The organism is Deltaproteobacteria bacterium, from assembly GCA_026388545.1.
In the GTDB taxonomy this organism is placed as follows: domain Bacteria; phylum Desulfobacterota; class Syntrophia; order Syntrophales; family UBA2185; genus JAPLJS01.
The window spans coordinates 1-40,726 of the sequence record JAPLJS010000115.1 but is presented as its reverse complement, the minus strand read 5'-3'; the positions used below and the strand labels follow the sequence as shown (position 1 = coordinate 40,726).

Here is a 40,726-nt window from a genome sequence, read left to right as displayed (position 1 = left end):
TCGAAGCCGGGGAAGGATGCGTCCATGTCCGTTTATTCAAGAGCAAACGTGAGGCTGAAGTATCGCATAATAAAGGCATTACCGTTTTATACACGATTTATTTCAAGGAAGAGTTGAAGTATTTGAAAAAGGCTATTACCCTTTCGGGGGATCTTAAGAAGTGGGCTGATGCATTCGGTGGTGCACGGAAATTTGAAATTGCACTATTTGAAAAAGTGGTACATGATCTCTTTTGCAGAAATATCAGAACGCATGATGCCTTTATCGACCATACCAAAAGGGTTGCCCGGCAAATTCTCCCCGCGGGCCAAGAGATATTACACAAAATCAAACCCCTTTTAAAGTCCACCTATGATACGCTTACATATTTTCAAAACATGGAAAAAGTAAACCGTTTTAACAAACCGGCTGTGCAATATCTGTCATATATAAGGCAGGATCTGAATAATTTAATGCCCCATGATTTTTTGATGCACTATGATGAAGAGAAGTTAAGCCACATCATACGCTATCTAAAGGCTATTACTGTTCGAGCGGAAAGAGGGATCGTTCATCTGGAAAAGGCATATTTGAAGACCGCTGAGGTAAATATCTTTTCCGATAAACTTCAAGATATGATAAAGAACATCAGCCCTGTGGCATCAGAAGAAAAATTGAGAGCTCTTGAGGAATTTCGCTGGATGATCGAGGAATACAAGGTATCGGTATTTGCCCAGGAAATAAAGACTGCGTTTCCCATATCGCGAAAGCGCCTCGAAAAGAAAGTACAGGAAATTGAACGCATCGTTTGAGTGGGTGGAGGTATTGCATTGAAGCTAATTCTGGTCAGGCACGGAGAAACTCAGTCGAACAGAGAAAACAGGGTACAGGGGACAACCGACACAGAGCTGAATGACAATGGCCGTATTCAGGCAGAAAAACTTGCAGAGTCTCTGAAAAATGAACCAATAGCGAGCATAGTATCAAGTCCGTTAAAACGCGCTTATCAGACCGCCAAGGCTATCGGTAAATATCATACTACAGCAATAGCGCTTGATAACAAACTCCAGGAAATGAACCACGGGGATTTTGAAAATGTAACGATAGAAGAGTTGAAGGCCAACCATCTCCCCTTCCTCAAACAGTGGTTCCTTGATCCTGCTTCCGTTGCCATGCCGAACGGAGAATCCCTCCAAGACCTGCAGATACGTGCGTGGAGCGCCATCGAAAAGATCATCGAAAACTCGAAAAACTACCTTGTCGTTTCCCACAGCATGACCATCATGACTATTCTCTGCAAAATTCAAAACCTTGATCTGTCGCATGCCAGGGAGTTGCGCGTAGATGTGGCATCAAAAACCGTTGTGGAGTTTGACAATGGGAAAGGCATCATTTCAATATTCAACGATACCAATCATCTAAAAGGCATATGACCATTTTATCCGATGCATTTTGTGCAATTTAAGAAGACAAATACGAATATATTTGATATAATTAGCAAAATGTTTGGAACAACTCGACTGGAGACACCATTAAGGTCGTGACAATCAAAAACGTTTCATGAGGAGGGAAAGAATGACCAACCCGGGAAGTCAAGAAAAAGCTATCGACACTTTGGTCATTATGAACACAGCGATAATCAATCTACGCCTCTACCCGGCAACAAATGCAATGATCATAAACACCATCGAGAAGCTGTATGAAACCTTTCAGGCAATTTTTGAGCAAGAGGAATCCGTAAGCTTTGCCGAGACGGACAGGAATCTCCTCATCTCCGGGGAACCGCTAAGTCAAAAACATAGAGGAAAACCGCAGGTTGCGATCTTTCTCATGTTAATGTTCAACTGGGGGATCAAGAGTCTCACTTTTATGAGAGGGATGGATGCAAGTGAACTCATGCCTTTCCTGGAAATAATGAGTAAGAAACCGGATGAGGTAAAAAAGGAAGGGGGATTGGAGCAGATCATCTCTGAGGGAAAAATGCCTCACATTCTTTTCAATCAAAAGATTTATATTACAAAGGATCAGGACCACCAATTCGTGGCGAGCCTTGATATAAAGGATGAAGATATTGTTAAATATATTACTTCTGAAGATCCAAACGCCACTTTAGATTCTCAAAAAATGAAGGAAATGGCAAAAGATCCCGAATGGGTCTCCCGTATATTCCAATCCGGTATGCAGAATATTACTGGAAAAGACGGCGATGCCTCAAGTGCTAAATTGTCTGAAGGAATGCTGCATATGTTGCGCACTCTGGATAAAATTTCAGAAAACGCCGACAAGGAAAAAATCTCCCAACTGGTTGCCGGATACATCTCAGATATGGATCCCGAACTTATTGCCATGACTCTGACGCAAAATATTGAAAGTTTTCTCGATAATCGACTTTTCGGCGATATTGTCCGTAGGATGGACTTTGAAAAGTTTGAGACGGTAGCCGGTAAAATACAACAGGCGTTGGATGTTGTAAGTTTGGCAAATAAAGGCACTGACGACCCGAGAATCGCATCCGTTCAGCAAGCCTATCAGCAAGTTATGAGTACCGATAAAGGAATCGAATTACAGCGACAGATTCAAGAGAAACGAACCATCGAAGAGGAAGAAAAGCAAAAGAAAATCAGCTATCTCAAAGAAAAAGGCAGCAGTATATTAAGTAAACTTGAGGGGGACGTCCCGGACGAAAGCATTTCCAAATATTCGCCCGGAATAGTGCAAGATCTCTTTGCTGAAGGTGAAAGCGATACAGCTGAAGCGATCATTAACGGATTAAGCAACAAGCTGCTCAGCGAAAACAACAACATTCGGGCTGAATCATCGGAGGCATTAGCGGGAATTCTTGAAAAACTTCCTTTGGAACAGCGAGCAGATATACTAACCCGGCTTTCAAACAAGCTGATTGAATGGATACAATTTGAAACCTCATCTACTTTAGCCTACAAATCTATCTGTACTCACCTGAGCGATCTTGCTCAAAGCCAGATACGGAATCAGCGCTTTATTGATAGTCATCCCATCATTGATACTTTCCGCCTCATTAGTTCCGATCAGATTAAAAAAAATGAGGAAATTAAATCAGTAGCATCTGACTCGATAAGGAAAATCGCATCTGACGACATACTTGACATCCTCATAGATGAATTCCGTACTAATAAAAATGATAAACGAAAAGAAGCAGGACGACTTCTGGTCATGATGTCTGAGTTTTCGATAAACCGCCTTCTGGATATGTTGAAGGAATGTGAAGACAGCTCGGAGCGTATCCTTATTTTGAACCTGATACCTGAAATGGGACCCGTTGCCTCTCGAGCCGTAATAGCGAGGATCGATCAAGACGCTCCCTGGTATTACACGAGAAATCTGGCGCGCCTCTTAGGCAGAGTTGGAAGTGAAGGGCATACGAAAATTCTCGCACAACTTCTGGTTCACGATGATCACCGTGTTCAGAGAGAAGTACTGAAAAGTATCAGTAATATTGGAGGCGGCCAAAGGGGAGAAGTTCTTTTGGACGCGCTGCCGAAATGCGACGACCTTCTCAAATCAAGTATCGTAACCACATTGGGCTCTTTGAAATACCGTGATGCCGTAAAGCCGCTCATTGAGCTGTTTAAATCTAAACATACTTTACCGGATGATGTAAAAATCGATCTGCAGGAAAAGATCTGTCTGGCCTTGGGAAACATTGGGGACAGCGAGGCATTACCGTTTCTGACCGAGGTTAGTAAACAAAGCGGTTTTCTCAGTTTCAAGTCCTATCATCAAACAGTGAAAGCTGCCGCGGGGAAGGCTGTCGGCAGGATCATGAGTAAAGGCTGATCTTTTTTAAAATGGAACTGTATGAACGCTACTCAGGAAAAGGATGCTGATATGAGCGATGCAATCAAACCGGAATCTCAACGTAAAATAAAAATATTACTCATCGATGACGAAGAAGACTTCTGCTTTTTTGTCAAACTCAACCTTGAAAAAACAGGCAAATATGAAGTTTTGACGACCACAGATAGTTCAAGCGGCTTGATTATGGTTTCAAAAGAATGCCCCGACCTCGTTCTTCTGGATATCATCATGCCCGAAATGAACGGCGGTCAGATTGCGGGCATGCTCCTTGATAACCCGAAAACAAAAAGCATCCCCGTACTCTTCGTTACTGCCATAGCTTCCCGAAGCGAGGTGCAATCACAGGAAGGGGTTATCGGGGGGAGACAGTTCATCGCCAAGCCTGTATCACCGGAAGAATTGATAGCCAAAATAGATTCCGTTTTAAAAGACAACAAATAGAATCCTGTGCAAGGAAACTCTCTTCTTTTTTTTGATAAGTCCCTATTTAATTATCGATGATTTTACCTATCCCGCAATACTTCTTGAGGTGACTTTTTAATCTTTCAAGGAGCAGCTTCTCATTCCTCTGGATATAAACTGCGTGAAACAAGCTAAATATTAAAAACGGCTGATAGTGCGATAAAACCACCACCCCGACCTCCTGCGTTAACAGTTCAGTAAAAAATGAGCAGTGCTTCGCCCCATCATGAAAGATGTTAATCTCGAAAATAATCATAACGCATCATTCAACGGCGACAACGAATCATCAAATAATTGTCATACAATTGTCAAGATATTGTCATTCTTTAGAGTTTCTTGGATTGCGTTAATCAATCAACTACTTTCGCCTTTACTATCTAACTAGTTGTTATATAAACTATATTATCATTTTATCAATGACGCGTACTATCTTTTCCCCGTATGGCATATAAAGTGCAAACTACATTACATGTTGATCAAGACAAGAATGAAGGCTGTTCAGTATACTTTCGAATTCAAGACATATGTGAAAGCGATTGTTCGTGGAAAGAGTATTGTACAAACCTAAGGCGATTTTTTCCCTTAAGAACCGGAAAGTCATCAATAATCCGGATAATTTCAGAAAACAACGAATCGCTCGACGCGTATACAATGAACCGTTGAAAAGGATAAAGTCCATTTATGGTTTTGAGGTCTTAAAAAAGACTGCAAAAACGGCTGTATTACTTGTAACTCCTGAAACGGGAAGACTGCCTGATGAGATGGGAACACTTGCCAGGTACATTTCCTGTAAGTCCGGCGGCCTAGGGGAGGTTGTTTCTGCGCTATGCGAGGGGCTCAGGGCGAGGGGAATCGAGTGCCACCTTGCTACGCTTAATCTGAAAAAAAGATTTCAGAAAGAAAGCAATGTAGATGAAGATAAGTGGCAGGAAATCAGACACAAGATTGATCCGGATAAGGTCCACTTGGTCAGTTCATCCATTTTCGCAAATCTACCAAGTGCCTATGCGGGCGATCCCATATTAAATGCCGCTGAGTTTCAAAAAGGAATTGTCAACAACATTATAAAAAATGTTCGCGCCAAAAACGGAGGGAGATTGATTCTCCACAGCCATGATTGGATGGCGGGTGGTGCTATAACCGCCTACGCGAAATTGAGAGGATGTCCGGTTCTCCATACCATTCATAACATTCATACAGGCCACATTCCCCCGGAAATGCTTTTTGGTGTGGATATTGACAGTTTAGTATGGAATATCTTTTTTTCTGAAGAACACGGGAAAAGGTGCATTGACAGTCAGGCTACAGCAATCAAGAATGCAACCCTGATAAATTTTGTTGGCGAAAAATTCCTCAAAGAGATCATTGACGATTATTTCTTGGACAGACCCATTATTTCTCCCAGTATCAGACAGGAGGTTAAGGCGAAGTACTATCAGGGTGCGGCACTGGCAATCATAAATGCACCATCTCCAGGCCTCTATCCTGAGCGATGTAATCATCTTGTAAGAAACTATGGTCCCGAAGACGATATTATCGCGGCAAAAAAGGAAAACCTCATAGAGTTTCAGAAAAGGACAGGCCTCATGGTTAATTCCGGGGCGATTCTCCTCTACTGGCCGTCCAGATTGGATCCATCGCAAAAAGGTGTTGAACTCCTGGAAGATATTGCCCTGAAATTTGTCATAGAGAATGCTGATGTCCAGATAGCTATCGTCGGTGACGGTGTTGGGCGTGATCGTAACCATGAAGAGATCCTAGGAAGAATCGCATGCGCATCCGGAGGAAAGATAATATACCAGCACTTCAGCGAGGAACTCTCCACGCTCGGTTATGCAGCTGCCAGCGACGTCTTTGGCGCCTCTCTGTATGAGCCCTGTGGACAGATAGATCAGCTCGGGAATATATTCGGGGCTACGGCAACGAATCGTGACACCGGCGGTTATCATGACAAAATAAAAGAGATGAATTTGATGATCGATGGTGCTTCTCAGGATGAAGGAAATGGATTTCTCTTTCAGGATTATGATTCAGGTGGTCTATGGTATGGATTAAATAAAAGTGTTCAATTCCACAGAAAATCCCTGGAAATAAAGGAACAGCAAATAAAAAGGATTATGAGAGAAACGAGGCAGAAGTATGATTTAAACATCATGGTTGGCAAGTATATAAAAGTGTACGAAAAACTTAATGGTGGAAATCAACTTGCCTAAAAAGCACATACAATATCTCGCATGACTTTCTATCTCTGGTTCAGTATCAACGTTTTATCTTTCTATAACTGCCTTCGGTTCTTACTCATTTTTTTATAATAGTGAATAGTTTCTTCAATTAACGTAACAAAATATCCAGAATCTCTTTTTGCTGCTTTGTACTGATTGATAGTCATGAGTTTCTTATTTTCCAGATAAAATTGATCTACCAATTCCCTGTATTCATAAGCTTTTTCTATACCCTCAATAGAATCCCTTAACCGATACTGCATACATAACAGCAAAAATTTAACAGCTGAAATAAACTGTAATTTCTTCATTTCAGGTGAATCAATAGTAACGTATTTGGGACACCACTGACGCGGATCACACTGTATACCCAACCGTTCAATCAACGGATGACAAACTGGATAGGAGTCTTTTGTACGATCAGGATGCCGGCAATAGCCAGTGGGAGGAAAATCATGACCTATATAATCTTTACGATGAGGCGTATAATACCAGCAGTTTGCACAATTTTCATCAGGTCTCCGAAACGCAAGAACCTTACTCATGCCTCCTCCATTCTGTACTGAAACTTTAGTCATTGATCGCCTTAATCGACCTACGTACGTTATTTGTACCACATTTTAATTTAGAGGTCTGCACTTTTATATAAGCATATCGATAGTGTTTCGATGCGCCTTTGAGGATAAATCTCAAGCTCCGGGACAGTAATCAGTGGTTTTTTATTTCTTTACAACGGCATCCCCGGGCTTGAGCATAAGAATAAGGAAGGCACAGATAACGAGAACCACAACATTGCTCTGCCAGACGTAGGTATAGGATCCAAATCTATCATAGATCAGCCCTCCCACAAAAGGACCAATCCCACCCCCAACACCTATAAAAAAGGTGAGTATTCCATATACAGAGCCCAGGACATGCCTGCCGAAACGATCTGCCACGAGAATGGGCATCATAGGAGCCAATGACCCGTAGCCAAAGCCGTAGATGAGAGCATAATAATAGAGACGCTGTGCCGTGTTCGCATTCAACAGGAGGACCATCCCCGCTGCCATAATGACCATTCCCAGAAACGCTGAGTACTTGGCATCCTTCACCCGGTCACTGAACCATCCAAAGAAGAATTGGCCGCAAAAACCTCCAACCCCGAGGACCCCCAGAGATGAAGCGGCGACGATATTTTCAATTTGATTATCCAGGGCATAGGCTACCTGATGAACAAAAACAGACATGAGAGCCATAACGGCAAGTGAGTAGCATACCGCCAGAACCCAGAAGCGAAAATCCCTGAATATTATTCCGAGGGGAAGCTGCATCGGATGCCCGTTAACAGGATTATTCTTATATACCCTCTCCTCTCTTCTGTCACCGTCAGGGAAGAGTCCGTAGGTTTCGGGATTCGTCCTCCTCATCAGCAACTGGGAGAGGGATACTCCGACGAGTAAAAATATAACCGCCAAAAAAATAAACCCTCTTTGCCAATCATAACTCTTTACGATATAGCCGGCGGACGGTGTTAGCGCTATCGTCCCGAAACTAACGCCCATTGTAGAAATCCCGATGGCGAGGCCCCGCTTCCTGACGAACCACTTGCCTACGGAGGAGTTTATCACAACCAGCCCCATGCATGCGGTTCCGGCGCCGCAGAGAAGTCCATAGACGATGTAAAACTGAAGCGGTGTTTTGACAAGACTCGTCAGAAAAAAGCTCAGGGAGGTAATCGTCGCCCCTGCTGTAATAATCCACCTCGGAGCCGCCTTATCGAGCATTCTCCCGAGAAAAATGGAACAGAAGGAATAGATAATCATGTTGATGGAAGCCCCAAGTGAGATGACCGACCGGGACCAGCCGTAATCGAGGGACATAGGTTTTACGAAGATGCCGAATGAGTAACGGGCTCCGTAACTGATACTCAGCAGCAGAAATGCCCCCATGACTATGTACCAGCCCCAAAATATGCCCTGTCTTTCTTTCATGAAATATTCATGCTCTCTTTTTGAACGGTGATTTATCTGCTTCCCTGCCTGCTACCCGGTACCACATTTTTCGTTATAGTTCTTCCATTTTTCATTATGTAATTCAGCAATGTCTCCGTGTTGGGATTGTTTTTTCTGTTTTGTTGATATGTTGCGTGGATATGAAAAGTTAAAGAGATAAATAAAGTATCTTCTTTATAAAACAGGAAAGGGCGGGAATTGATCCCACCCTTTCCTGTCTAATCTTTATCGTTTACAACTTCACTATAATATAAAATATTTACTTAACAGAAGCTTTTAATGCCTTACCGGCTGTAAACTTAGGGACCTTTTTTGCCGCAATCTTGATCGGTTTGCCGGTCTGAGGATTTCTTCCCTTTCTGGCAGATCTTTTCGCAACTGAGAAAGTCCCAAAGCCGATGAGAGTTACCTTCTCTCCCTTCTTCAGTGTTTTCTTAATTGCCTCAAGGAAAGCATTTACGGCCTTGACTGCCTCTGCCTTGCTGCAGGTAGTTTTTGCAACCACATCAATGATATCTCCTTTGTTCATTCCCTCATCCTCCCTTTTTTTAGTTTTCATCCGCCAAAAGCGGCATCATCTATCCCCGTGTATCAATAACAGCTTCTTATGCTGTACATATAAATAGTGCCTTTTAAAAAAAGCAACATTAAAATGCTGTATTTAAGACATATTTTTTAGGTTCATCCGGTTCATGCGTACTTTAGAGTTGATAATCTGTTGAATTGAGCATTGACTGACTTATACCTAATTATCAACTCTCTTTATTTCACAGACGGGTACTCTGTTATTTATTGTACTCGTTAAGCGCGACCAAGTCGTTCGTGTCGCAACTTTCATCCCGCAATTCGCATTCTTGATCAATCCCAAAACTGAATTATGTTGAGAATTGCTGTCGCCTACCTATCAACGATTTTCGGTTTGGAATTGGGGTGAGGATTACCACTGTAGTCCTTGACAATTTTGGTAACACAGAAACATTTGCTCTTCCTTGTCTGATATATGCGAACACATAGCAGCGAACCATTCCATGGTGCTTCCCAGGGCATCCCCTACGTCCAAGACAAGGAGGCAGATGTGGTATCGATTCAGTGTTTTCAAATCTCTTACCTCCGTAAATTCTATTACAGATTATCAACACAAGTCGTTGGATGTTCAGGCTTATTGTTTTTATCCTGGTAGCGCTTAACCCAGCAGAGTGTATTCACTAAAGCCATTTGCTCCGGCGTCGTGCAGCGAATTGACATCAGCGCCGGATTTGCAATAAGGATCGCAAGGCATTTTGCCCTTGAGATTGCGACATTAAGTCTGTTTTTACTGTACAGGAACTCAATAAACCTCGGCAGATAATCGCCGCTGGATGTTGCCATCGATATGATCACCACCTCAGCCTCCTGTCCCTGGAATTTGTCTACCGTTCCCACCCGCGCACCCTCCGGCAGCAATGTCTTCAGAAGATTTACCTGCATATTGTAGGGCGCCACGATAAGGATGTTCTCATTGGTGATCTGATGTTTATTTCCTTTCTTATCCAGATAATGCTGCATCAAAAGGTTTTCGTACAACTTCATAACAATATCGGCCTCTTCCTGGCTGCGCTGGGAGCAGGCGTCATGTTCGACGGGGATATAGCAGATACCCGTAGGTTTGAGAAATGGATGGGCGTTTTTCAAAATTATCAGGCATTGTATATTGTTGGAAACATCTGGTTTCAGGCGGCCGTCATAGACTGCCTCCGAGATAAACTGGCAAACATCCGGATGCATGCGCCATGTCGTTCCAAGAAATATTCCCCGCTCAGGCGGGATAGTGGCTATTCCGTTCAGTAAATAATCAAGAGACGATTCCCCTGATCGTCCTGGATGAACGCCTTGAATCGGTTGTCCAAGTTGCATCTGATCGCCGAGGAGGACAATGTTTCTGGCGCTTGTTCCCATGGCGATGAGATTGGCCAGGGCAACTTGTCCCGCTTCGTCAACAAAAAGAAAATCCAGGGATTGGTCCATATTTTCATGGGAGAACAACCAAGCAGTACCGGCAACAAGCTGCCAATTTCCGCCAAATATATCATCATTGCTGAACACATCTTGAATGAAATCGCCATGAAATTCGCTTTCGGCCTTGTCTCGCGTCGATTTCTTTACCCCGCTAAATTGAATGTTTTGTTGACTCGCAACGGCCTCGACATTCCAGAGAAGATTGTTGATGGCCTTATGACTGTTCGATGAGACGCCGATGCGGCAGCCACGGCGAAGCAGTTCCACGATAACGCGGGAACCGCTATATGTTTTCCCGGAACCGGGTGGTCCCTGTATGAAGACGTAACTGGAATCAAGCTTGGCCACCGTTTCGATAATCTGGGGCAGCCGCTCCAGTGATTCATTGATAATCGCCGTACCCTCAGGATGGTCCTTGATGCGTGGAATCTCTTGACGCATTATAGACTCCAGGGCCATGTATCTCTTCTTTCCCTCGATAAGATGATCGGCAAAGCGGAAAAGCGCGTCTTTAAGTGGTTTTGTTGATATCGGGCCGCTCGGACCAACATTCATTTTCTCCGGCAATGTGCCTTTGTTCATTGGATAGCTGCATGTTAAGCAACGGCCATCCTCACTGACGATTACGTTATTAACCTTGTCGAGGGTATCCGTGCGAACGCAGGTATCGCCTGTTTTCAGTTTCGTTTCCTGTTCCGGAAATAAGAATGTGTAAATGAACGACCGCTTAACCTGCTGGGGAGGCTTTTTGGGATCTCTGACCAATCCCCCGATAGCCTCGACATCGTCGATAAGCTCTTCATCCGTCATTTCCTGCCGGGAGAAAAGAGACCACCATACCGGTTTTTCGGTGCGCCGGTGAAAATCCAGAAGCTGATATGTAAGTTCTTTGAGTCCATCCTGTTCTGTCCACTCATCACGGTTTTCGGGAAGGGGGTCAACAAGCCGTTCCCGGTAATGTGCCAGTCGCAATTCAACTTCATTCAATTCACGGATATCTTGCTGAGATGCCGTCGAGGAATTTACTGAATCATTCGCCCAGGGAAGCTCATCCCGCCGCAGGGTTAGAAGCCATTGCCGGAGTTTATAAGTTGATCTCAGGTCATCACGATTATATTCCTCAATCTCCTTTAGCAGCTTCTTATCCCCTGTCTCCTTCCAACGCTCGTAATAGACGATGCTTATTCCTGCGTCCTTGACCGGACCTGATCGTTCATCCATATAGAAGCGCTCGACATTTTTGATGGAATATCGGGGCTCAGATATTCTCATCCCTTCCCGAACCACTTTATAGAGGTTGATGAGTTTTCCGAAACGTAAAAGATTATCTACCTCGGCCTCGCGTATTCCGTGGAGAGACATCAACCGCTTCAACGCCGTCTCTTCGTAATGAGCATAGTGGTAAATGTGTGCGTTTGGGTATTGATTCAGACGGTTGGCGACAAAATCCATGAACTGTTCAAAGGCTCGCCGTTCTTCATATTGTGTATGGGCCCAGAAGCTCTGGAAACGGGGCTTGCCGTGTTCAAGAAAGTAAACCCCGAAGAGGTATTCCAGTCCGCCTTCCTCCAAGGGGTCTGCCTCCATATCGAAGATGATATCCCCGGCATCGGGTTTCGGCAGTCTGAAAAAACCGCGTTTCCCTTTCGGATCCAATGGCAGCAGATCAAAATGATCTTCTCCGGTTTGCCGTTTCTTGTGTTGCAGCGCTGCCTGATGACGGAGTGTGGCGAGCGTCTCCGGGGCCATCGTCGGGACGCGTTCGTCTTCCTGCAAAACGGCAAGGGACTCTAACGTCTTGATGCCATGCTCGGTAAGTTTCCTGATCTGCAATTTCGTGATATTGGCCACTTGGCAGAGATGGTCGTCTTGGCATCGGCGTTCCTCGCACAGGTTTCGCCATCGGCATGTGTCGCAACGTTCACAGGGGTCAGGGTAGGTTTCGCCGGTATCGGATTGAACCCTGATGAGAAAGCGCCTTTTAAGCGATTCATAATACTTGGAGTAATCAGCGTAGCGAAAGGCCTCCTCACGTCTGTCACCCAGGACGACATGCATCATAACGGGATCGCGTCCTTGAACTTTGGCAATGAGCTCGGAGTAAAAACAGAGCTGAATAAGAAACTTGGCCTTGGCTCTGCGGGCAAGCTTTGTATCCACAGCCTCGTAGCTGAAAGCACCAAGTTCAGAAGGAGTATGCTCCCTTCTTAGAAAGTCCGCATGGCCGATAAAACAGCCATCGCGCAAGGCGGCCTGGAAAATGATCTCCGCCCCGGCGTACATGGCGTCACGGGTTGCTTTGACCGCTCCATCAAGATCATACTTGATACCGGAAATATCGGCGAAAGAAGGTGATTGCTGTTTGAGGCGATCAAAATACGCTGCTTCATGGGCAATCCCTTTGGATTGGTAAAGAAGCGTCTCTTCGTCGTCCTCTGCCTTGAGAAGGGGTGTGTCTAGATTAATCAGATCGAGGGTTGTCAGATGCTCGCATTCCAGAAAGTTGACCACATCGGAGGCGGAAAAGAGGGTTTGACTATTTACTTTCTGCATAAGCGAAATCTCATAACCGGTATTTCACGAATGTGCAACCTCTGCTTCTCCTGTGTGACCTCGATGAGTGGACACTTAGTCGTCTTCTTCAACGGTCCTTCTCAATGAAATCCACAATGGCGCTGCGAATCTTATGACGGTGTTGCTTATTTGGTTTCGCCCCCGTCTCTGGTTTCAGGGGAAATGCCCCTACGCCCTCAAAGGGTTTTACCGCATCGTGGGCCTTATAGACAATGCCGGTTTCCCCAGGATAGATTATATAGGCCCCCGCGGCATGGCGGATCGCCTCCCGGTAGGCGTGCATCTTGTTTATGTCTTCCTCTTTCCATTTGGTAATCGCGCCGGATTCATCTTCACAGTAAAAACCACCACTTTTTTCCTTGAATTTGGCGTCAAAGATAAGGAGTGTTTCACCCTTGGAAATGACCATATCGGGGCGTAAAGTATGGGAATAACTTTCACCGGTGGATGCGTCGTTAGCAGAATAATCTTCTTCCATCCCCGCTTCTCTATCATCCTCCGCTCCTGTGCCTTCTCCTGTGCGCCAGCCTCTCGACCCGCCGAAACTCCTGTTGAACCAGAGAGACACGCCTTCTTCATAGTGGATGCAGATCCCCTGGGTGACTGTCTGTTCCATGGGGTGGTCATTGACGATGACGCCGCAGGAGGTTCTCTTGAGGAGGCTGTCCATGATCTCCTTGACGACAAAAAATGACCAGTATTCGAAAAGTGTTGGGGTGTCTTTCGTTTCGAGCAAGTTTCGGAAATCCTCTTCGTCAAAGGCGCAACGGGATGCGAGCTGGAGGAGACAATAGAGTTGAAAGATTTGCCGGTAGCCATCCCGCCTCTGTAAGACCTGAGACTGGAGAGGTGGGAAATGGAGGCTGCCCACATCGTTCCAGAGTGGATCGGCCAGAAATCGCCGGATATTCTTGGCCATTTCCCCGATGCGTCCTTCAATCTCCGGGTTCAGGTATCCGCCACCCTTTCCTGTCAGGGCCTTCTTCAGACCATCCAGGCGCCGCTGAATGGTTTCCAGCAGATATTTTACAAAGCGGTTTTCGTTGGTGTCCACCGAATGATACTTGTACTCTTCGATGGCCTCGGCGGGATAAAGCCCGCGGCCGGTTCTGCTTAACAGGGAACGCCCTAGACCCGCCGCCAGCAGAGGATGTCCTGATTTGAGGATGGTCATCCGCTCAGGTGACGTCAACAGAGACATCAACATGGCCGGATGGGGTGATGTCACGGCGCTGATATCGCAGCGACGAAATTCCCGGTGCAACCGCCGGTGGGGGTCGGCAAGGATCAGGGCGGCGATGCCGTCCAGGTTTGGTGAAGCATCGAGAAGGTATTTCTTGAGAAACAGGTATTCGATGTAGGCAATGTCCCGGCCCGCCTGTGGCTTCCCGTAGTGCTGGCCCGTGAGCGTATCGAAACTGAAGGCCAGGTTGGCATACTGATCGGCGATATAATCGAGCATTTCCTGATAGAGGGCCTCCGGGATCTTTCTGCTTTGCACACGAACGGGAACGGGACCGATGCGTGTCAGGCCCGCTGCGTTTCGGAAGCCAATCTCGAAGAGCTGGCCGGGAAATCGACGATAGTTGTAATACTGTTCGGGAGCGGGGAAGAAGGCGGGTACTTCTTCCGTGTAGAACTTGACAAAATAGGTTTTCCAGTCCTGAAGAGTCAGTGCGTCGTCAATGCTGCTGCACGCAGCAACCTCTTCCACAGCGGCAGGAAACATGGGCTCATCAGCGATGGCCATGCGGATTTCAGGGGTGTAGCGCAGGATAGACATATTTACTTACTCGATGAAGCTTGTATATCCCTGACTCTTCAGGTTCAGGATCATCCGGGCCAGCTTCCGGGCCGACCGGGGACAGGGAGGGGTTTCGTTATACTCAGCCGCTTTACGGAGATAGTCATCAGCAAGTGCGCCTTCATCTTCGTCATTGCAACAGGACGCAAACAGCCGCGACAAGGGCTCCCCCATCCTTGCTTGGGCACCGTGGAATTTTGGGAGGATCTTCTGGAGGATCTGTATGTCCATGACGGTATTGAGGTCGAATTTGTCAACAGCATCTAAAGCATAGCAAATGTAGCGGCTGATCTCGTTGATAACGCGGTAGCCGAAGTGAAGGTTGAAGGGACGCAGAATGTCCAGAAGTTCGTTGAGATAATCGCCGACGTCTGCATCAACTTTCATGGCCTCAATAAAATCCTTCTTTGTACAGAAAGGGCTGTCGCCGTCAGCAGGTAGCAGGCGCTGTCTCACATCCGGGTCCTTAAGGGCAAAGTGGTCCGACGGGATAATCCCTTTTGCGTAGTTATCCAGGTTCACCTCGTTGAATTCGATAACGTTTGCCCGATCCAGAACCTTTGGGCTGAACATGTAGGTAGATTCATCCACGTTGACAGTTCCCGTGAAATAGACATTCGGTGGGACGTGGATTTTTGGAGGAATATTCAGGCCATCGAGTGTCTGCGCGGGTTTATTCAGGGCGTGCAGAGGGATCGCTTCGCCCTTGGGATTGCCAGGGGTACGGCTCTCCATAATACTGAGAAAATCCGAAAAATACTGCTCCACCTTGGCTAGGTTCATCTCGTCGAGGATGACGAAATAGGGCTTCTCGGGATGTTCTTCCGCTTCCAGAAGCAGGCGTAGTACCGGTGTCGCATAATATTTTTCATCGAGGAGGTTGTAGTAGCCCAGGAGTCCTTTGTTGTCCATCCAGTCAGGTCTGACCGGCACAAAGGCGATACGACTTTCCCGTTCCTCCTGTGTTTTCTCATCCTGGCACATATATTCAGCAAAGACCTGCGCGATCTTCGTTTTTCCTGTTCCGGAAATCCCAGTGAGGATGACAAAAGGCTTTGTTTTCAGAGAGAGGAAGTAGCGGGTAAGGATTTCCCGAGAAAAGAAATAGTCCTTTTCCTCAAAATAGTCATAGATATGCTCCATAGTCCCCCACATTTTCACAGTTCTCTTGGTCCAATCAACTTTCATTTTGGTCATTTTTTGTCATCCTCATCGCTCTCCCATATTCTGATATTAGCTTCCGTAATCATGCGCCAGTTTGGCTTCATTGTTTTTCCATCCTTTTCGGCATCACGCTGCATTTGATCCAGTACGTCATCAATGGCGCCCTTTTTGCCCATTTCTCCTACAATCGACTTGTAGGCTTTCTTGAAATCGCTACGGTTGGGCAGATAGCCACTATGTTGCTGAATATCTTTATTTTTTTCTTGGAGAGCCGATTGATTATCGATAGAAAGTTTCATTGCGGTAAAGTCAAACCTTACAATACCATCGGGCCCTACCTTAACCTGAAAGCGGTGAGGTGCCATATTCACATTAAACTTATCCGTAAGATGATCTTTGTGTTTATTCACTCTTTGTATCATGATTTTGAGTGGCTTAATTCGATCAGAAGGCTGTATATCATAGATCACCCTGGCAATATCCTTAATGGTATATTTGCCAGCTAATATCATTTCATCTATTCGCCAAGCCTGTTCACCTTTGTGATCGAGCCAAGATTGACCATCTACGATCGCCGGAATTAAACCCTTTAACATATCTTGAGTTCTCTTAAAGTAATCTTCTTTTCTTCCATCACCCATCTTTTATCCTCCCAATTCTAAATTTCATAAATCATTACAGATTGTACAGATAATCTATTGAAGCGAATTCATGATAATCATGAAAAATTCCCAGCTTGTTCACCATGATGCTATTTCCCGCTTCAAATCTTCCGAAATTTGAGCATCCAATCAGGTTGATTTTTTCTCACAATCCGGTAGGGTGGAGTTATGTAGCGCGTTATGTTTAACTCATCCCCAAATCTGCACGGTCAAACAAATATTTCCCTGTTGTGTCTCGAACCACTTTTAACCCATGCGCTTCGCGTAAGTGCGGTTTGTGGTTTGGGTAACCTTTGTATATAGTGTACCCAAGGTCAATAGCAATTAGCTTATCTTTATATTCTCCATCCATGAGAAGTTCATCGACCTTTGCAGCTCCCGACGTTGTCTCATGACCAAGCCAATTTCTACCATCTTTGTCTGGATACTTCGATCTGTCAATTATCTTTTCTCTTGTTTTAGCACGATCCGTCCTGATGCTTCTGTCGGTACTCATAATATCTCCTTAATGTAATATGCCTGTGTCTGACCTTCTTTGCATGATCATTCTTTGCGTATTTTCATGGATGCGCACGGTTCCTGTATGGTATAAAGATCCGTCGATGTAAGCTCCTGTTTTCCATGAATAATACCCAAAATGTAAATGTGGTCCGGCTTGATTTCGTAAATGATCCTGTAGGAATAGGCGAATATTTCTCGAATCTTCTCGTTATCGGTTTCAGGAACAACCCGGCCGATCATCGGAAATTTATTCAATGTATCCGTTTTTTCAACGATATCCCGCGTGACTTTTTTAGCGTAATATTTCGAATTTGATGCAATAAAGTTGTGAATGGACTTTAAATCAGCTTTTGCCGGATTGGTCCAGATCACCATGACTCGATTTCCCGTTTTAAGTCTTCAATTGAGATTGTTTCACCTCTTTCAGCCGCCTCTCTGCCTTTCCGAATTTTATCGACAACATAGAGCCGGTACATAATCGTGTCGATGTCTGCCGTCTCTGGTATCTTTGCGATCACATTCAATGCTTCCTGTTTTAACGTATCCATAACTTTGCCCTCCTTCATATGTCTAAACATATTATAGCATAAAAAATTTTATTTCCTTTAAAATATGAATGTTCTGAGTAGTCGAGCATTTCTTGGCTGCGTGCCGAATCCCTCTTTTTTTTAGGGTAAATCAATGCTCAAGAGGATGCTCAAGCTATAATTTGAGCATCCAAGCAGAATTGATTTAGTGATTCAATTTGATCATTGAGTTCCAATCAGGTTGCCCTTTTCTTACGATACGGTAAGATGGAGCCTCATCGTTGAAGAAAACAAAATCTCCATGAAGCAAAGCTTCTTCCAGTATCACATAATAAGCAACCGCAAACTGGTGCTCCTTCAATTTAGCCTGAATTTCCTCAAGAGTAACGAAGCTGTCTGGCATCTTATCACCTCCTTACAGTAGTTTGACTTGACCTCATCCCTGAAGTCAAGCTCTGATCCCCTTCTTCCTGCCTGGACCAGGGGTCTTTAATGTAAATGGAGTCCGGCTCTACTCGATTTCCCCTTTCTTTTTCATTGACCTTAGAAAGTTGTCCCGTATAATTCAATTGCCAAACGACAAACGCAGGTCGCATTATTTTCGGGATGTCATTTTTTCTTTGAGGACAGGAGGGAGCAAACGATGAGCCGTGATCGAAGTACACAGACGAAACTGATCCGCCTGGGCCAGATCCTCAGAGTCTTCATGGAGAAGGAGAAGGTCTCCAGCACTTGGCTGAGTCAGCACTTCCAGACGACCCCCCGGACGATCCAGCGGGATCTCCTGTTGCTGAAGGAATCCGGCTTTCCTCTGCATGAAGTTCAGAAAGGAATCCATCAGATGAGCAAGGACCTGGTGAAGAACCTGGAGGTCTTTGACGACACGGAGCTGGCCCTGGTTGTGGCCCTGAAGAATATTGTGGGGCAGTTGGGCCAGCCTTTCCAGGAGGCAGCCGACGGTGTCTTGGACCGTCTGTATGACTGCGTGACAACCATGCCCATCTTTGTGAAGATCGATGACGCCGTTCCTCTGGATGGTTCCCTTCTAAACCGGATGGTAAAGGCCATCCGGGAGAAGAGACAAGTCGGCTTCCAGTATGTCACCGGAAAGGGACCTCATACTGTCCAGATGGATCCCTACCGGGTCGTCTATTTCGGCGGTTTCTGGTATCTCATCGGGAATGAGCCCGCCACGGGTATCCTCAAGCGTTATGCTCTGGACAAGATCGGGGATTTCAGATTGTCAAAAACCCTCTTCAAAGGTGCCCCGGCGGATTTGGATACCGTCCTTCGGAGCAGCACCAATATTTGGTTTGCCGAAGAGATGAACCTGGAAGTCACGGTTCTGATCGATGCCCAGGTCAGCCATTATTTCAAGCGCCGGAAGATGTTCCCGACCCAGGAAATCAAAGAGGAAAAGCCGGACGGGTCACTGGTCGTCACCTTCAGGGTTGGCCACTACGAGGCCATACGCAATATTCTCAAGTCCTGGATCCCCAATATTGTGCTCCTGGCACCAGAGGATTTCAGAGTGTCACTGATAGAGGATGTAACGGGATGGCTGAAGCGGCAGGATGGTATAGTGTAGTTCGTTTTGAGGAAAATTTGGAGACAGATAATAAGATTCTTATTTGTAGAAAACACAATCGAAGATTTGCCACATTTCAACCGCAATTCAATAAACTGAGATGATGCTTGCTACTGAAGACTGGTAGATGAAGCATATTCATATTTTTTATCCAATAATGCACATACAAGATATTTTGAAATAAGTCGGTTTGATATTTTGCCGTATTTAGGAATAGTGGAATGGATTCAATTTGCAATATCCTCTGGACAGGATGAATTAAAAACATATTGACCCTAATCAACATAGAAGATAATCCTGTAAATAAACTAGGTATTTAGCAAAAGACAATACAATGCAGACGAAGTCATTTCATTTATTTGCAATATTATCCCCCTTCAGAAATCCGGCTGTCAATTTATAAAATTGAAAAATACGGCAGAACACTATATGATCGGACATGTCATTGATTCATGCCTGAGTATCTTTCCAGAAGAACATTAAGAATTCAGACATGCATGATGATAATTAAATTAAAACAGGAATAATGTCATATGGTTGAAGATAGAAAGAATGAGCCAAATGAAGAAATGAGTTTTGCGGAGTTATTCGACAAAACTGAGGTGCGAAGAGATTTTTTAACGCCGGGTGAGAAGATTGAAGCTACCATCGTCAAAATTACCCAGGATTGGATTTTCCTCGATCTGGGAGGAAAGAGTGAAGGATATATGGACAGAAAAGAATTAGCCGATGAAGATGGCAATCTGTCTGTAAAAGAAGGCGATTCACTTACAGCCTATTTTCTCTCATCGAAGCATAATGAAAAACTCTTTACGACCAGGATAGGCACAGGTGATTCAGCACGAACCCACATAGAAGAGGTCTGGCGAAACGGGATTCCCATCGAGGGTGTTGTAGAAAAAGAAATCAAAGGAGGATTCGATATCAAGCTGGTAGGCGAAATGCGGGGTTTTTGCCCGTATTCCCAGATGGACATCCAGCGGGTTGATAATGCGAAAGACTATATTGGCCGTCGCTTATCTTTCAGAATTACTGAATATGGAGAGCGTGGCCGCAATATCATTCTTTCCAACAGAGCCATTCTGGAAGAACAGAAGAAAAAAGAAGGAGAAGCACTGAAGACTACACTTAATGAGGGGATGATCGTAAAGGGAACCGTCGTTTCCATCAGGGATTTTGGCGCCTTTCTCGATATTGGCGGTTTACAGGGACTTCTCCCGATCTCTGAGATCTGCTGGGAACGGGTGGAGGATATCCAGGAGCGTCTGTCCATCGGTCAGACATTGGATGTGGCCATTACCAAGCTGGATTGGCAAAAAAACCGTATCAGCTTGTCTCTCAAAGAGACTCTGTCCGATCCCTGGAATGAAGTATTGGCAAAATACCCCGAAGGGACTTTTCATAGGGGAACAGTTGTGCGTCTGATGAAGTTCGGCGCTTTTGTAAACCTTGGTCCGGGAGTCGACGGCCTTATCCATATCTCGAAACTGGGAAAGGGCAAGAGAATTACTCATCCCAGTGATGCAGTAAAAGAAGGCCAGGCAATCGAAGTTCGGATTGATACGATAGACAGGGATCAAAAAAGGATATCCCTTTCCATACCGGAAATGGAACCGCAGGAGAGTGGATCAATCAAAAGTGAAAAAGACACTGAAGATTATTATCGTGAATATGTTGAGAAAGCCCCAGCGTCGATGGGTTCATTCGGCGATATTATGAAACGGAAACTGGAAGAAAAAAAGAAAATACGATGATTAAAATAATGGTTTTGTTTGTGATAATAAGAAGTAATCAATCAGGTAATTAAGAAATTAGTAATACTCTTTGGTACTTTTCTTCGAATTTTTACATATAATTTTTCAGGTATCCTTTGATGTAATTTTCAACTTTTTCCTTCGGCTGGAAGATTCCAAAATGTCCTTCACAAAGTATATCTGCATTGAGGGCAAGGAGTTTTTCCATCGATTTTTTCCACTGGCCGATATCTGATCGGAAAATATCTAAAAAAGGCCCATGTATATCCTGGCCGAACAGTATGCGCTTACCTGCTCTGTCAAGATAAATGGAAAGTGAACCGGGGGTATGCCCCGGGGTATGAATGCAGTGAAGTTCTTCTTCACCGAAACGAATAATTTCGTGTTCACCCGTGAGTTTACTGTCTATTGAGGTCGGCGAAAATATTGTCCCGTAACAACTTGCTGCCGTTCTCACACTATCACCTTCCTCAAGAGCGTCCGCATCGAGATCGTGCATTACGATCTTACAGCCGAATTGTTTTCTAAAATACGGAGCTGAACCTATATGGTCGATATGATTATGGGTGAGAATCAGGGTTGAAATTGATTGGGGATCAAATCCCGCATCTTCAATATTGTTTTGCAGTATCCGTGAACTTCCACCTGCACCGGCATCAATCATCACCAATTCACCGTTAAAATCGATGATAAACGACGTTGCATCATCGGAACGTGAGACATCCGGACCGCCGATGAGATAAACACCTTCGGCAATTATTCTTGTTTTCCCCATTTTCATTCACCTGCGTCATTCCCGTGCAAACGGGAATCCAGTGTTTTTCACCGTTTCCTGCCTGCAATGATTCGCTACTGCCCCGTTTTTATCGTCATGCGTTCCTCGAAAAACTCGGAGGTGTGAGCCTTGCCGCCATCAACTTTTTCTTTTAGTTTAATGCCCCTCGTTTTAATTCCAATATCCTTTTCTGCGGTCATCACCTGATAAACACCGCTTCCTTTCGATAAATTGATATCACCTAAGGCAGACGTGCTCGAATAAAGAATAATATGTTCTTCACCAAAGGGCGGACTAACCTCCAGTTCAAACCTGTCATTACCTGATGGTATTTCGTATATTACACCGCCATTGAAGTAGTTTTCAGTCCTGTACGGATTGGGGAGAAGCTGCACAATTTCCCCCTTTACATCCCTGTAATGGACACGCGCATAAAACGGCTTGTTTCCCTGAATATATATCTTTATTTTATCTCCCTTTTTAAATACTTTTTTATCTGTCCAGAGGCGGACGTTTAAGGGCAAACCGGGATTATCGTAAGAAACCTTACCGGTGATGATTTCTTTTACCGCCTTCTCATCCGGAATCACCTCTGCTTTTATCTTTGTCTTGAAACAATCCCCTGATCGTTCATCTTTGTACCAGCGGTTTTCCTTCACTTCCAAAACCTTCACGGACGCTTTAGAATATGCCTTGATCATATCTTCTTCAATCTGTAAGTCTTTGACTTTCGTTTCACTCTTTACATAGGTGATGGCATACTCAACGGCGTTTCTCTTTGCATCTGCCATGGCCGTCTGTTCGGTTTGTTTTCTCGATTTATCCTCCCCCATGCAGGCATAGCCTTCCGTATCCATAATAGTGGACTGAACCGCATAGGCGTTCGAAACGATAAGTATGCTCACTAATATTGAAAGAAAAGTTTTTAACATATTTTACCTCCCTCATTAAGCGTTCCGATCAATTCATTGACATCCGGTATATTATGACTTGTCAGATAATTTTCAATGCCATCGATAATATCAAGTGTAGCGCGAGGATTGATGAAATTAGCAGTGCCAATCTGAACTGCTCGTGCGCCCACGATCAGAAATTCTAAAGCATCGCGAGCAGTCACGATACCTCCAACACCGATTACGGGTATTTTAACACGCTTAACCACCTGCCAGACCATCCTCAGGGCGATCGGTTTTATAGCCGGACCGGAAAGCCCGCCTGTGATGTTCCCCAGATGGGGAGTCCTTTGTTCAATGTCTACAGACATACCCGTCAAAGTATTAATGAGAGATATTGCATCTGCTCCTGCGTCCTCTACACTTTCCGCAATCAAACAAATATCGGTTACATTGGGGGTTAATTTGACTATGACGGGCAATTTCGTTACACGTTTTACCTCTTTGGTAACCTCATGCGCCATATCTGGATCAGCGCCAAAGATCATTCCGCCCTTTCTTACATTAGGGCAGGAAATATTAATCTCCAGACCATGAACTCCTTCCGTCGAGCTCAATATTTCTGCAACCTTTTTGAATTCGTCAATGGTTTCGCCATAGACATTGACAATAACAGCAGTATTGAGCTTTCTGAGGAAAGGGAGCTTTTCATTTATGAATATATTTACACCGGGATTTTCCAATCCAATGGCGTTGAGCATCCCGCAGGAAGTTTCCATAATCCTCGGTGGTGGATTGCCGGCTCTCGGCTCCAGTGATATGCCCTTTACAATGACGGCGCCCAAACGGTCTATATCAAGATACGGAGCGTACTCCTCACCGTAGCCAAATGTTCCGGAAGCAGTCATCACCGGATTCTTAAGAGTTAATCCTCCAATAGTAACCGCCATCATCGGCTTACAAGTATTAGATAGATTCATCTTTCTTTTCATAGATGGGCGTTTCGTGAATTCACTGTCATTTCGACCGAAGGGAGAAATTGTATAAGTTATAAGATTGCCGCGTCGCTTCGCTCCTCGCAATGACATTTTGTATATATATTTTAAGGTCTCGGTGAAACATCAACTCCATGCAATGTCTTCTATGTTAAATACCGGTCCATCTTTGCATACACGCACATGCGCGTCCCTCCCGTTTTTATCTTTTGATCTTACCGTACAGCCAAGGCAAGCCCCAACACCACATGCCATACGTTCCTCGATCAATACATGGCAAGGAATTGGATTTTTTACCAGCAGATCTGATAACCGTTTCAACATGGGTCCGGGTCCACATGCATAAATTATCGAATTTTCCGGATCATACATTGATATATTTTTAGAGAACACGTCAGTAATAACTCCATGATACCCTATGCTGCCATCATCCGTACTTATAAAAATATCGGAAGATAATTCTTTGATTTTTTCGACTTCAACAAGCGCCAACGCACTTGTTGCGCCACAATAAAAGATGAGCTCTACGTTTCCGGCATCGACAATCCTTCTGTAATTCGACGCCAGAAATGCAATGGGCGCGATCCCGATTCCTCCACTTATAAGTACGACCTTTGTAGCATGCGGAAAAACAAAAACATCGAATGCGTGACCATACGGACCAAATATCTCTAACGAATCACCCCTTTTGAGCATTGACAGAAATAACGTTCCTTTCCCGACAACCTTATAAAGTATTTCAACTATTACTTTAGTTTCTCTCCGTTCAAATGCATAAACACTGAACGGTCTTCCCAGAAGAGGATCACTACGCCCTTTATCCCGCACCATGACAAATTGTCCGGGCCGAGGTGTCTGGAATGATCCTGATAGTTTCATGGAGAGTAAAAAATGCCCATCTGTTATTCGCTTGTTTTTAACGATTATGCCATTCATGATAAACTCATAGTTTATGGTTTACGACTAAATTGCAAACTTTTTTTCAGGTCCGCGCACATAATCATGGCATCCTCTCCGGATTCAGCATAATAGTGTGGTCTTACACTGGTCACCGTAAAACCAAATTTTTCGTATAATTTTTTCGCACTTTCATTCGATCTGCCTACCTCGAGCGTACAACAGGCAGCACCTTCTTCATATGCAAGTCTGATCATCTCAGTCATAAGCGCTGACGCGATTCCTGTTTTCCTTAAATCATTCCTCACCGTTATTTTATGAATTTGAATCTCTCCGGCAATGACCCAGTACGTCATATATCCTGCAATATCATAAATATAAGTCTTGTATATTTTCGCAATAAGGTTTCGAGAAATAGGCAATTGAAGTTCCCGTACAAATATATCCCGCGACCATGGTGCAGAAAAAGATGAATTCTCAATGGTCAAGACTTCATCGATATCTCTCATCACCATACGTGTGATTTCAATTAACTGTTGATTCATTTGTCTGTGGCGCGTACAGCCTTAGAAAAACAATGTGGAGAGCAATGTCTTGTGGTAATTTGTGTATTTTATTCATGCCGGAATGGTCATGATAAATTAATATTGATGGAATCCGCAGCGAGTTAATTCCCCGCAGCGGGCTGCGTGGAGCCTCACTATGAGATGATTTTCATTCCACCTTTTTACTTAATACCTCGCTCGCTAAATATATATTTTTTTTACCATATTCTTTGATATATAGGGCAAAATCTTTAAGATTCATTTCCTGTCTCTTATCGTAAAGTTTTAACAGCATCGGTAAATTAACACCGGTTACAACTTCCAATTTTCCTTCTTTAAGGAAAGACAGAGAAATATTTGAAGGCGTACCACCGAAAAGATCTGTAAGTATCAGTACTCCCTGGCCCTGTTCCAGCTTTTTAATGGATGAGCTTATTCGCTTTTTTATTTCCTCCATTCCATTTGTCTGATCAACAGAGATGTAGCTTACGCCCTCTAATTTCCCCTTGATGAGCTCAGCCGCTTTTATTAGCTCACTTCCCAGGTTGCCATGGGTTGTTATAATAACGCCGATCATTATTTATCTCCCGAACGTTTTCTTTCGCTGCGTAAGCTAATTTATTGCCTGTCAATTGTCAAGACTCATTTCAGGATTAAACCGATCGCGCATTGTTATTTATTCTCAAGAAGCGGAACGAAATACCTGCATGATATATTTATTAATAATAACAATTACTTTCAATTACATTCTTGAAGCGTATGAATACTCTCATTGAGATTGTTTTCTTCTTGACACAAAAACCCCTCTTCTCTATACTCTCTGCGCTTTAAATAAGGCACTTGCCAAGTTAATAGTCAGTGAAAACCTTTCGTCGCTTTCATGATATCGTCCATGTCAACTCTATTATGAAAACAAAGGTTTCTACGGCACTTCACTGCAGTGCGATAGATAAAATATAATTAATTCATTCTATAAGGAAGGATAGTTATGACATCAAACCAGAAACTTATTAAGTGGGTAAAGGAAATGGCGGATATGTGCAAGCCGGATCGCATTCACTGGTGCGACGGATCACAGGAAGAATATGATGCAATGTGTGATCTTATGCTTAAGTCCGGTACTTTTATCAAACTTAACGAGGAGGAACGACCAAATTGTTTCCTTTGTAAATCAGATCCTGCCGATGTAGCACGGGTCGAAGAAAGGACTTTTGTCTGTTCAAAAAAGGAAGAAGATGCCGGACCTACGAATAACTGGTGCGACCCTGTCGAGATGAAAAATACCCTCACAAGATTTTTTAACGGGTGCATGAAAGGGCGAACCATGTACGTTATCCCTTTCAGCATGGGGCCTTTAGGTTCCAATATCGCCCATATCGGTATAGAAATAACTGATTCGCCATACGTCGTCTGCAACATGAGAATCATGACCCGTATGGGTAAAGCTGTTCTTGATGTCCTCGGGCCGGATGGAGATTTTGTCCCCTGCCTGCACTCTGTCGGCAAGCCCCTCAATCCCGGTGAAAAGGATGTTCCGTGGCCGTGTAATGAGCAGAAATATATCGTTCATTTCCCTGAGGACAGGGAAATCTGGTCTTTCGGAAGCGGTTATGGCGGCAATGCACTCTTAGGCAAAAAGTGCTTTTCCCTCCGCATCGCATCAGTAATGTCGCGTGACGAAGGCTGGATGGCCGAACATATGCTGATACTGGGCATTACTTCTCCCAGTGGTGTTAAAAGATACTTAACCGGCGCCTTCCCCAGCGCCTGCGGCAAGACCAATCTCGCTATGCTGATACCCACAATTCCCGGATGGACAGCGGAATGCGTCGGAGATGATATTGCCTGGATGAAGTTCAGCAAGGAGGATGGAATGCTTCACGCCATCAATCCCGAATACGGTTTCTTCGGCGTTGCGCCGGGTACATCCATGGAATCCAATCCGAACGCCATGCTGAGCATGACAAAAAATTCAATTTTTACTAATGTTGCATTGACCCCCGATGGTAACGTCTGGTGGGAGGGAATGACAAAAGAAGCACCGGAAAAGCTTATTGACTGGAAAGGGCAGGAATGGACACGGGGTTGTGGTCGATTAACGTCCCATCCCAATGCTCGATTCACCGCTCCGGCAGGCCAGTGTCCGGTAATCGATCCTGCATGGGAAGACCCGAAGGGCGTCCCAATATCCGCATTTCTCTTTGGCGGACGTCGCGCCACTATCCTCCCGCTCGTTTTTGAGGCTTTCAATTGGCAGCATGGCACCTTTATGGGTTCCATCGCCAGTTCCGAAAAAACCGCGGCGGCGGCGGGAAAGGTCGGCGAAGTGCGCAGAGATCCCTTCGCGATGCTTCCCTTCTGCGGCTACCACATGGGAGATTATTTCAAACACTGGCTTGAAATGGGGAAGAAAGGTGATCCAAGTAAGCTCCCCAGAATCTTCTATGTAAACTGGTTCCGTAAAACATCTGACGGCAGGTGGTTATGGCCGGGTTACGGTGAAAACAGCCGCATCCTCAAATGGATTTTCGAGAGGATCGAGGGAACGGGAAAAGCCATTGAGACTCCCATCGGTTATGTGCCTGCGCCCGGCGCCATCGATACTTCAGGACTCAATGTGTCTTCCGAGGATATTGCAGAACTTCTGAAGGTGGATGTTAATGATTGGCGCATTGAGGTTGAAAATATTAAAGAATACTACAGTCAATTTGGCGATAAGCTTCCGCAAGGTCTCAAAGATGAATTGAATGCCCTTGAGAAGAGGTTATCAAAGTAAAAAGCTGCATTTTCAATATATTTTGGATGTATAATGAGCACCAAAACCAAAAAGAGTTGCGAAAACTGCGGTGCAGAAACAGAAGGTTATCTCAATCCCCTTCCCACAGTGGATATCATTATTGAACTGGACAACCAGGGTATTCTGCTCATTAAGCGGAAAAATATTCCCTTCGGGTGGGCCATTCCGGGGGGCTTTGTTGACTATGGAGAATCCCTTGAGGATGCCGCTGTAAGAGAAGCAAAGGAAGAAACCGGGCTCGATGTAAAACTGATCAAACAGCTGCACACCTACTCAAGGCCGGACAGGGACCCCCGCCACCATGCCATTTCCACCGTCTATTTCGCAAAGGCAAGCGGACAGCCGCGTGCCGCAGATGATGCCGCAGAAGTGGGCATCTTTACGAGGGATAACCTGCCCTCCCCTATTGCGTTTGACCATAAAGAAATTCTTGCGGATTATTTTGCGCTGAAGAAAATGTAAACGATAACGCCTTCACCCCTCTTTGTCATTCCTGCGGAAGCAGGAATCAAGTATTTAAACAACATGGATTCCGGATCAAGTCCGGAATTACAGTTTGTACATTCCAGGTAATGAATTCATGCCGGGCTTAACGCTCTATACAAGCAACCGGATGGAAATTCTGGTGAAGCTTCTTGCGGATGTCCTGAAGGTTCCCCTGAATCACCCGCTTGCGAGTGAAATTATCCTCGTCCAGAGCAAAGGCATGGAACGCTGGCTCTCCATGGAGCTGTCACAACGCAACGGCATTTGCGCGAATGTCCGCTTCCCCTACCCGATTCATTTCGTCCATAACCTCTTTCAGGAAATACTCCCGGATGTGCCCGATCATTCGCCATACGAACCCATGATCATGTCCTGGGATGTCATGCGCGTCCTTCCATCCATGCTTGACAATCCCGAGTTTCAGGCCATCAAGACCTATTTTGGAGGAGCCGATATTGACCTTAAACTGTTTCAGCTCTCCGTGAGGATCGCCGATCTCTTCGACCAGTACCTTCTCTTCAGGCCTGACATGATTCTCAATTGGGACCGGGGCATAGAAGATCAATGGCAGGCAATACTCTGGCGGAAACTCGTCAAGGAGAAGGGAAAGGTTCACCGGGCAGCGCTCCATGATAGTTTTCTCCGGGCCATGCGGGATTCGCATAAAGAGTTCAGGACCGTTCCCGAGAGAATTTCCATTTTCGGCATCTCGGCCCTTCCTCCGTTTTACATTCAGATTCTCGCGGCCGTTTCATCCGTGATCAACGTCAATCTTTTTTTGATGAACCCATGCCGTGAATTCTGGGGAGACATCGTTTCCGACCGGGAAATGAACCGGTATGTAAGCGGACAGAAAGGAGGGGATGTTCTCCCCGGAGAACTGTATCTGGAAGTGGGTAATCGCCTGCTTGCTTCCATGGGCGCACTTGGCCGGGAGTTCTTTCACATGATCGGTGAAATCCAGTGCGAAGAGGCGACCGCATTCGAAGATCCGGGAGAAAATACACTCCTTGCCGCGATCCAGTCCGACATCCTGAATTTGAGGGAACGGAAGAGCACAGGCGCACTCCCCTTCCCCGAAGCTGATGACTCCCTGCAGGTTCACTCCTGTCATAGTCCGCTCAGGGAGATTGAGGTGTTGCAGGACTCGCTCCTTGCCATCTTTGCGAACCACCCTGATATTCGCCCCGACGACGTCCTGGTCATGATCCCGGACATTGAGCTTTACGCGCCGTTCATTCAGGCAATCTTTTCCATCCCTCCCGATGATTCGCGATGTCTTCCCTTCACCATCGCCGACAGGGGGCTGCTTAATGAAAGCGGCCTCATCGACACATTTCTCAAACTATTAGACCTGGCGGGAAGCCGGTATGAAGTCTCCGGTGTGCTTGATCTTCTGGAAGCGGATACCGTGCGCACCAAATTTTCTCTAACCGAAGAAGACCTGGCGCTCATTCACCACTGGATTCGCGAAACCGGCATCCGCTGGGGGATAGACGCCCAAAACAAAGAAACGCTGGGTCTGCCGGCGTATTCCTCGAACACATGGCGGGCCGGACTTGACAGGATGCTCCTCGGGTATGCCATGCCGGCCGGTTCCGAAGACACTCTTTTCATGGGAATCCTTCCTTTCAACGGCATCGAAGGCGGAAGCACGGAAATCCTCGGTCATTTTCTGCAATTCACGGAAACGTTTTTCCGGTTCATGGCAGCGCTCGAAGAAAAGAAAACCCTGAATGAGTGGGGGGATTTTCTCATCGAGATCCTTGAAGCATTCTTTTCCGATGATGAAAATCAGTTGAGGGACATCCAGGCGATCCGGCGAGTCATTCATAACCTTCCGGACATACAGGCGTCCTGCGGATTCGCGGAGAAAATCGGCCTCGATGTGATCAAAGCCTGGCTCAAGCAAAACCTGAAAGAGAGTGGATTCGGCGCCGGTTTCCTGACCGGCGGCGTGACCTTTTGCACCATCCTCCCCATGAGGAGTATCCCCTTCAAGGTCATCTGCCTGATCGGCATGAACGATGCTTCCTATCCCCGGCAATCTCGCAAGCTCGGATTTGACCTCATGGCAGCTTCTCCCCGGATCGGCGACCGCTCGCGTCGTATGGACGACCGTCATCTCTTCCTCGAAGCCATACTGTCGGCCCGGCAGAAGCTCCATATCAGCTATGTCGGCCGGAGCATGAAAGACAACAGCAACCGTCCCCCATCGGTACTGGTGAGCGAACTCCTGGATTATATCGAAGAGGGATTCGGTGAAACCGTCCGGGAGGGAATTGTCTCTCAACATCGCCTCCAAGCGTTCAGTCCCGCTTATTTCGCTGGTATTGGAAAGCTTTTCAGCTATTCCGCCGAAAATCTCCGGGCGGCGCAAAGCGCCGTGTCAGGCCGCAAGGTGACCGCTCCATTCATACCGACCGGACTTTCCGAACCCGAAGAGGAATGTAAAATGATCAAGCTGGAATCATTGGGTTATTTCTTCTCAAACCCGGCGAGATTTCTTCTTAGACACCGGCTGGGCATCCACCTCCTTGAAGAACCTGCCATTATGGATGAGAGCGAACCGTTTGAACTGAACAAGCTGGAACAGTATCTCATGAGGCAAGAACTTGTCGCCAGAGCCCTTGAGGAGAAACCGCTCCGTGATGTGTATCCCCTCATGCAGGCATCGGGAAGGCTGCCCCACGGGTCACCCGGCCTCTGTTGCTATGACGACCTGTGCACATCGACCACCAATTTTATCACGAAGATTCACCCCCATATCGAAGGAGGGCAGAGAGAACCCATAGCGGTGGACATAGCCGTTGACGGTTTTCACCTGACAGGACGGCTCGTCAATGTCTATCCCGGCGGGCTGGTCTCCTACCGCCTGGCAAAGATTAAAGGCCGTGATCGGATCACAGCCTGGATTTCCCACCTTGTCCTCAATCATCTCCGCGAACAGGCAGCGGTTCGGGAGACGGTCATTGTCGGTGAAGACAGGGCGTTTAGATATTCTCAGGTGGAAGATACGGAAACGTACCTGCGAATCCTTCTCGACATTTACTGGAAGGGACTCCGTATACCCCTCCATTTTTTTCCTGAATCTTCTTTGGCCTATGCCGAACAAGCGACAAAGGTTACAGAACCGGAAAAAGCAATGAGAACAGCCAAGGGCAAATGGGAAGCCTTCGAATATGCTGAAAACGATAACCCTTACTACCGGTTGTGCTTCAGGCAGATCGACCCGCTGGATACCGAATTCCGCGAACTGGCCATGACCATATTCGAACCCATGTTAAGACACGAGGAGCCGATCAGATAAAAATGGAAGATTCACGGAATTTTGATCTCCTGAAAAGCGCCCTTGAGAAGACCAATCTGATCGAGGCGAGCGCCGGAACCGGAAAAACATATGCCATCGCCGGGGTTTTTCTGCGCCTCCTCCTTGAAAAACGGTTTTCTGTCGGCGAGATTCTCGTCGTCACCTATACGGTAGCGGCAACAGAGGAACTGCGCGACCGCATCCGCCGGACGATCCGCGCGGCCATTGATGCGTTTACAAAGGGCGGGCATGACGATCCGTTTCTTGATGGACTAGTGCGCAAGTACATAAAAAGCACCCTCACCCAACCCTCTCCCATCAAGGGAGAGGGAGAAAGTAAAGGCGTAGTGGATTCCCCTGTATCAAGCACGGGGCAGGCTTATCAATTCAGGAATGACAAAGGAGAGAAACTGCGCATTCTGAGGGCGGCGCTGAGGGATTTCGACGAGGCGCCGATCTACACAATCCATGGTTTCTGCCAGCGGGTTCTCCATGAGAACGCCTTCGAAAGTATGGGACTCTTCGACACAGAACTCGTTCCGGATGAACGCGCCCTGCACGAGGATATCGTTCAGGACTTCTGGCGCCGGCATTTTTATGAAGCGCCGCGTGAACTTGTATCTTATGCCCTGAAGAATAACTTTAAGCCACACCTATTTCTTGATTTGACCAAGGGCAGACTTTCCAATCCAGAAATGCGGATCATTCCCGCATCGTTGCCTGTTTCCCTCGATGCCCTGCCCTCTTTCAGAGGAGCGCGTGACAGGGTACTCTCGACGTGGTGGAGCGTCCGAAAGGACGTACTCACAAAACTCAAAGATCCCGGCTTGAACAAAGCAAAATACAAAAACCCGGATTCCCTTGCTGCCATAATGGACGGATATGTGGATTCGGAAGCAGCCTTACCGCTCTTAAAAGGTTTTGACAAATTCACGTCATCCGGGCTGAGAATGGGAACCAATAAAGGAAAAATAACCCCCGAACACCTTTTTTTCGACGACTGCGAAACACTCATGAACATGGCACATGTACTGGAGGCGCAGATCGAAGGACACCTGCTTTTCCTGAAATCGGACGTTTTCCGGTACCTGCGGGAGGAACTCCGGAAAAGAAAACAAAAACGAAATATCCAGTCCTTTGACGATCTCCTCATTAACCTTCGGGAAGCCCTGGACGGTATAGGCGGCCCAGAACTCGTCCGCAACATCAGGGGCCGCTACCGGGCCGCTCTCATCGATGAGTTTCAGGACACGGATCAGATCCAGTATGCCATTTTTCAGAATATATTTGGAGGCGGACAATCCCCTCTCTTTTTCATCGGAGACCCAAAGCAATCCATCTACAGCTTTCGCGGGGCCGATCTCTTCGCCTACATGCGGGCGTCGAGGCACGTCGATTTCCGCTACACGCTCACGAGTAACTGGCGATCCGAACCGGACCTGGTACGCGCCGTCAACACTATCTTCGAAAACCCCAAGAAGGACGCTTTTCTTTACGCGGAGGTTCCCTATGAAAGAGCCGAAGCGGGAGACGTAAAAGACCGGAAACGGCTGACCATTTTCGGTAGCCCCGAACCACCTTTTCACATCTGGTTTCTCAACGGTAATCTACTGGAGGCGGCAGGAGCAAAAACAAACCAGAGGCTGACGGCTGATCTCATCGTAAGATCCGTCACTGCCGAAATCTCCCGCCTTGTCAAACTGGGCAGAGAAGAAAAGGCGATGATCGGCGCCGAACCGCTGGCTGAAGGCCACATCGCCGTCCTGGTAAGAGTAAACCGGGAAGCCCGTCTTATCCAGGATGCCCTCCGGACCTGCGGCATCCACAGCGTCCTTCACAGTACAGGCAATCTTTTTGATACCCATGAAGCCCTGGAGGTGGAGCGCGTCCTTACCGCTCTCTCTGAGCCCCATTCCGAAGGCCTCATCAAGATCGCCCTTACGACCGACATGCTGGGATCAAACGGCAACGCACTGGAATCCCTAGACCACAATGAGGCCGACTGGGAAGAATGGGTCACACGGTTCCGGGAATACAATACCCTCTGGGAACGTCACGGCTTCATCGGGATGTTCCGTTATTTCCTCTCGAAAGAGAAAGTCCGCGAACGGCTCCTCGCATTTCCCGACGGCGAGCGCCGTCTGACGAACATCCTTCACCTCACGGAAGTTCTCCACACGAAATCCATTGAAAGCAAGCTGGGCATCTCCGGCATGGTTAAGTGGCTTTCCTGTCAGCGCGATCCGGATGCCCTGCGGTCGGAAGAACACGAACTCCGTCTCGAAAGCGACGCCCGTGCCGTCAGGATCGTCACTATCCACAAGAGCAAGGGACTGGAATATCCCATCGTTTTCTGCCCTTTCAACTGGGGAGATTCAAAAGACAAAAAGAGGGAATTCACCTATCACGATCCGGAAGACGACTGGCGTTTGAACCTTGTCCTTGATCCGGAGGCAGGCCCCGGCAAAACGCTTGCGGAAAGGGAAAATCTCGCGGAAAACATTCGGCTTCTCTACGTTTCTCTCACCCGCGCGAAAAACCGCTGCTACCTCGTGTGGGGGCCGTTCAAAGATGCGGGCACGTCCTCCCTTACCTATACCCTCCATCCTCCCGGAGTCGATTCATCGGATATCGTTGAGGCGACGGAAGAGAAATTTTTGAGTCTATCGAACTCTGATATCCAGGATGACCTGGAAAGTATTGCATCGAAGTCAGGCGGCGCGATCAGCGTGTACGATATGCCTGCATCCTCTGCGGAAATCTACATGCCTCCCGCTGAACTGCCGGACAATCTCACCTGCCGGAAATTTCCCGCTATCGCAGACCGGGACAGGCGCATTGCCAGTTTCTCATATCTGCTTTCGGAACGCATGGCGATACCGGCAATCGCGCCCGATGACATGGCGGATCTCCCGGATCGTGACGGCGGAACTATAGTCGCGGAAATGCCGTATCACAAAGAGCCCGTCGGCATGTTTGCCTTTCCCAGGGGTGCGAAAGCGGGCAATTGTTTGCACGACATTCTGGAGCACATCGATTTCACCGCACCGGATGGCCCGGAAACGGAAAATCTCGTGACCGTGAAATTGAAGCAGCATGGTTTTGATCTGAAATGGCAGGAGGCGGTCTGCCGGATGATCGACTCGGTTGTCACCACGCCCCTCGACCCCGCCATACATGGGCTTAATCTGTCCGTCATCCGTGACGATGACCGCCTCAGCGAGCTTGAGTTCTACTTCCCCCTAAACAGGCTGACGCCGGATACACTGCAGAACATCTTCACGCAAAGCGGCATATCGCCCCATCCGGCATTTCCCGAAAGGATCGGAAGGCTCAATTTCCAGCCGGTGCGGGGGTTCATGAAGGGCTTCATGGACCTGGTTTTCCAGTATGAAGGGCGCTTCTACCTCGTGGACTGGAAATCAAATTTCCTGGGCGCTTCTATCGAAGACTACCGGGTTGAGGCGCTTGCGGACGTCATGCGGGAGGAGCTGTACCTCCTCCAGTACCACCTCTATATCGTTGCCCTGCACCAGTACCTGAAGACGCGCCTGTCCGGTTATGACTATGAAACGCATTTCGGAGGCGTGTTTTATATCTTTCTCAGGGGCGTGAATCCGGAAACCGGATCTCATACGGGATTTTACCGGGACAGGCCGAAGAAAGACGCGATCGAATTCCTGTGTAATAATATGATTGCGAATTGACATACATTCCTTCTCCCTCTGATGCGAGAAACACCAATTTACTTCCCTCGCTTGATGGGAGGGACACCAATTTACTTCCTTCCCTTGATGGGAGGGACACCAACTTACCTTCCCTCTCTTGACGGGAGGGACACCACTTTACCTTCCCTCGCTTGATGGGAGGGACAGAGGGAGGGTGAGAAGATGATCCGTTTCCCCCTCCCCCAATCCCCAAAACACCAGGGGAGGGGAAGTTTTTGAAGAGAGCGAAATGAACTCAGCAACCATCGACAACCTCTATGAACGCCAATTCCTTTCCGAACTGGATTACCGGTTTGCCCGTTTCATCGGAAGGCTTGACCAAACGAATGATGTGAAGCTCCTCTTAGCCGCATCCCTGGTTAGCCGCTATCGAGGCGAGGGTCATATCTGTATCGATCTGTCGGAGCTTGCAGGAACCGCCTTCGAGCTTCAAGGATCGGAACCCCTGGTGTGCCCTCCCCTGGAAACCTGGCTGAATGTTCTCGATGCGAGCCCCGTTGTGGGAAGGCCCGGTGATTACCGGCCCCTTATCCTGAACGGCGCACGTCTCTATCTTTACAGATACTGGGATTATGAAAAAAGGCTCGCTGATGTATTGAAAGACCTTGCAGGCAATAAATTCGAGGCATTTGACGAACTGCACATGGAGGATAGTTTTGAGCGGATTTTCCCGCGTAGCGACAGTAACGGGGAAACAGACATTGACTGGCGGAAAATCGCTGCCTTTGCTTCTCTCAGAAATGGGTTATGCGTCATTTCCGGAGGACCGGGAACCGGCAAGACCTTCGCGGTAGCCCGGATACTTGCCCTTCTCATCGAACAAAACCGCGATGGACAGTTGAATATCGCCCTGACCGCACCCACGGGAAAGGCTGCTGGCCGACTCCAGGAATCCATAAAAAAAGCAAAGTCGGGATTGAACTGTAGTGAATCCGTGAAAACGTCCATTCCCGATGAAGCCTCAACTATCCACAGGCTCCTCGGAAGCATCCCGAATTCTCCCTCCTTCCGCTTCAACGAGGAGAACCCCCTGCCCTTCGATATCGTTATCATCGATGAGGCTTCCATGGTGGACCTTGCCCTCTTTTCCAGACTGGTACAGGCTATCCGGCCCCAATCCCGCCTCATCCTCTTGGGGGACAAGGATCAACTGGCGTCGGTCGAGGCGGGATCAGTTCTCGGCGATATCTGTGATACGGGAAATATTCACCGGTTTTCGCCTTCATTTATCGAAGACTGCCGCCGGGCAACAGGTGAAGAGATTAGCGATAGCGCATCAGGTACACCCAAGGCGGGCATGAATGATTGCATCATCCAACTGACTAAAAGCTATCGCTTCAGCACAACTAGCGGAATCCGTGCTGTTAGTCAGGCAGTGAATGCCGGCAACGGCCCGCAGGCAATCGACCTCATCCGGAACGAAAAGTACGGAGACATCCACTGGAAGAGCCTGCCCCGACCGGATGAACTGCCGCGCCGGCTCAAAGACTGGATTACGGAACGATATACCGCTTACCTGAAGGCTTCTGATCCTATGGAGGCGCTTGATCTCTTCAATCGCTCCCGTATCCTCTCTGCACTCCGGGAGGGACCGTATGGCGTCCATAACCTGAACATCGCGGTTGAGCATCTTCTGCAGAGAAAAGGACTTATCGACCGGAGCGGAAGATGGTATTCCGGACGCCCCGTCATGATCACTAAAAACGATTACAACCTGCGGCTCTTCAACGGCGATATCGGGATTACCATGATGGATCATGAGAAAAACGAGGAGATGAGGGTCTTTTTCCCGGGACTGGAAGGATCAGCCAAAAGCTTTCCGCCGCTCCGGTTGCCGGACCATGAGACGGTGTATGCCATGACCGTGCATAAAAGCCAGGGCTCTGAATTTGACGATGTCCTCCTGGTGATGCCCGACAGAGACACCCGGGTGATGACAAGGGAACTGATCTACACCGCCATTACGAGGGCGAAAGAGCGAATCCAAATCTGGGGAAAAGAAGATATTTTCTTATCAGTGATCCAGCGCAGAATAAAACGCTCATCGGGACTTCGAGATGCACTGTGGGGTGAACCAGTGGTTTAAGGTCTTCAGTCTTTCATGTACCCTGTAACACATATCACCTACCTATCCACAGAATCAGTTAAGAGTAAAAACTGCGGATTACCATTCGAAGTGTTCAATAAAAAAACCTTGCATTTCCATAAAGGATCATGTAACTTTAATTTAAGTTGATGTGCAGTACATGTTTGTTTTTACCAAATTACAGAAAAGTAGACCGCACAATCCTCAGTAATGGAAAGTGCGTTTTTTTTTATTTGCACAAACAGACTGCCAGCCGAATAGTTCGGCAAAAATTTAAATGGTTCCCTGGAGGAACCCAATACAAAGGAGAAGTAAAGATGTCAGAAGGAAAAGTTAAGTGGTTTAATGATTCAAAGGGGTTTGGCTTTATCGAGCAGGACGGTGGTAATGACGTTTTCGTGCATCATTCAGCGATCCAGGCAGATGGTTTCAAATCACTGGCCGAGGGTGATCGGGTAAGCTTCGAAGTTGTCGCCGGGGCCAAAGGTCCGGCTGCGGAAAATGTTCGCAAGCTGTAAGACTTGAGCTTCATTTTGCATTTAAAAGCTTCCCCTGTGATGGGGGGAGCTTTTTTTTGTAGAACCACTTGCCCGTGCATAGTCCCCAATGGGCAACTGCGACAATTAAAACAAACCACCCTACAACAGCATGATAGTGCTATTCAACTATCCTAGGGCGGCATTATTTCAGAAAATAAGGCTATGTGGTGTCGTTGAATTGTTTTGACATGCAAGACACCTTCACCTATACTAAAGCACACTATAAGGAAAAGTCTTATCAAATCCCTTTCAGAAAGAACGAACCGCAACTGATTCACGCAACCACAAAGAAAGGAGGGAATTATGACGACGATCCAGGAATTGAAAACATTTAAGCTATTCCATGATTTGGACGATGACGAGTTGAACAAAATAGCGCCGCTGTTCCAGGAGCGAAGCCTGAATGAAGGCACAATCTGCTTTCTGCAAGGAACTCCCGCGAGCGAGTTGCACCTTTGCCGCAGTGGTAAGGTGAACATAGTTGTCCGGCACTTTGAGGCCCCGACCATCTATGTCAAGATTCATACCGCCTTGGAGGGAGAAGTCTTTGGATGGTCTGCCCTGGTGGAACCCTATCAATATACGGCGTCCGCCATTTGCGCGGAAAAGACGGAGGAAATATACCTGAGAAAGGCGGATCTGTTTAAGCTTTTCGATCAGGTTCCGCGCATAGGCTATGTATTCATGAAGAATCTGGCGGCACTTGTCAGTTCAAGGGTGACGGACTACGGAAAGAGGCTGAGTAAGGATGTCGCTTTGGATACGCGGAACGATTATGAATGGTAGACCTTTTTGTGGGGTCTCTGACGGTAATCAGTTCGACAGGCGAACGGGAAGAGGGATTACCATTTCATCGGAAGTCTAACCCGTTCCTGCACGCTTGACTTCGAGGGTATTACCCTCTGTGCCAATATAAGTGAGACACTTCCCCCCAAATAGATTAGAGCAGAAGGGCGGGAAGGAGAAATAAAAATAAGGTTATGGAAAAGAAGGAAGGTATAATAAAACTCTGGATGAATACAGAACTTACAGAAAATTATCAAGAGGATGAAAGGAAGTAATTGTCATGATATTTCAGGAAGTAGAAATGTTTAAGGAAATCCCCTCGTATATTATGGATGAGATTGCTGAACTTGTATCGCAAGAAATATTTTCGGCGGGCTCCCAGGTTGTGCGGGAAGGTAATTTTGCCGATTTTTTCTATATACTCGAAGATGGGGAAATTGTCATTCAGAGCGAAGGGCGTCCATCTCTACCCGTAAATAAGGTGGGTTCCGTGATTGGCTGGTCTGCACTTGTTGAACCGAGACGGTACACAGCTACGGCCGTGTGTAAGAGGGAAAGCAAGGTAATTAAGATCGATGGAGATCGACTAATGCGAGTACTTGAAAAACATCCCGCTGAAGGTTTGAGGATTATGAGGCGGTTAGCAGGTGTCATAGCTTCCCGGCTTGTGCAGAGTTAACAGGACCACCTTGAATCTAAACGTAAAAAAGTCAGAGGCAATACTTCCAAGAAAGTTTGGGCCGGGGATATTTATGTGTTCTCACCTAGACTTAAGCTGACAGACAACGTCAGGTCAATTTTCTACCTGTTTATTGATATCACATATTAAGTTAGAGCTCTGTAGCTTTTTGATTATTACCCACCCGGGAATCAGCAAACTCGATCAGATCAAATTGGGGATAATCTGCGGACATAATACACATTATTTCAACAAACGGTAAAAGTTAAAATTAATCAGCATAATGAATCTGTATTATGTCCCCGGAATTTCCCCCATATGCATAACCTCCTAATGATGATTTAGTCCTAAGATCATGTACCATATTTTAAATCAGAGTTCTGTGGTTTTTTCGATTATTACAGATCGTAACCTTCTACCAGAATCTTTAGGAAGCCAAAGACCGGTCCTGAAACGACCAGGCGCGGTATGATTATCGATCCCGGCGTTAAAGCGAAGCATATTACAGAGGCTGTGGAGGAACTGAACATATCGGTCTCTTTCATTGCACTTACTCATGTGCATATTGATCACTTTAGCGCTCTTGATACCGTTAAGAATACCACGAAGGCTCAATTGGCCGCCTTTGATACCGGTAATATAAAAGCATCCCCTAAAGTAAGTCAGGTAGCAAAAGGATTGGTATTCGTTCCCTTTGAACTGCCCTTCCAGCCGGATATATTGCTGAATGATGGCGATACCATAGATATTGACGATTTACACTTCTCGGTACTTTATACACCAGGGCATAGTTCGGATAGTGTTAGTTTTTTTGGGAATGGTGTTGTCTTCAGCGGCGACACATTGTTCAGACGCGGGATTGGTGTAACCCTCCCTGGACTTTATCCTGGTTATGACGACAAACAACTGAAGGAGAGCATTCACGAAAAATTGTTGACATTGCGTGATGATACTATTGTTTATCCCGGGCACGGTGCAGCCACCACTATAGGAGAGGAACGTCGGCTTAACCGTATGCTTCAATCTGATGGCAACATTCAGACCTTCTGATTTCCGGAGCGAAGGTAATAGTTGCGACTTGAACTCTTGTATATCCAAAGGTTAATCAGATCTAACAATTACAGGAAGAGATGAGAAAAAGATCCTC

33 protein-coding genes are annotated in these 40,726 nt (G+C 46.5%); 16 read left to right on the top strand and 17 right to left on the bottom strand.

Annotated elements, in window-relative coordinates; genetic code table 11:
• From NTW12_14985 to NTW12_14965, 5 genes are all read left to right on the top strand, one after another.
• On the top strand, positions 1 to 791 hold a 791-nt coding region (locus tag NTW12_14985; GenBank protein ID MCX5847635.1), incomplete at its 5' end, for a DUF3418 domain-containing protein.
• Between the two features lie 18 nt (positions 792 to 809).
• Positions 810 to 1,412, top strand: a complete 603-nt coding sequence (locus NTW12_14980) for a histidine phosphatase family protein (protein ID MCX5847634.1) — start codon at positions 810 to 812, stop codon at positions 1,410 to 1,412.
• 142 nt (positions 1,413 to 1,554) lie between these two features.
• Complete coding sequence (locus NTW12_14975; protein MCX5847633.1) at positions 1,555 to 3,795, top strand: HEAT repeat domain-containing protein; 2,241 nt, start codon at positions 1,555 to 1,557, stop codon at positions 3,793 to 3,795.
• A gap of 51 nt (positions 3,796 to 3,846) precedes the next feature.
• Complete coding sequence (locus NTW12_14970) at positions 3,847 to 4,257, top strand: response regulator (GenBank protein ID MCX5847632.1); 411 nt, start codon at positions 3,847 to 3,849, stop codon at positions 4,255 to 4,257.
• Positions 4,258 to 4,832: 575 nt separating this feature from the next.
• Positions 4,833 to 6,491 carry a glycogen/starch synthase gene (locus tag NTW12_14965; GenBank protein ID MCX5847631.1) on the top strand — a complete coding sequence of 553 codons (1,659 nt, stop codon included), beginning with the start codon at positions 4,833 to 4,835 and terminating at the stop codon, positions 6,489 to 6,491.
• 62 nt (positions 6,492 to 6,553) lie between these two features.
• Here the strand turns inward: NTW12_14965 and NTW12_14960 are convergent, their stop codons facing one another.
• From NTW12_14960 to NTW12_14910, 11 genes are all read right to left on the bottom strand, one after another.
• Complete coding sequence (locus NTW12_14960; protein ID MCX5847630.1) at positions 6,554 to 7,045, bottom strand: hypothetical protein; 492 nt, start codon at positions 7,043 to 7,045, stop codon at positions 6,554 to 6,556.
• A gap of 174 nt (positions 7,046 to 7,219) precedes the next feature.
• Positions 7,220 to 8,473 carry an MFS transporter gene (locus NTW12_14955; GenBank protein ID MCX5847629.1) on the bottom strand — a complete coding sequence of 418 codons (1,254 nt, stop codon included), beginning with the start codon at positions 8,471 to 8,473 and terminating at the stop codon, positions 7,220 to 7,222.
• A 280-nt stretch (positions 8,474 to 8,753) separates the two neighbouring features.
• Positions 8,754 to 9,023 (bottom strand): HU family DNA-binding protein, encoded by a 270-nt coding sequence (locus NTW12_14950; protein ID MCX5847628.1) that lies wholly within the window; start codon positions 9,021 to 9,023, stop codon positions 8,754 to 8,756.
• Between the two features lie 593 nt (positions 9,024 to 9,616).
• Entirely contained in the window at positions 9,617 to 13,042 is a 3,426-nt protein-coding gene (locus NTW12_14945; protein ID MCX5847627.1) for a TM0106 family RecB-like putative nuclease, read from the bottom strand.
• Between the two features lie 88 nt (positions 13,043 to 13,130).
• Positions 13,131 to 14,846, bottom strand: coding sequence for a DUF2357 domain-containing protein (locus tag NTW12_14940; GenBank protein MCX5847626.1), 1,716 nt, complete (start codon positions 14,844 to 14,846; stop codon positions 13,131 to 13,133).
• Between the two features lie 6 nt (positions 14,847 to 14,852).
• Positions 14,853 to 16,064 carry a hypothetical protein gene (locus NTW12_14935; GenBank protein ID MCX5847625.1) on the bottom strand — a complete coding sequence of 404 codons (1,212 nt, stop codon included), beginning with the start codon at positions 16,062 to 16,064 and terminating at the stop codon, positions 14,853 to 14,855.
• Positions 16,061 to 16,672: a hypothetical protein gene (locus tag NTW12_14930; protein ID MCX5847624.1), complete on the bottom strand. Its 612-nt coding sequence runs from the start codon at positions 16,670 to 16,672 to the stop codon at positions 16,061 to 16,063. Before NTW12_14930 ends, NTW12_14935 begins: the two co-directional genes overlap by 4 nt.
• Before the next feature lie 205 nt (positions 16,673 to 16,877).
• The gene (locus NTW12_14925; GenBank protein ID MCX5847623.1) at positions 16,878 to 17,189 is read right to left on the bottom strand and encodes a hypothetical protein; all 312 of its coding nucleotides are present in this window, start codon (positions 17,187 to 17,189) and stop codon (positions 16,878 to 16,880) included.
• A 47-nt stretch (positions 17,190 to 17,236) separates the two neighbouring features.
• Positions 17,237 to 17,569 carry a type II toxin-antitoxin system RelE/ParE family toxin gene (locus tag NTW12_14920; protein MCX5847622.1) on the bottom strand — a complete coding sequence of 111 codons (333 nt, stop codon included), beginning with the start codon at positions 17,567 to 17,569 and terminating at the stop codon, positions 17,237 to 17,239.
• On the bottom strand, positions 17,563 to 17,742 hold the full coding sequence (locus NTW12_14915; protein ID MCX5847621.1) for a hypothetical protein: 180 nt from the start codon (positions 17,740 to 17,742) through the stop codon (positions 17,563 to 17,565). The genes NTW12_14920 and NTW12_14915 overlap by 7 nt, the downstream gene beginning before the upstream one ends.
• A 184-nt stretch (positions 17,743 to 17,926) precedes the next feature.
• Complete coding sequence (locus NTW12_14910; GenBank protein ID MCX5847620.1) at positions 17,927 to 18,124, bottom strand: hypothetical protein; 198 nt, start codon at positions 18,122 to 18,124, stop codon at positions 17,927 to 17,929.
• 240 nt (positions 18,125 to 18,364) lie between these two features.
• Between NTW12_14910 and NTW12_14905 the strand changes: the two genes are divergently transcribed.
• Together NTW12_14905 and rpsA are read left to right on the top strand one after the other, a co-directional pair.
• On the top strand, positions 18,365 to 19,309 hold the full coding sequence (locus tag NTW12_14905; GenBank protein ID MCX5847619.1) for a WYL domain-containing transcriptional regulator: 945 nt from the start codon (positions 18,365 to 18,367) through the stop codon (positions 19,307 to 19,309).
• Between the two features lie 533 nt (positions 19,310 to 19,842).
• Complete coding sequence (gene rpsA, locus NTW12_14900; GenBank protein ID MCX5847618.1) at positions 19,843 to 21,063, top strand: 30S ribosomal protein S1; 1,221 nt, start codon at positions 19,843 to 19,845, stop codon at positions 21,061 to 21,063.
• A gap of 91 nt (positions 21,064 to 21,154) precedes the next feature.
• On the opposite strand, the gene NTW12_14895 is transcribed toward rpsA, so the two are convergent.
• The 6 genes from NTW12_14895 to NTW12_14870 form a co-directional block, all read right to left on the bottom strand.
• Positions 21,155 to 21,838, bottom strand: a complete 684-nt coding sequence (locus NTW12_14895; protein ID MCX5847617.1) for an MBL fold metallo-hydrolase — start codon at positions 21,836 to 21,838, stop codon at positions 21,155 to 21,157.
• Positions 21,839 to 21,912: 74 nt separating this feature from the next.
• Positions 21,913 to 22,770, bottom strand: coding sequence for a DUF4384 domain-containing protein (locus NTW12_14890; protein MCX5847616.1), 858 nt, complete (start codon positions 22,768 to 22,770; stop codon positions 21,913 to 21,915).
• Positions 22,764 to 23,723 (bottom strand): dihydroorotate dehydrogenase, encoded by a 960-nt coding sequence (locus tag NTW12_14885; GenBank protein MCX5847615.1) that lies wholly within the window; start codon positions 23,721 to 23,723, stop codon positions 22,764 to 22,766. Before NTW12_14885 ends, NTW12_14890 begins: the two co-directional genes overlap by 7 nt.
• Positions 23,724 to 23,852: 129 nt before the next feature.
• Positions 23,853 to 24,662, bottom strand: a complete 810-nt coding sequence (locus NTW12_14880; GenBank protein ID MCX5847614.1) for a dihydroorotate dehydrogenase electron transfer subunit — start codon at positions 24,660 to 24,662, stop codon at positions 23,853 to 23,855.
• A gap of 14 nt (positions 24,663 to 24,676) precedes the next feature.
• A complete protein-coding gene (gene rimI / locus NTW12_14875; GenBank protein ID MCX5847613.1) occupies positions 24,677 to 25,168 on the bottom strand; it encodes a ribosomal protein S18-alanine N-acetyltransferase in 492 nt (163 codons plus the stop codon).
• A 169-nt stretch (positions 25,169 to 25,337) separates the two neighbouring features.
• The gene (locus NTW12_14870) at positions 25,338 to 25,745 is read right to left on the bottom strand and encodes a PTS sugar transporter subunit IIA (protein MCX5847612.1); all 408 of its coding nucleotides are present in this window, start codon (positions 25,743 to 25,745) and stop codon (positions 25,338 to 25,340) included.
• 411 nt (positions 25,746 to 26,156) lie between these two features.
• Here NTW12_14870 and NTW12_14865 point away from each other — a divergent pair, with 411 nt between their 5' ends.
• The 9 genes from NTW12_14865 (at position 26,157) to NTW12_14825 (ending at position 40,629) form a co-directional block, all read left to right on the top strand.
• Complete coding sequence (locus tag NTW12_14865) at positions 26,157 to 27,944, top strand: phosphoenolpyruvate carboxykinase (GTP) (protein MCX5847611.1); 1,788 nt, start codon at positions 26,157 to 26,159, stop codon at positions 27,942 to 27,944.
• A 33-nt stretch (positions 27,945 to 27,977) separates the two neighbouring features.
• Complete coding sequence (locus NTW12_14860) at positions 27,978 to 28,427, top strand: NUDIX hydrolase (protein MCX5847610.1); 450 nt, start codon at positions 27,978 to 27,980, stop codon at positions 28,425 to 28,427.
• Between the two features lie 118 nt (positions 28,428 to 28,545).
• A complete protein-coding gene (recC, locus tag NTW12_14855) occupies positions 28,546 to 31,761 on the top strand; it encodes an exodeoxyribonuclease V subunit gamma (GenBank protein MCX5847609.1) in 3,216 nt (1,071 codons plus the stop codon).
• 2 nt (positions 31,762 to 31,763) lie between these two features.
• Complete coding sequence (gene recB, locus NTW12_14850; GenBank protein MCX5847608.1) at positions 31,764 to 35,468, top strand: exodeoxyribonuclease V subunit beta; 3,705 nt, start codon at positions 31,764 to 31,766, stop codon at positions 35,466 to 35,468.
• Between the two features lie 250 nt (positions 35,469 to 35,718).
• Positions 35,719 to 37,575: an exodeoxyribonuclease V subunit alpha gene (recD, locus tag NTW12_14845; GenBank protein ID MCX5847607.1), complete on the top strand. Its 1,857-nt coding sequence runs from the start codon at positions 35,719 to 35,721 to the stop codon at positions 37,573 to 37,575.
• Between the two features lie 317 nt (positions 37,576 to 37,892).
• Positions 37,893 to 38,093, top strand: coding sequence for a cold-shock protein (locus NTW12_14840; protein ID MCX5847606.1), 201 nt, complete (start codon positions 37,893 to 37,895; stop codon positions 38,091 to 38,093).
• Between the two features lie 324 nt (positions 38,094 to 38,417).
• Positions 38,418 to 38,900, top strand: coding sequence for a cyclic nucleotide-binding domain-containing protein (locus tag NTW12_14835; GenBank protein ID MCX5847605.1), 483 nt, complete (start codon positions 38,418 to 38,420; stop codon positions 38,898 to 38,900).
• A gap of 280 nt (positions 38,901 to 39,180) precedes the next feature.
• A complete protein-coding gene (locus NTW12_14830) occupies positions 39,181 to 39,579 on the top strand; it encodes a cyclic nucleotide-binding domain-containing protein (protein MCX5847604.1) in 399 nt (132 codons plus the stop codon).
• A 468-nt stretch (positions 39,580 to 40,047) separates the two neighbouring features.
• Positions 40,048 to 40,629, top strand: coding sequence for an MBL fold metallo-hydrolase (locus NTW12_14825; protein ID MCX5847603.1), 582 nt, complete (start codon positions 40,048 to 40,050; stop codon positions 40,627 to 40,629).
• The last annotated feature ends 97 nt before the right edge of the window (positions 40,630 to 40,726 follow it).

Excerpts from the sequence above, each read along its gene's own strand:
- NTW12_14975 (MCX5847633.1), top strand. The coding sequence starts at position 1,555 with ATGACCAACCCGGGAAGTCAAGAAAAAGCTATCGACACTTTGGTCATT.
- NTW12_14970 (MCX5847632.1), top strand. The coding sequence starts at position 3,847 with ATGAGCGATGCAATCAAACCGGAATCTCAACGTAAAATAAAAATATTA.
- NTW12_14960 (MCX5847630.1), bottom strand. The coding sequence starts at position 7,045 with ATGAGTAAGGTTCTTGCGTTTCGGAGACCTGATGAAAATTGTGCAAAC.
- NTW12_14955 (MCX5847629.1), bottom strand. The coding sequence starts at position 8,473 with ATGAAAGAAAGACAGGGCATATTTTGGGGCTGGTACATAGTCATGGGG.
- NTW12_14950 (MCX5847628.1), bottom strand. The coding sequence starts at position 9,023 with ATGAACAAAGGAGATATCATTGATGTGGTTGCAAAAACTACCTGCAGC.
- NTW12_14945 (MCX5847627.1), bottom strand. The coding sequence starts at position 13,042 with ATGCAGAAAGTAAATAGTCAAACCCTCTTTTCCGCCTCCGATGTGGTC.
- NTW12_14940 (MCX5847626.1), bottom strand. The coding sequence starts at position 14,846 with ATGTCTATCCTGCGCTACACCCCTGAAATCCGCATGGCCATCGCTGAT.
- NTW12_14935 (MCX5847625.1), bottom strand. The coding sequence starts at position 16,064 with ATGACCAAAATGAAAGTTGATTGGACCAAGAGAACTGTGAAAATGTGG.
- NTW12_14930 (MCX5847624.1), bottom strand. The coding sequence starts at position 16,672 with ATGGGTGATGGAAGAAAAGAAGATTACTTTAAGAGAACTCAAGATATG.
- NTW12_14925 (MCX5847623.1), bottom strand. The coding sequence starts at position 17,189 with ATGAGTACCGACAGAAGCATCAGGACGGATCGTGCTAAAACAAGAGAA.
- NTW12_14920 (MCX5847622.1), bottom strand. The coding sequence starts at position 17,569 with ATGGTGATCTGGACCAATCCGGCAAAAGCTGATTTAAAGTCCATTCAC.
- NTW12_14915 (MCX5847621.1), bottom strand. The coding sequence starts at position 17,742 with ATGGATACGTTAAAACAGGAAGCATTGAATGTGATCGCAAAGATACCA.
- NTW12_14910 (MCX5847620.1), bottom strand. The coding sequence starts at position 18,124 with ATGCCAGACAGCTTCGTTACTCTTGAGGAAATTCAGGCTAAATTGAAG.
- NTW12_14905 (MCX5847619.1), top strand. The coding sequence starts at position 18,365 with ATGAGCCGTGATCGAAGTACACAGACGAAACTGATCCGCCTGGGCCAG.
- rpsA (MCX5847618.1), top strand. The coding sequence starts at position 19,843 with ATGGTTGAAGATAGAAAGAATGAGCCAAATGAAGAAATGAGTTTTGCG.
- NTW12_14895 (MCX5847617.1), bottom strand. The coding sequence starts at position 21,838 with ATGGGGAAAACAAGAATAATTGCCGAAGGTGTTTATCTCATCGGCGGT.
- NTW12_14890 (MCX5847616.1), bottom strand. The coding sequence starts at position 22,770 with ATGTTAAAAACTTTTCTTTCAATATTAGTGAGCATACTTATCGTTTCG.
- NTW12_14885 (MCX5847615.1), bottom strand. The coding sequence starts at position 23,723 with ATGAAAAGAAAGATGAATCTATCTAATACTTGTAAGCCGATGATGGCG.
- NTW12_14880 (MCX5847614.1), bottom strand. The coding sequence starts at position 24,662 with ATGAATGGCATAATCGTTAAAAACAAGCGAATAACAGATGGGCATTTT.
- rimI (MCX5847613.1), bottom strand. The coding sequence starts at position 25,168 with ATGAATCAACAGTTAATTGAAATCACACGTATGGTGATGAGAGATATC.
- NTW12_14870 (MCX5847612.1), bottom strand. The coding sequence starts at position 25,745 with ATGATCGGCGTTATTATAACAACCCATGGCAACCTGGGAAGTGAGCTA.
- NTW12_14865 (MCX5847611.1), top strand. The coding sequence starts at position 26,157 with ATGACATCAAACCAGAAACTTATTAAGTGGGTAAAGGAAATGGCGGAT.
- NTW12_14860 (MCX5847610.1), top strand. The coding sequence starts at position 27,978 with ATGAGCACCAAAACCAAAAAGAGTTGCGAAAACTGCGGTGCAGAAACA.
- recC (MCX5847609.1), top strand. The coding sequence starts at position 28,546 with ATGCCGGGCTTAACGCTCTATACAAGCAACCGGATGGAAATTCTGGTG.
- recB (MCX5847608.1), top strand. The coding sequence starts at position 31,764 with ATGGAAGATTCACGGAATTTTGATCTCCTGAAAAGCGCCCTTGAGAAG.
- recD (MCX5847607.1), top strand. The coding sequence starts at position 35,719 with ATGAACTCAGCAACCATCGACAACCTCTATGAACGCCAATTCCTTTCC.
- NTW12_14840 (MCX5847606.1), top strand. The coding sequence starts at position 37,893 with ATGTCAGAAGGAAAAGTTAAGTGGTTTAATGATTCAAAGGGGTTTGGC.
- NTW12_14835 (MCX5847605.1), top strand. The coding sequence starts at position 38,418 with ATGACGACGATCCAGGAATTGAAAACATTTAAGCTATTCCATGATTTG.
- NTW12_14830 (MCX5847604.1), top strand. The coding sequence starts at position 39,181 with ATGATATTTCAGGAAGTAGAAATGTTTAAGGAAATCCCCTCGTATATT.
- NTW12_14825 (MCX5847603.1), top strand. The coding sequence starts at position 40,048 with ATGATTATCGATCCCGGCGTTAAAGCGAAGCATATTACAGAGGCTGTG.